Origin of the sequence: Pseudoroseicyclus aestuarii (assembly GCF_003217255.1) — a bacterium.
GTDB lineage: Bacteria > Pseudomonadota > Alphaproteobacteria > Rhodobacterales > Rhodobacteraceae > Pseudoroseicyclus > Pseudoroseicyclus aestuarii.
Genome location: NZ_QJTE01000002.1, coordinates 844,182 through 897,150 on the forward strand (window position 1 = coordinate 844,182; position 52,969 = coordinate 897,150).

Annotated in this window: 63 protein-coding genes and 1 tRNA gene; 48 read left to right on the forward strand and 16 right to left on the reverse strand. The window is 68.3% G+C overall.

Annotated elements, in window-relative coordinates; all coding sequences use genetic code 11:
- Positions 1–209 precede the first annotated feature (209 nt).
- The 20 genes from rpsJ (at position 210) to rpmD (ending at position 9,500) form a co-directional block, all read left to right on the forward strand.
- Complete coding sequence (gene rpsJ / locus DFP88_RS08910) at positions 210–524, forward strand: 30S ribosomal protein S10 (RefSeq protein ID WP_110814062.1); 315 nt, start codon at positions 210–212, stop codon at positions 522–524.
- Between the two features lie 14 nt (positions 525–538).
- Complete coding sequence (gene rplC / locus DFP88_RS08915; protein WP_110814063.1) at positions 539–1,390, forward strand: 50S ribosomal protein L3; 852 nt, start codon at positions 539–541, stop codon at positions 1,388–1,390.
- Positions 1,380–1,997, forward strand: coding sequence for a 50S ribosomal protein L4 (gene rplD, locus DFP88_RS08920; RefSeq protein WP_110814064.1), 618 nt, complete (start codon positions 1,380–1,382; stop codon positions 1,995–1,997). Before rplC ends, rplD begins: the two co-directional genes overlap by 11 nt.
- Complete coding sequence (locus tag DFP88_RS08925; protein WP_110814065.1) at positions 1,994–2,290, forward strand: 50S ribosomal protein L23; 297 nt, start codon at positions 1,994–1,996, stop codon at positions 2,288–2,290. Before rplD ends, DFP88_RS08925 begins: the two co-directional genes overlap by 4 nt.
- A 129-nt stretch (positions 2,291–2,419) precedes the next feature.
- Positions 2,420–3,262, forward strand: a complete 843-nt coding sequence (rplB, locus tag DFP88_RS08930) for a 50S ribosomal protein L2 (RefSeq protein ID WP_110814066.1) — start codon at positions 2,420–2,422, stop codon at positions 3,260–3,262.
- Position 3,263: 1 nt separating this feature from the next.
- Positions 3,264–3,542: a 30S ribosomal protein S19 gene (gene rpsS, locus DFP88_RS08935; protein ID WP_110814067.1), complete on the forward strand. Its 279-nt coding sequence runs from the start codon at positions 3,264–3,266 to the stop codon at positions 3,540–3,542.
- A gap of 3 nt (positions 3,543–3,545) precedes the next feature.
- Positions 3,546–3,926 (forward strand): 50S ribosomal protein L22, encoded by a 381-nt coding sequence (gene rplV, locus DFP88_RS08940; protein ID WP_110814068.1) that lies wholly within the window; start codon positions 3,546–3,548, stop codon positions 3,924–3,926.
- Positions 3,926–4,642, forward strand: a complete 717-nt coding sequence (gene rpsC / locus DFP88_RS08945; RefSeq protein WP_110814069.1) for a 30S ribosomal protein S3 — start codon at positions 3,926–3,928, stop codon at positions 4,640–4,642. Before rplV ends, rpsC begins: the two co-directional genes overlap by 1 nt.
- Positions 4,643–4,654: 12 nt before the next feature.
- Positions 4,655–5,068: a 50S ribosomal protein L16 gene (gene rplP, locus DFP88_RS08950; protein ID WP_110814070.1), complete on the forward strand. Its 414-nt coding sequence runs from the start codon at positions 4,655–4,657 to the stop codon at positions 5,066–5,068.
- 240 nt (positions 5,069–5,308) lie between these two features.
- Entirely contained in the window at positions 5,309–5,539 is a 231-nt protein-coding gene (rpmC, locus tag DFP88_RS08955; protein WP_110814071.1) for a 50S ribosomal protein L29, read from the forward strand.
- A 2-nt stretch (positions 5,540–5,541) separates the two neighbouring features.
- Positions 5,542–5,775, forward strand: coding sequence for a 30S ribosomal protein S17 (gene rpsQ, locus DFP88_RS08960; RefSeq protein ID WP_110814072.1), 234 nt, complete (start codon positions 5,542–5,544; stop codon positions 5,773–5,775).
- A gap of 73 nt (positions 5,776–5,848) precedes the next feature.
- A complete protein-coding gene (rplN, locus tag DFP88_RS08965; protein WP_110814073.1) occupies positions 5,849–6,217 on the forward strand; it encodes a 50S ribosomal protein L14 in 369 nt (122 codons plus the stop codon).
- Entirely contained in the window at positions 6,217–6,522 is a 306-nt protein-coding gene (gene rplX, locus DFP88_RS08970; protein WP_110814074.1) for a 50S ribosomal protein L24, read from the forward strand. Before rplN ends, rplX begins: the two co-directional genes overlap by 1 nt.
- A complete protein-coding gene (gene rplE, locus DFP88_RS08975) occupies positions 6,522–7,085 on the forward strand; it encodes a 50S ribosomal protein L5 (RefSeq protein ID WP_110814075.1) in 564 nt (187 codons plus the stop codon). The genes rplX and rplE overlap by 1 nt, the downstream gene beginning before the upstream one ends.
- A 19-nt stretch (positions 7,086–7,104) precedes the next feature.
- Positions 7,105–7,410: a 30S ribosomal protein S14 gene (gene rpsN / locus DFP88_RS08980; RefSeq protein ID WP_110814076.1), complete on the forward strand. Its 306-nt coding sequence runs from the start codon at positions 7,105–7,107 to the stop codon at positions 7,408–7,410.
- A 13-nt stretch (positions 7,411–7,423) separates the two neighbouring features.
- Positions 7,424–7,816 carry a 30S ribosomal protein S8 gene (rpsH, locus tag DFP88_RS08985; protein ID WP_110814077.1) on the forward strand — a complete coding sequence of 131 codons (393 nt, stop codon included), beginning with the start codon at positions 7,424–7,426 and terminating at the stop codon, positions 7,814–7,816.
- A 10-nt stretch (positions 7,817–7,826) separates the two neighbouring features.
- Positions 7,827–8,360 (forward strand): 50S ribosomal protein L6, encoded by a 534-nt coding sequence (gene rplF / locus DFP88_RS08990; protein ID WP_110814078.1) that lies wholly within the window; start codon positions 7,827–7,829, stop codon positions 8,358–8,360.
- Between the two features lie 11 nt (positions 8,361–8,371).
- On the forward strand, positions 8,372–8,731 hold the full coding sequence (gene rplR / locus DFP88_RS08995; protein WP_110814079.1) for a 50S ribosomal protein L18: 360 nt from the start codon (positions 8,372–8,374) through the stop codon (positions 8,729–8,731).
- Between the two features lie 10 nt (positions 8,732–8,741).
- A complete protein-coding gene (gene rpsE / locus DFP88_RS09000; RefSeq protein WP_110814080.1) occupies positions 8,742–9,311 on the forward strand; it encodes a 30S ribosomal protein S5 in 570 nt (189 codons plus the stop codon).
- A 3-nt stretch (positions 9,312–9,314) separates the two neighbouring features.
- Positions 9,315–9,500, forward strand: coding sequence for a 50S ribosomal protein L30 (gene rpmD / locus DFP88_RS09005; protein WP_110814081.1), 186 nt, complete (start codon positions 9,315–9,317; stop codon positions 9,498–9,500).
- Between the two features lie 81 nt (positions 9,501–9,581).
- Here the strand turns inward: rpmD and DFP88_RS09010 are convergent, their stop codons facing one another.
- Complete coding sequence (locus DFP88_RS09010; protein ID WP_110814082.1) at positions 9,582–10,589, reverse strand: zinc-dependent alcohol dehydrogenase family protein; 1,008 nt, start codon at positions 10,587–10,589, stop codon at positions 9,582–9,584.
- Positions 10,590–10,829: 240 nt separating this feature from the next.
- On the opposite strand from DFP88_RS09010, the gene rplO reads away from it, so the two are divergent.
- The 7 genes from rplO (at position 10,830) to rplQ (ending at position 16,108) form a co-directional block, all read left to right on the forward strand.
- Positions 10,830–11,306, forward strand: coding sequence for a 50S ribosomal protein L15 (gene rplO / locus DFP88_RS09015; protein WP_110814083.1), 477 nt, complete (start codon positions 10,830–10,832; stop codon positions 11,304–11,306).
- Positions 11,307–11,422: 116 nt separating this feature from the next.
- Positions 11,423–12,799 (forward strand): preprotein translocase subunit SecY, encoded by a 1,377-nt coding sequence (gene secY / locus DFP88_RS09020; protein ID WP_110814084.1) that lies wholly within the window; start codon positions 11,423–11,425, stop codon positions 12,797–12,799.
- Positions 12,796–13,452 (forward strand): adenylate kinase, encoded by a 657-nt coding sequence (locus tag DFP88_RS09025; protein ID WP_110814085.1) that lies wholly within the window; start codon positions 12,796–12,798, stop codon positions 13,450–13,452. Before secY ends, DFP88_RS09025 begins: the two co-directional genes overlap by 4 nt.
- 209 nt (positions 13,453–13,661) lie before the next feature.
- Complete coding sequence (gene rpsM / locus DFP88_RS09030; RefSeq protein WP_110814086.1) at positions 13,662–14,030, forward strand: 30S ribosomal protein S13; 369 nt, start codon at positions 13,662–13,664, stop codon at positions 14,028–14,030.
- A gap of 14 nt (positions 14,031–14,044) precedes the next feature.
- A complete protein-coding gene (gene rpsK, locus DFP88_RS09035; RefSeq protein ID WP_110814087.1) occupies positions 14,045–14,440 on the forward strand; it encodes a 30S ribosomal protein S11 in 396 nt (131 codons plus the stop codon).
- A gap of 111 nt (positions 14,441–14,551) precedes the next feature.
- Positions 14,552–15,568, forward strand: coding sequence for a DNA-directed RNA polymerase subunit alpha (locus DFP88_RS09040; RefSeq protein WP_110814088.1), 1,017 nt, complete (start codon positions 14,552–14,554; stop codon positions 15,566–15,568).
- 120 nt (positions 15,569–15,688) lie between these two features.
- Positions 15,689–16,108, forward strand: coding sequence for a 50S ribosomal protein L17 (gene rplQ / locus DFP88_RS09045; RefSeq protein WP_110814089.1), 420 nt, complete (start codon positions 15,689–15,691; stop codon positions 16,106–16,108).
- 67 nt (positions 16,109–16,175) lie between these two features.
- Here the strand turns inward: rplQ and DFP88_RS09050 are convergent, their stop codons facing one another.
- Entirely contained in the window at positions 16,176–17,003 is an 828-nt protein-coding gene (locus DFP88_RS09050; RefSeq protein ID WP_110814090.1) for a DUF6473 family protein, read from the reverse strand.
- A gap of 99 nt (positions 17,004–17,102) precedes the next feature.
- Between DFP88_RS09050 and DFP88_RS09055 the strand changes: the two genes are divergently transcribed.
- Positions 17,103–17,978: a 3-hydroxybutyryl-CoA dehydrogenase gene (locus DFP88_RS09055; protein ID WP_110814091.1), complete on the forward strand. Its 876-nt coding sequence runs from the start codon at positions 17,103–17,105 to the stop codon at positions 17,976–17,978.
- Positions 17,979–17,991: 13 nt separating this feature from the next.
- Here the strand turns inward: DFP88_RS09055 and DFP88_RS09060 are convergent, their stop codons facing one another.
- Complete coding sequence (locus DFP88_RS09060; protein ID WP_110814092.1) at positions 17,992–19,581, reverse strand: phosphoenolpyruvate carboxykinase; 1,590 nt, start codon at positions 19,579–19,581, stop codon at positions 17,992–17,994.
- A 270-nt stretch (positions 19,582–19,851) separates the two neighbouring features.
- Between DFP88_RS09060 and DFP88_RS09065 the strand changes: the two genes are divergently transcribed.
- From DFP88_RS09065 to DFP88_RS09095, 7 genes are all read left to right on the forward strand, one after another.
- A complete protein-coding gene (locus tag DFP88_RS09065) occupies positions 19,852–20,553 on the forward strand; it encodes a response regulator transcription factor (RefSeq protein WP_110814093.1) in 702 nt (233 codons plus the stop codon).
- 19 nt (positions 20,554–20,572) lie between these two features.
- A complete protein-coding gene (locus tag DFP88_RS09070) occupies positions 20,573–22,339 on the forward strand; it encodes an ATP-binding protein (protein WP_110814094.1) in 1,767 nt (588 codons plus the stop codon).
- Positions 22,317–22,772 carry an HPr kinase/phosphorylase gene (locus tag DFP88_RS09075; RefSeq protein WP_110814095.1) on the forward strand — a complete coding sequence of 152 codons (456 nt, stop codon included), beginning with the start codon at positions 22,317–22,319 and terminating at the stop codon, positions 22,770–22,772. The genes DFP88_RS09070 and DFP88_RS09075 overlap by 23 nt, the downstream gene beginning before the upstream one ends.
- A 19-nt stretch (positions 22,773–22,791) precedes the next feature.
- Positions 22,792–23,736, forward strand: coding sequence for an RNase adapter RapZ (gene rapZ / locus DFP88_RS09080; protein ID WP_110814096.1), 945 nt, complete (start codon positions 22,792–22,794; stop codon positions 23,734–23,736).
- On the forward strand, positions 23,733–24,146 hold the full coding sequence (locus DFP88_RS09085) for a PTS sugar transporter subunit IIA (protein ID WP_110814097.1): 414 nt from the start codon (positions 23,733–23,735) through the stop codon (positions 24,144–24,146). The genes rapZ and DFP88_RS09085 overlap by 4 nt, the downstream gene beginning before the upstream one ends.
- Positions 24,143–24,427 carry an HPr family phosphocarrier protein gene (locus DFP88_RS09090; protein WP_110814098.1) on the forward strand — a complete coding sequence of 95 codons (285 nt, stop codon included), beginning with the start codon at positions 24,143–24,145 and terminating at the stop codon, positions 24,425–24,427. Before DFP88_RS09085 ends, DFP88_RS09090 begins: the two co-directional genes overlap by 4 nt.
- Positions 24,428–24,605: 178 nt before the next feature.
- Positions 24,606–25,409: a DUF1013 domain-containing protein gene (locus DFP88_RS09095; RefSeq protein WP_110814099.1), complete on the forward strand. Its 804-nt coding sequence runs from the start codon at positions 24,606–24,608 to the stop codon at positions 25,407–25,409.
- 78 nt (positions 25,410–25,487) lie between these two features.
- Here the strand turns inward: DFP88_RS09095 and DFP88_RS09100 are convergent, their stop codons facing one another.
- The 3 genes from DFP88_RS09100 to DFP88_RS09110 all read right to left on the reverse strand — a co-directional run bounded on the left by DFP88_RS09100 (position 25,488) and on the right by DFP88_RS09110 (position 29,554).
- On the reverse strand, positions 25,488–27,656 hold the full coding sequence (locus DFP88_RS09100) for an RNA degradosome polyphosphate kinase (RefSeq protein ID WP_110814100.1): 2,169 nt from the start codon (positions 27,654–27,656) through the stop codon (positions 25,488–25,490).
- 93 nt (positions 27,657–27,749) lie between these two features.
- Complete coding sequence (locus DFP88_RS09105; RefSeq protein ID WP_110814101.1) at positions 27,750–28,418, reverse strand: P-loop NTPase family protein; 669 nt, start codon at positions 28,416–28,418, stop codon at positions 27,750–27,752.
- Positions 28,403–29,554 (reverse strand): AI-2E family transporter, encoded by a 1,152-nt coding sequence (locus DFP88_RS09110; RefSeq protein ID WP_110814102.1) that lies wholly within the window; start codon positions 29,552–29,554, stop codon positions 28,403–28,405. Before DFP88_RS09110 ends, DFP88_RS09105 begins: the two co-directional genes overlap by 16 nt.
- 154 nt (positions 29,555–29,708) lie before the next feature.
- On the opposite strand from DFP88_RS09110, the gene proS reads away from it, so the two are divergent.
- Together proS and DFP88_RS09120 are read left to right on the forward strand one after the other, a co-directional pair.
- Positions 29,709–31,046 (forward strand): proline--tRNA ligase, encoded by a 1,338-nt coding sequence (gene proS, locus DFP88_RS09115; RefSeq protein WP_110814103.1) that lies wholly within the window; start codon positions 29,709–29,711, stop codon positions 31,044–31,046.
- Positions 31,047–31,239: 193 nt separating this feature from the next.
- Positions 31,240–31,872, forward strand: a complete 633-nt coding sequence (locus DFP88_RS09120; protein WP_110814104.1) for a LysE family translocator — start codon at positions 31,240–31,242, stop codon at positions 31,870–31,872.
- Positions 31,873–31,974: 102 nt separating this feature from the next.
- On the opposite strand, the gene DFP88_RS09125 is transcribed toward DFP88_RS09120, so the two are convergent.
- Positions 31,975–32,730: a siderophore-interacting protein gene (locus DFP88_RS09125; RefSeq protein WP_110814105.1), complete on the reverse strand. Its 756-nt coding sequence runs from the start codon at positions 32,728–32,730 to the stop codon at positions 31,975–31,977.
- A gap of 174 nt (positions 32,731–32,904) precedes the next feature.
- On the opposite strand from DFP88_RS09125, the gene DFP88_RS09130 reads away from it, so the two are divergent.
- The 5 genes from DFP88_RS09130 (at position 32,905) to DFP88_RS09150 (ending at position 37,893) form a co-directional block, all read left to right on the forward strand.
- Positions 32,905–33,618: a ThuA domain-containing protein gene (locus DFP88_RS09130; protein WP_110814106.1), complete on the forward strand. Its 714-nt coding sequence runs from the start codon at positions 32,905–32,907 to the stop codon at positions 33,616–33,618.
- 142 nt (positions 33,619–33,760) lie between these two features.
- Positions 33,761–35,065, forward strand: coding sequence for an ABC transporter permease (locus DFP88_RS09135; protein ID WP_110814107.1), 1,305 nt, complete (start codon positions 33,761–33,763; stop codon positions 35,063–35,065).
- Positions 35,058–35,747: an ABC transporter ATP-binding protein gene (locus tag DFP88_RS09140; RefSeq protein ID WP_110814108.1), complete on the forward strand. Its 690-nt coding sequence runs from the start codon at positions 35,058–35,060 to the stop codon at positions 35,745–35,747. Before DFP88_RS09135 ends, DFP88_RS09140 begins: the two co-directional genes overlap by 8 nt.
- 64 nt (positions 35,748–35,811) lie before the next feature.
- Positions 35,812–37,248 carry an MATE family efflux transporter gene (locus tag DFP88_RS09145; protein ID WP_110814109.1) on the forward strand — a complete coding sequence of 479 codons (1,437 nt, stop codon included), beginning with the start codon at positions 35,812–35,814 and terminating at the stop codon, positions 37,246–37,248.
- Positions 37,249–37,284: 36 nt separating this feature from the next.
- Entirely contained in the window at positions 37,285–37,893 is a 609-nt protein-coding gene (locus DFP88_RS09150) for a DedA family protein (protein WP_110814110.1), read from the forward strand.
- 14 nt (positions 37,894–37,907) lie between these two features.
- Here DFP88_RS09150 and DFP88_RS09155 read toward each other — a convergent pair whose 3' ends face one another.
- The 3 genes from DFP88_RS09155 to DFP88_RS09165 form a co-directional block, all read right to left on the reverse strand.
- A complete protein-coding gene (locus DFP88_RS09155; protein ID WP_110814111.1) occupies positions 37,908–38,111 on the reverse strand; it encodes a twin transmembrane helix small protein in 204 nt (67 codons plus the stop codon).
- Between the two features lie 62 nt (positions 38,112–38,173).
- Positions 38,174–38,998 (reverse strand): SDR family NAD(P)-dependent oxidoreductase, encoded by an 825-nt coding sequence (locus DFP88_RS09160; RefSeq protein ID WP_110814218.1) that lies wholly within the window; start codon positions 38,996–38,998, stop codon positions 38,174–38,176.
- Between the two features lie 135 nt (positions 38,999–39,133).
- Positions 39,134–39,673 (reverse strand): SH3 domain-containing protein, encoded by a 540-nt coding sequence (locus DFP88_RS09165; RefSeq protein WP_110814112.1) that lies wholly within the window; start codon positions 39,671–39,673, stop codon positions 39,134–39,136.
- Positions 39,674–39,783: 110 nt separating this feature from the next.
- On the opposite strand from DFP88_RS09165, the gene DFP88_RS09170 reads away from it, so the two are divergent.
- Together DFP88_RS09170 and DFP88_RS09175 are read left to right on the forward strand one after the other, a co-directional pair.
- Complete coding sequence (locus DFP88_RS09170) at positions 39,784–42,090, forward strand: DNA topoisomerase IV subunit A (protein WP_110814113.1); 2,307 nt, start codon at positions 39,784–39,786, stop codon at positions 42,088–42,090.
- A 91-nt stretch (positions 42,091–42,181) separates the two neighbouring features.
- Complete coding sequence (locus DFP88_RS09175; RefSeq protein WP_110814114.1) at positions 42,182–43,057, forward strand: NAD(P)H-binding protein; 876 nt, start codon at positions 42,182–42,184, stop codon at positions 43,055–43,057.
- A gap of 81 nt (positions 43,058–43,138) precedes the next feature.
- Here the strand turns inward: DFP88_RS09175 and hemE are convergent, their stop codons facing one another.
- On the reverse strand, positions 43,139–44,164 hold the full coding sequence (gene hemE / locus DFP88_RS09180) for a uroporphyrinogen decarboxylase (protein WP_110814115.1): 1,026 nt from the start codon (positions 44,162–44,164) through the stop codon (positions 43,139–43,141).
- Positions 44,165–44,244: 80 nt separating this feature from the next.
- On the opposite strand from hemE, the gene hemC reads away from it, so the two are divergent.
- Positions 44,245–45,177 (forward strand): hydroxymethylbilane synthase, encoded by a 933-nt coding sequence (gene hemC, locus DFP88_RS09185; protein WP_110814116.1) that lies wholly within the window; start codon positions 44,245–44,247, stop codon positions 45,175–45,177.
- On the opposite strand, the gene DFP88_RS09190 is transcribed toward hemC, so the two are convergent.
- Genes DFP88_RS09190 through DFP88_RS09200 form a run of 3 tightly spaced genes read right to left on the reverse strand, consistent with a single transcriptional unit; the run spans position 45,150 to position 47,784 of the window.
- Positions 45,150–45,950 (reverse strand): MFS transporter, encoded by an 801-nt coding sequence (locus DFP88_RS09190; protein WP_110814117.1) that lies wholly within the window; start codon positions 45,948–45,950, stop codon positions 45,150–45,152. The genes hemC and DFP88_RS09190 overlap by 28 nt on opposite strands.
- The gene (locus DFP88_RS09195) at positions 45,863–46,375 is read right to left on the reverse strand and encodes an MFS transporter (protein ID WP_110814118.1); all 513 of its coding nucleotides are present in this window, start codon (positions 46,373–46,375) and stop codon (positions 45,863–45,865) included. The genes DFP88_RS09190 and DFP88_RS09195 overlap by 88 nt, the downstream gene beginning before the upstream one ends.
- Entirely contained in the window at positions 46,372–47,784 is a 1,413-nt protein-coding gene (locus DFP88_RS09200; RefSeq protein ID WP_110814119.1) for an FAD-binding oxidoreductase, read from the reverse strand. The genes DFP88_RS09195 and DFP88_RS09200 overlap by 4 nt, the downstream gene beginning before the upstream one ends.
- Positions 47,785–47,887: 103 nt before the next feature.
- Here DFP88_RS09200 and DFP88_RS09205 point away from each other — a divergent pair.
- Positions 47,888–47,964, forward strand: a tRNA-Met gene (locus tag DFP88_RS09205).
- Positions 47,965–48,092: 128 nt separating this feature from the next.
- Positions 48,093–48,767: an epoxyqueuosine reductase QueH gene (locus DFP88_RS09210; protein ID WP_110814120.1), complete on the forward strand. Its 675-nt coding sequence runs from the start codon at positions 48,093–48,095 to the stop codon at positions 48,765–48,767.
- 59 nt (positions 48,768–48,826) lie between these two features.
- Here the strand turns inward: DFP88_RS09210 and mobA are convergent, their stop codons facing one another.
- Both mobA and fdhD read right to left on the reverse strand, forming a co-directional pair.
- Positions 48,827–49,423: a molybdenum cofactor guanylyltransferase MobA gene (gene mobA, locus DFP88_RS09215; RefSeq protein ID WP_110814121.1), complete on the reverse strand. Its 597-nt coding sequence runs from the start codon at positions 49,421–49,423 to the stop codon at positions 48,827–48,829.
- A gap of 1 nt (position 49,424) precedes the next feature.
- Positions 49,425–50,189, reverse strand: a complete 765-nt coding sequence (gene fdhD / locus DFP88_RS09220; protein ID WP_110814122.1) for a formate dehydrogenase accessory sulfurtransferase FdhD — start codon at positions 50,187–50,189, stop codon at positions 49,425–49,427.
- A gap of 118 nt (positions 50,190–50,307) precedes the next feature.
- Between fdhD and DFP88_RS09225 the strand changes: the two genes are divergently transcribed.
- Positions 50,308–52,602: an FdhF/YdeP family oxidoreductase gene (locus DFP88_RS09225; RefSeq protein WP_110814123.1), complete on the forward strand. Its 2,295-nt coding sequence runs from the start codon at positions 50,308–50,310 to the stop codon at positions 52,600–52,602.
- Positions 52,603–52,969 lie beyond the last annotated feature (367 nt).

A 52,969-nucleotide genomic window follows, 5' to 3' on the forward strand; every position in this document is an offset into this window, starting at 1 on the left:
TTCGCCATCCGTGAAGGCGGCCGCACCGTCGGCGCCGGCGTCGTCGCCAAGATCATCGAGTGATGAACCGGTAGGGCGCGGCCAAGGCCGCGCTCTGTGTCACGGGGCGGGCCTTCGGGCCCGCCTTACGGTTTGAAGACGGGGCTTACGTGGGCGGGGCAATTCCGCCCGTCCACCTCTGGGACCCCAACCCTTGAAGGGAAACGTCAATGGCCTCGCAAAGCCAGAATATCCGGATCCGTCTCAAGGCGTTCGACTACCGCGTCCTGGACGCGTCGACGCATGAGATCGTGCAGACCGCCAAGCGCACCGGCGCCTCGGTCCGCGGCCCGATCCCGCTGCCGAACAAGATCGAGAAGTTCACCGTTCTGCGTGGACCTCACATCGACAAGAAATCCCGCGACCAGTTCGAGATCCGCACGCACAAGCGTCTGCTCGACATCGTGGACCCGACCCCGCAGACGGTGGACGCGCTGATGAAGCTCGACCTCGCCGCCGGCGTGGATGTCGAGATCAAGGTCTGAGGAGGGCGATAGAGATGCTGCGCTCCGGAGTGATCGCTAAGAAGGTGGGCATGACCCGCTTGTTTCTGGAAGACGGGAAGCAGGTTCCCGTGACTGTCCTGCAGCTTGACGGCTGCCAGGTCGTGGCCCAGCGCACGGTCGAGAAGGATGGCTATTCCGCCGTTCAGCTCGGGTCCGGCCGCGCCAAGGCCAAGCGCGTGACGCAGCCCCTGCGGGGCATGTATTCCGCGGTGAAGATCGAGCCCAAGCGCAAGCTGGCCGAATTCCGCGTCGCGCCCGAGAACCTGATCGAAGTGGGCGAGGAGATCATCGCCGCCCACTACTTCGAAGGCCAATACGTCGACGTGTCCGGCACCTCGATCGGTAAGGGCTTCGCCGGTGCCATGAAGCGGCACAACTTCGGCGGCCTGCGCGCCACGCACGGTGTGTCGATCAGCCACCGTTCGCACGGCTCGACCGGCCAGTGTCAGGACCCCGGCAAGGTGTTCAAGGGCAAGAAGATGGCCGGCCACATGGGCGCTGCCCGCGTGACCACGCAGAACCTGCAGGTCGTCCGCACCGACATCGACCGCGGCCTGATCATGGTGAAGGGCGCCGTGCCCGGATCCAAGGGTGGCTGGGTCACCGTCAAGGACGCCGTGAAGAAGCCGCTGGCCGAGCACGTCGTGTTCCCGGCGGCGCTGAAGAGCCACGCCGAGGAAGCCAAGCGCGCCGCCGAAGAGGCTGCCGCCCAGGCCGCTGCCGAGGAAGAAGCCGCCGCGAAGGCCGCGGCCGAAGCCGAACAGGCCGCGATCGAAGAGGCCGAGGCCGAAGAGGCGCAACAGGCCGACAACGGCGAGAACGGAGGCGAGAAAAATGAAGGCTGACGTCCTCAAGCTGGATGGCGCGACTGCCGGTTCCGTTGATCTCGACGACGAGATCTTCGGCCTGGAGCCGCGTGCCGACATCCTTCACCGCGTCGTGCGCTGGCAGCGTGCGCGGGCCCAGCAGGGCACGCACTCGACGCTGGGCCGGTCCGAGGTGAGCTACTCGACCAAGAAGATCTACCGTCAGAAGGGAACCGGCGGCGCTCGCCACGGCTCCAAGAAGGCGCCGATCTTCCGTCACGGTGGTACCTACAAGGGCCCGACCCCGCGGAGCCACGAGCACGACCTGCCGAAGAAGTTCCGCAAGCTGGGCCTGCGCCACGCGCTGTCCGCCAAGGCCAAAGCCGGCGAGCTGGTGATCCTCGAGGACACCGCCTCGGAGGGCAAGACCTCGGCCCTGGCCAAGCAGATCACCTCGCTCGGCTGGAAGAAGGCGCTGGTCATCGACGGAGCCCAGACCAACGAGGGCTTCGTTCAGGCCGCGCGCAACATCGCCAACCTGGACGTGCTCCCCTCCATGGGTGCCAACGTCTACGACATCCTGCGCTCCGGCACGCTCGTCGTGACCCGCGCCGGTGTCGAAGCCCTGGAGGCCCGACTGAAATGAGCGCGAAGCCCGAGCACTACGACGTGATCCGCAAGCCGATCATCACCGAAAAGGCGACCATGGCCTCCGAGGCCAATGCCGTCGTCTTCGAGGTGGCCTCGGATGCGAACAAGCCGCAGATCAAGGAAGCCGTCGAGGCGCTGTTCGGCGTCAAGGTGAAGGCGGTTAACACCGTCATCACCAAGGGCAAGACCAAGCGGTTCCGCGGCCAGCCGGGCACCCGGTCGGACGTGAAGAAGGCCTATGTCACCCTCGTCGAGGGCAACACCATTGACGTGACCACGGGTCTTTAATAACGAAGCCCATCGCTGCGGCCCCGGACGAGTTCCGGGGCCGCGGTTTTCGTCGGGGACCTTCGGGGCCCTTTGGAAGAACCGGGCCGGCACGAGGTCGCGCCCGCAAAGCAACGGAAGACAGAAAGCATGGCACTCAAGTCGTACAAGCCGACGACGCCTGGCCAGCGCGGGCTGGTGCTGATCGACCGTTCGGAGCTTTGGAAAGGACGCCCTGTCAAGTCCCTCACCGAGGGTCTGAGCAAGCATGGCGGCCGGAACAACACCGGACGGATCACCTCTCGGCGTCGTGGCGGCGGGGCAAAGCGCCTCTACCGCATCGTCGATTTCAAGCGCACGAAGTTCGACGTCTCGGGCGTGGTCGCGCGGATCGAATACGATCCCAACCGCACCGCCTTCATCGCGCTGATCGCCTATGAAGATGGCGAGCAGGCCTACATCCTGGCGCCGCAGCGCATCGCCATCGGCGACAAGGTCGTGGCCGCCAAGCGCGCCGACATCAAGCCCGGCAACGCGATGCCCTTCTCGGGCATGCCGATCGGGACGATCGTCCACAACATCGAGCTGAAGCCCGGCAAGGGCGGCCAGATCGCGCGCGCCGCGGGCACCTATGCCCAGTTCGTCGGTCGCGACGGCGGCTATGCCCAGATCCGCCTGTCCTCGGGCGAGCTGCGCATGGTCCGGCAGGAGTGCATGGCCACCATCGGTGCCGTGTCGAACGCCGACCACAGCAACCAGAACCTCGGCAAGGCCGGCCGCACCCGCCACTTCGGCAAGCGGCCCAGCGTCCGCGGTGTCGCGATGAACCCGATCGACCACCCGCATGGTGGTGGTGAGGGTCGCACCTCCGGCGGCCGGACCCCGGTCACGCCCTGGGGCAAGGACACCAAGGGTCGCCGTACCCGTGACAAGAACAAGGCGTCGTCGAAGATGATTCTCCGCTCGCGCCACGCCCGCAAGAAAGGCCGCTGATATGGCTCGTTCCGTTTGGAAAGGCCCGTTCGTCGACGCCTACGTCCTGAAGAAGGCCGAGGCGACGCGAGAGAGCGGGCGCAAGGAAGTGATCAAGATCTGGTCGCGCCGCAGCACCATCCTGCCGCAGTTCGTCGGCCTCACCTTCGGCGTCTACAACGGTCACAAGCACGTCCCCGTGCTCGTCTCCGAAGAGATGATCGGCCAGAAGTTCGGCGAGTACGCGCCGACCCGGACCTACTACGGTCATGCGGCCGACAAGAAAGCGAAGCGGAAATAAGCCATGAGCAAGGAAAAGAACCCGCGCCGCGTGGCCGATAACGAAGCGATGGCCAAGATCCGGATGCTTCGTACCAGCCCGCAGAAACTGAACCTCGTCGCCGCCTTGATCCGCGGCAAGAAGGTCGAGACCGCTCTGAACGATCTCACCTTCTCGAAGAAGCGGATCGCGATCGACGTGAAGAAGTGCCTGCAATCGGCGATCGCGAATGCCGAGAACAACCACAACCTCGACGTCGACGAGCTTGTCGTCGCCGAGGCCTGGGTCGGCAAGAACCTGGTGATGAAGCGGGGCCGTCCGCGGGCTCGTGGTCGTTTCGGCCGCATCGTCAAGCCGTTCTCGGAGATCACCATCAAGGTCCGGCAAAACGAGGAGCAAGTCTGATGGGTAACAAGGTCAATCCCGTCGGCATGCGGCTTCAGGTCAACCGGACCTGGGACAGCCGCTGGTACGCCGACACGAAGGACTATGGCGATCTTCTTCTCGAAGATCTCGCCATCAAGGAATTCATCAAGAAAGAGTGCAAGGCCGCCGGCATCAGCCGCGTGATCATCGAGCGTCCGCACCGCAAGTGCCGCGTCACGATCCACGCTGCCCGCCCCGGTGTCATCATCGGCAAGAAGGGCGCGGACATCGAGACGCTGCGTCGCAAGCTATCGAACCTGACCTCGAGCGAGCTGCACCTCAACATCGTCGAGGTGCGCAAGCCCGAGCTCGACGCCGCTCTGGTGGGTGAGAGCATCGCCCAGCAGCTCGAGCGTCGTGTCGGCTTCCGCCGTGCGATGAAGCGGGCCGTGCAGAACTCGATGCGCATGGGTGCCCTGGGTATCCGGATCAACCTCGCGGGCCGCCTCGGCGGCGCCGAGATTGCCCGGACCGAATGGTACCGCGAGGGCCGCGTGCCCCTGCACACCCTGCGTGCCGACATCGATTACGCCCTGAGCGAGGCGATGACGCCCTACGGCATCATCGGGATCAAGGTCTGGATCTTCAAAGGCGAGATCATGGAGCACGATCCCCAGGCGCGCGAGCGCAAGCAGGCCGAGCTGCAGGAAGGCCCCGTGCCGCGTGGCGCCGGTGGCCGGCGCGGCGACCGGTAAGGAGATTGAACGATGCTTCAACCGAAACGCACGAAATTCCGCAAGCAGCACAAGGGCCGCATCCACGGTGAGGCCAAGGGCGGCTTCAACCTGGACTTCGGCACCTATGGCCTGAAGGCCACCCAGCCCGAGCGCATCACGGCGCGTCAGATCGAGGCCGCCCGCCGCGCTCTGACCCGCCACATGAAGCGTCAGGGTCGTGTCTGGATCCGTATCTTCCCGGACGTGCCCGTCTCGTCCAAGCCCACCGAGGTCCGGATGGGTAAGGGTAAGGGTTCGGTCGATTTCTGGGCCGCCAAGGTCAAGCCCGGCCGGATCATGTTCGAGATCGATGGCGTCAGCGAAGAGGTCGCGCGCGAGGCCCTGCGCCTGGCCGCGATGAAGCTGCCGATCAAGACCCGGACCGTGGTCCGCGAAGACTGGTAACTCAGTCCCGCAGATGATCTTCGAAGGCCCCGCCGGACCATCCGGCGGGGCCTTTGCTTTCCGGGCAGGGGCCGCAGACAGCCCGAATTCGAGGCGAATTGCGGCCATTCCCCTGCGACGCCTTGCCATGCGCGGCCTCAGCCGCTATTAGGCGCGCTCATCCCATCTCCATCGGGAATCAGGGTGACCCCGCAGCAACGGGCGGGGGCCCTCCGGTGATGTTGCAGAAAGGAACAGGCCATGGCGCTCGCCGCCAATGATCTGCGCGATAAATCCCCCGACCAGCTGCGCGAGCAGCTCGTCGATCTCAAGAAGGAAGCGTTCAACCTGCGCTTCCAGCAGGCCACCGGCCAGCTCGAGAACACCGCCCGCATGCGCATCGTCCGTCGTGACGTCGCCCGGGTGAAAACCATCCTGAGCCAGAAGGCGGCCGAAGCCGCCACCGGCTCTGACGCCAGCACGGAGGCCTGATCATGCCGAAGCGTATCCTTCAGGGCACCGTCACCTCGAACAAGAACCCGCAGACCCTCACGGTCTCGGTCGAGCGTCGCTTCACGCACCCGGTGCTGAAGAAGACGATCCGGAAATCGAAGAAGTACCACGCCCACGACGAGGTCGGGTCCTTCAATGTCGGCGACAAGGTGAGCATTCAGGAATGCGCGCCCAAGTCCAAGACGAAACGCTGGGAAGTGATCGCCACCGCCTGATGGCGGTCACATCCGGTTTTACGAAACCCTGGGGGTCATAATGAGAACAGCCCCCAAAGGTCGGGAGTAACCCATGATCCAGATGCAGACTAATCTGGATGTCGCTGACAACTCTGGCGCTCGCCGAGTTCAGTGCATCAAGGTCCTCGGCGGCTCGCACCGCCGGTACGCTTCCGTCGGCGACATCATCGTGGTGTCGGTGAAGGAAGCGATCCCGCGGGGCCGCGTGAAGAAGGGCGATGTCCGCAAGGCCGTCGTCGTGCGCACCGCCAAGGAAGTGCGCCGTGAGGATGGCACCGCCATCCGCTTCGATCGCAATGCCGCCGTGATCCTCAACAACAACGGTGAGCCGGTTGGCACCCGTATCTTTGGCCCGGTCGTGCGCGAGCTTCGGGGCAAGAGCTTCATGAAGATCATTTCGCTCGCGCCGGAGGTGCTCTGATGGCTGCGAAGCTGAAGAAGGGCGATAAGGTCGTCGTGCTTGCCGGCAAGGACAAGGGCAAGCAGGGCGAGATCCAGACCGTCGATCCCAAGGCCGGCAAGGCCGTGGTCGAAGGGCTGAACATCGCCATCCGCCACATGAAGCAAAGCCAGTCGAACCAGGGCGGCCGCCAGTCGAAGGCGATGCCGATCGACCTGTCGAACCTGGCCATCGTCGATGCCAACGGCAAGGCAACCCGTGTCGGCTTCCGCGTGGAAGACGGCAAGAAGGTCCGCTTTGCCAAGACGACAGGGGACGTGATCTGATGCTGGACACCGCCACCTATACCCCCCGTCTGCGGACGGAATTCCGGGACCGCGTCAAAGGCGCGCTCAAGGAAGAGTTCGGCTACAAGAACGAGATGCAGATCCCGCGTCTCGACAAGATCGTGCTGAACATCGGCTGCGGCTCCGAAGCCGTGCGCGACTCCAAGAAGGCCAAGTCGGCTCAGGACGACCTGACCACGATCGCCGGTCAGAAGGCCGTCGTCACGCTGGCTAAGAAGTCCATCGCCGGCTTCCGCGTCCGTGAGCAGATGCCCCTGGGCGCCAAGGTCACGCTGCGCGGCGACCGGATGTACGAATTCCTGGACCGCCTGATCACCGTGGCCATGCCCCGTATCCGCGACTTCCGCGGCGTCTCGGGCAAGAGCTTCGACGGCCGCGGCAACTACGCCACGGGTCTGAAAGAGCACATCGTTTTCCCCGAGATCAACTTCGACAAGGTCGATGAAGTCTGGGGGATGGACATCGTCATCTGCACCACCGCGAAGACCGACGCGGAAGCGAAGGCGCTGCTGAAGCATTTCAACATGCCGTTCAACAGCTGATCGCGGGAAGGGAAAAGATATGGCCAAGAAATCCATGATCGAACGCGAGAAGAAGCGTCAGCGCCTGGTCGAGCAGTATGCCGCCAAGCGTGCCGCGCTGAAAGAAACCGCGAACGACAAGTCGCTGTCCGTGGAAGAGCGCTTCAAGGCGAACCTCAAGCTCGCCGAGCTGCCGCGCAACTCCTCGCCGACGCGCCTGCACAACCGCTGCCAGCTTACGGGGCGTCCGCACGCCTACTATCGCAAGCTCAAGCTGAGCCGGATCATGCTTCGGAACCTCGGTTCCAACGGGGAAATCCCCGGCATGGTCAAGTCGAGCTGGTAAGGGAGGGTTAGAGATGAACGATCCCATCGGGGATATGCTGACCCGTATCCGCAACGCGCAGCTGCGCGGCAAGCAGAACGTGTCCACGCCCGCCTCCAAGCTGCGGGCCTGGGTTCTGGATGTGCTCGCCGACGAAGGCTACATCCGTGGTTACGAGAAGGGCGCCGACAAGAACGGCCACCCGACCCTCGAAATCGCCCTGCGCTACTACGAAGGCACGCCCGTCATCCGTGAGGTGAAGCGCGTGTCCAAGCCCGGCCGCCGCGTCTACATGAGCGCGTCCGACCTTCCCAGCCCGCGTCAGGGCCTTGGCGTGTCGATCGTTTCGACCCCCAAGGGCGTGATGTCGGACCAGAGTGCCCGCGCCGCCAACGTCGGTGGCGAAGTGCTCTGCACCGTATTCTGAGGAGGCCAGAATGTCTCGTATCGGAAAAAGACCGGTTGCTCTCCCCTCTGGCGTCACCGCAGAGGTCAAGGGCCAGACCCTCGACGTGAAGGGGCCGAAAGGCACCCGCAGCTTCACGGCGACCGACGATGTGACCCTGACCGTCGAAGACGACGGCATCAAGGTGACGCCGCGCGGCCTGTCCAAGCGGTCGCGTCAGCAGTGGGGCATGTCCCGCACGCAGATCGAGAACTGCGTGACGGGCGTCACCGAGGGCTTCAAGAAGACGCTGGAAATCCAGGGCGTGGGTTACCGGGCGCAGATGCAGGGCAACACCCTGAAGCTGGCGCTCGGCTACAGCCACGACGTGGACTTCACGGTGCCTGATGGGATCACCATCACCGCGCCGCGTCCGACCGAAGTTGTGATCGAGGGTATCGATCAGCAGCGTGTCGGCCAGGTCGCGTCCGACATCCGCGATTGGCGGCGTCCCGAACCCTACAAGGGCAAGGGCATCCGCTATCAGGGCGAATTCATCTTCCGTAAGGAAGGCAAGAAGAAGTAAGGACGCGATAAATGGCTATCAGCAAAAGGGACCTGTTCCTGAAGCGCCGTCAGCGCGTCCGGAGCAAGCTGCGCAAGGTGAACGCGGGGCGTCCGCGCCTGTCGGTTCACCGCAGCAACAAGAACATCAGCGTGCAGCTGATCGACGACCTGAACGGGGTGACCCTGGCTTCGGCCTCGACCCTCGAGAAGGACCTCGGCATCCTCGGCAAGAACAATGTCGAGGCGGCCGCGAAGGTCGGCGCCACCATCGCCGAGCGGGCGAAGAAGGCCGGCATCGAGGCCGCCTACTTCGACCGCGGCGGCTTCCTGTATCACGGCAGCATCAAGGCCCTGGCCGATGCGGCACGTGATGCCGGGCTGAAGATCTGAGGAGACGGATATGGCAGAGCGTGATAATCGCCGTCGCGACCGCGACGAGAACCCCGAATTCGCCGACCGCCTCGTCGCGATCAACCGGGTGTCCAAGACCGTGAAAGGGGGCAAGCGCTTCGGCTTTGCCGCTCTCGTGGTCGTGGGTGACCAGAAGGGCCGCGTCGGCTTCGGCAAGGGCAAGGCCAAGGAGGTCCCCGAGGCCATCCGCAAGGCCACGGAGCAGGCGCGTCGCAGCCTGATCCGCGTCCCCCTGCGCGAGGGGCGGACCCTGCATCACGACGTCTACGGCCGCCACGGCGCCGGTCGCGTCGTCATGCGGACCGCGCCCGCCGGTACCGGCATCATCGCCGGTGGCCCGATGCGTGCCGTCTTCGAGATGCTGGGCCTGCATGACGTCGTGGCGAAGAGCCTCGGCTCGCAGAACCCCTACAACATGATCCGCGCCACGCTCGACGGTCTCCGGGCCGAGCAGAGCCCGCGGTCGGTTGCCCAGCGTCGTGGCAAGAAGGTCGCCGACATCCTGCCCAAGCGGGACGAAGCGGCCTCCGAGTCCACCCAAGTGGCTGAGGAGGCGTAAGGCATGGCAACGATCGTCGTGAAGCAGATCGGCTCGCCGATCCGCCGCCCCGAGGTCCAGCGCAAGACGCTGATCGGCCTGGGCCTGAACAAGATGCACAAGACTCGCGAGCTTGAGGATACCCCCTCGGTCCGTGGCATGGTCGCCAAGATCCCGCATCTGGTCGAGATCATCGAAGAGCGCGGCTAAGCCGCCCCTTCGCACCGAACAAGAGAAAGGCCCCGGAGCATCGCTCCGGGGCCTTTTTCGTTTCCAAGGCGGGGCAGGGGCCTAGAAGCTGAGGGTGATCTTGCCGAAGTGGGCCCCGGATTCCTCGTGCCGGAAGGCATCGGCGATCTCATCCAGCGCGAAACTGCGGTCGAGCACGGGACGCAGGCCCGTGGCCTCCATCGCGCGGACCATGTCCTGCTGGTGGCTGCGGCTGCCGACGACAAGACCCTGCAGCACCTGCTGCTTGCGCATGAGGTTCACTGTCGGCACCTCGCCCTTCACGCCGGTAAGGACGCCGATCAGGGCCATGTGGCCGCCGATCCGGCAGGCGTGGATCGAGTTGCGCAATGTCGCGGGGCCGCCGACCTCGACGACGATATCGACGCCGCGTCCGCCGGTCATGCCGGCGATGGTCTTGCCCCAGTTCTCGTCCGTCTTGTAGTTCACGACGCCCGCGGCGCCCATCTCCGTCAGGCGGGCGAGCTTCTCGTCCGAGGAGGAGGTCGCGAAGACACGGGCACCCATGGCCCGGGCGATCTGCAGCGCGTAGATCGACACGCCGCCGGTGCCCAGGACCAGCACGTCGTCGCCGGGCTTGATCCCGGCATCGACTACCAGCGCGCGCCAGGCGGTCAGACTGGCGCAGGTCAGCGTCGCGGCCTCTTCGTGGCTCCAGCCCTCGGGGGCCTTGGTGAACCAGCTGGCGGGGCGCACGACGAGCTCGCGCGCATAGCCGTCGATGCCGTCGCCGGGCGTCTCGGAGAAGTCGCTGACCTTCGGCTCCCCGCTTTCCCACTTGGGGAAGAAACAGGAGACGACATTGTCGCCCGCGGCGAATTCGGTCACGCCCTCGCCCACGGCCTCGACGACGCCGGCGCCGTCGGACATCGGGATGCGCCCGTCCTCCGCCGGCATGGTGCCCGAGACCACGCCGTAGTCATGGAAGTTGAGAGAGCTGGCGTGGATACGAACCCTGATCTCGCCGGGGCCGGGATCGCCCGGATCCTCCATCTCGGTCACCGCCAGACGGTCCAGCCCGCCGGGCGCCTGTAGCTTGATCGCCTTCATTCTGCGTTCCTCTGTCATCGTTGCCGGGGAGCGGTGCCCTCTGCCCATGACCTAGGCATGATGGGGCGCGCATCAAATGGCATCGACGCAGCGGCAGGCCGAGGGGGCCGGATCGCTTGCACGGCGCGCGGCAAGCGTGTATCTGCCGCCGGTGGCCCCGTCCGGGGCGACTCAACCACCTGCAAAGCCGTGTTCGGCCGCTCCCGTCGCTGGGGGCCGCATCCGGCAAGGAGAAGCGACATGAAACTGAACGAACTGCGCGACAATCCCGGCGCCACCAAGAAGGCGATGCGCGTTGGCCGTGGCCCCGGCTCCGGCAAGGGCAAGATGGGCGGCCGTGGTATCAAGGGTCAGAAGTCCCGCTCGGGCGTCGCGATCAAGGGCTACGAGGGCGGCCAGATGCCGCTCTACCAGCGTCTGCCCAAGCGCGGCTTCAACAAGCCGAACCGCAAGGAATTCGCCGTCGTGAACCTGGGCCTGATCCAGAAGTTCATCGACGCCGGCAAGCTGGGCAGCGAGATCACCGAGAACGAGCTGGTCGACAGCGGCCTCGTGCGCCGCAAGCGCGACGGCATCCGCGTTCTGGCCAAGGGTGACTTCACTGCCAAGGCCTCGATCACCGTCACCGGCGCCTCGAAGGGCGCTGTCGAGGCGGTCGAGAAGGCCGGCGGCAGCCTGACCGTCACCGGCGCCCCCGAGGCGGCCGCGGCCGAGTGAGCCATCTGAGGCGATCGCTTGCTCTCGTAGCCTGCGCCGCTTAGATCGTTAGGTGTTCTTCCTCGCGCCGCCGGCCGGACACGGTCCGGCGGCGCTGACATGACAGAGAGCCGGCTATGGCATCAGCAGCAGAACAGATGGCGTCCAACATGAGCTGGGGCGCCTTCGGCAAGGCGACCGAGCTTCGGCAGCGCATCCTCTTCACCATCGGTCTTCTGATGGTCTACCGGCTTGGCACCTACATCCCGGTTCCCGGGATCGACGGCGCCTCTCTCCGGGAGTTCATGGAAGGGGCGGCCTCGGGCCTCGGCGGCGTGCTGTCGATGTTCACCGGCGGCGCGCTGGGGCGGATGGGCATCTTCGCCCTCGGCATCATGCCCTATATCTCGGCCTCGATCATCGTGCAGCTCATGGCTTCGATGTACGAGCCGCTCAAGCAGCTGAAGAAAGAGGGCGACGCCGGCCGCAAGAAGATTAACCAGTACACGCGCTACGGCACCGTGCTGCTGGCGACCTTCCAGGCCTACGGCCTTGCCGCCAGCCTCGAGGCGGGCAACCTCGTGGCCGATCCCGGCTGGTTCTTCCGCATTTCCTGCATGATCACGCTGGTCGGCGGCACCATGTTCCTGATGTGGCTGGGCGAGCAGATCACCGCCCGCGGCATCGGCAACGGCATCAGCCTGATCATCTTCGTCGGCATCGTGGCCGAGCTTCCGGCCGCCGCGGCGCAGTTCCTCAGCCAAGGCCGCTCCGGCGCCATCGGGCCTGCGACCATCATCGGGGTGATCCTGCTGGTGATCGCGGTGCTGACCTTCGTGGTCTTCATGGAGCGCAGCCTGCGCAAGATCCACATCCAGTATCCCCGCCGCCAGGTGGGCATGAAGATGTACGACGGCGGCTCCTCGCATCTGCCGATGAAGGTGAACCCGGCCGGCGTGATCCCGGCGATCTTCGCCAGCGCCCTCCTGTTGCTGCCGACCACGATCTCGACCTTCTCGGGCGAGACGACGGGCCCGGTGCTGTCGACGCTGCTGGCGCTCTTCGGTCGCGGGCAGCCGCTCTACGTGCTGTTCTTCGGCGCGATGATCGTCTTCTTCACTTATTTCTACACCAAGGAAGTCGCCTTCAAATCCGAGGATGTCGCCGACAACCTCAAGAACCAGAACGGCTTCATTCCCGGCATCCGTCCGGGCAAGCGGACGGCGGAATACCTCGACTACGTGTTGAACCGCATCCTCGTCCTGGGGTCGGCCTATCTCGCGCTGGTGGCGCTTCTGCCCGAGATCCTGCGCAACGCGATGGCGATCCCGATCTACTTCGGCGGCACCTCGATCCTGATCGTCGTCTCGGTCGGCATGGACACGATCCAGCAGGTCCAAAGCCACCTGCTCGCGCATCAGTACGAGGGTCTGATCGAGAAGTCGCAGCTGCGCGGCAAGCGCGGCGCGGCGGGCAAGGGCAAGCAGCGGACTAGGGGGCCGGCGCGGCGATGAACATCATTCTTCTGGGCCCGCCGGGAGCGGGGAAGGGGACCCAGGCACGGCGCCTCGTCGAGGAGCGGGGCATGGTGCAGCTCTCGACCGGCGACATGCTGCGGGCCGCGCGCACCAGCGGCACCGAGATGGGCAACAAGGTCGCCGAGGTCATGGACCAAGGGCATCTCGTCACTGACGAGATCGTCATCGGCCTGATCCGCGAGCACCTCTCGGCTCTGAAGGGCGCCGGCGCGATCTTCGACGGCTTCCCGCGCACCCTCGCGCAGGCCGACGCCCTCGAGGCGCTGCTCGAGGACATGGGACAGCGTATCGACCACGTGATCGAGATGCGGGTCGAGGACGAGGTTCTCGTCGGCCGGATCACCGGGCGCGCCACCTGCGCGCAATGCGGCGACGTCTATCACGACGTGACGCGGCCGATCCCGACGGACGGTCATTGCACGACCTGCGGCGGGACGGAGTTCAAGCGCCGCGCCGACGACAATGCCGAAAGCCTGCGCACGCGGCTGCTGACCTACTACAAGCAGACCTCGCCGCTTGTCGGTTATTACCACGTGAAGGGCACCCTGCGCTCGATCGACGCGCTGGCCGAGATCGGGACCGTCGGCGACGAGATCGCCGCCGTGCTGAAAGAGCCCGAAAAGGTGTGACCGCCTTTGCCGCCACCCGGCGGCAGGCGGAAACGCGCTTGGGTCTTGACGCGGGGCGCCCGCGACAATATCCAGCCCCATCTTAAGGATTCGGTCGTGCGGCAGCCGCCGCGCGGATCACCTGAACGACAGGCCCGCACCCATCGGCGCGGGCTTAAGTTGTGAAAAAAGGCTCTGGCGCGACGGAGCCGCAACGAAAGGATACCACCGTGGCACGTATTGCCGGCGTGAACCTCCCGACTGCGAAGCGGGTTCCCATCGCCCTGACCTACATCACCGGCATCGGTGATTCGACCGCCCGCCAGATCGCCGATGCCGCTGGCATTGATCACAGCCGCCGGGTCTCGGACCTGAGCGACGCCGAAGTGCTGGCGATCCGCGAGTACATCGACAACAACCTGACCGTCGAGGGCGACCTGCGCCGCGAGACGCAGATGAACATCAAGCGGATGATGGACCTCGGCTCCTACCGCGGGCTGCGCCATCGCCGCAACCTGCCGGTCCACGGCCAGCGCACCCATACCAACGCTCGCACCCGCAAAGGCCCCGCGAAGGCCATTGCCGGCAAGAAGAAATAAGGGAGCGCTAGATTATGGCACGCGATACTCGCGCCCGTGGTGGCAAGAAAAAGGTCTCGAAGAACATCGCCGCCGGTGTGGCGCATGTGAACTCGTCCTTCAACAACACGAAAATCCTGATCTCCGACGTGCAGGGCAACGCGATCTCCTGGTCGTCTGCCGGTACGATGGGCTTCAAGGGCAGCCGCAAGTCGACGCCCTATGCCGCCCAGCTCGCCGCCGAAGATGCGGGCCGCAAGGCCCAGGAGCATGGCGTCAAGACCCTCGAGGTCGAGGTGCAGGGCCCCGGTTCGGGCCGCGAGAGCGCGCTGCGCGCCCTGGCTGCCGCCGGCTTCAACATCACGTCCATCCGCGACGTGACGCCGATCGCGCACAACGGCTGCCGTCCGCCGAAGCGCCGCCGCGTCTGATTTCCGGTTTTTGCCGGGGCTGCGTCCATTGGCGCGGCCCCGGTTCGTCATTTTGAAACCTCGGGAGTCCGCGCTCTGGTGCAGGAGAGCGGACAGGAATGGAGGGAATGCATGATCCACAAGAACTGGGCCGAGCTGATCAAGCCGACGCAGCTTGACGTGCGTCCGGGCAGCGATCCTCAGCGCGAGGCGACCGTGGTCGCCGAACCGCTCGAGCGTGGCTTCGGTCTGACGCTGGGCAACGCGCTGCGGCGCGTCCTGCTGTCGTCGCTGCAGGGGGCCGCGATCACCTCCGTGCAGATCGACAACGTCCTGCACGAGTTCTCGTCGGTTGCCGGCGTGCGCGAGGACGTGACAGACATCGTCCTCAACCTCAAGGGCGTCTCCCTGAAGATGGAAGTCGAGGGGCCCAAGCGCCTCTCCGTTCAGGCCACCGGCCCGGGCGCCGTCACCGCGGGCGACATCAGCGAGAGCGCCGGGATCGAGGTCCTGAACCGCGATCACGTGATCTGCCACCTCGACGATGGTGCCTCGCTCTACATGGAGCTGACGGTCAACACCGGTAAGGGCTATGTCGCGGCCGACAAGAACAAGCCGGAAGACGCGCCGATCGGCCTGATCGCGATCGATGCGATCTATTCGCCGGTCAAGAAGGTCAGCTATGATGTTCAGCCCACCCGCGAGGGGCAGGTTCTGGACTACGACAAGCTGACGATGAAGGTCTCGACCGACGGCAGCATCACCCCCGAGGACGCCGTAGCCTATGCCGCGCGCATCCTGCAGGACCAGCTGCAGGTCTTCGTCAACTTCGAAGAGCCGGACAATGGCGCCGGTGCCTCGATGGACGAGGGGCTGGAGTTCAACCCGCTGCTTCTGAAGAAGGTCGACGAGCTGGAGCTTTCGGTCCGCTCGGCGAACTGCCTGAAGAACGACAACATCGTCTACATCGGCGACCTGATCCAGAAGACCGAAGCCGAGATGCTGCGCACCCCGAACTTCGGCCGCAAGTCGCTGAACGAGATCAAGGAAGTGCTGTCCGGCATGGGCCTGCACCTCGGCATGGAAGTCGAGGACTGGCCGCCCGACAACATCGAGGATCTCGCCAAGAAGTTCGAAGACCAGTTCTAAAAAAGGGCGGGCTTCGGCCCGCCCCTCGGACCTGAAACGACCCGGGCAATGATGCCCCAAGGAGAGCCGCTGACACGCATCGGTGGCCGGACAAAGCATAAAAGCTGAAGGAGTTAGACAATGCGTCACGGAAGCGGATACCGCCGTCTCAACCGCACCCACGAGCACCGCAAGGCGCTCTTCGCCAACATGGCCGGCAGCCTGATCGAGCACGAGCAGATCAAGACGACCCTGCCCAAGGCGAAGGACCTCAAGCGCGTGGTCGAGAAGCTGATCACCCTTGGCAAGCGCGGCGATCTGCACGCGCGCCGCCAGGCTGCCGCGCAGCTCAAGCAGGACCAGCACGTCGCCAAGCTGTTCGAGATCCTCGGCCCGCGCTACGCTGAGCGTTCGGGCGGCTACGTCCGCGTGCTGAAGGCCGGCTTCCGCTACGGCGACATGGCGCCGATGGCGATCATCGAACTGGTTGACCGCGACGAGAGCGCCAAGGGCGCCGCCGACCGCGCCCGTCTCGAGGCGGAAGAGGCGCTGGAGGACTGATCCTCCCCCCTTCGTTACGGCATCCTCAGGGCCCCGCTTCGGCGGGGCCCTTTGCGTTTCAGGCGGGTCAGCGTGGTGCGCTCTCCAGCGCCAGGGCGAGGGCCCGCGCGATCTGCTCATGCCCTGTCGGCCCGGGCAGGCTGGCGCCGCCCAAGCGCGGCGGCGGGGCGCCTGCGAGGGCGAGGAGGTGGTCCACCGGCTCGGGCGCGACCTCGACCGTGACGATGTCGCGGACGCGCGGGCGCAGCGCCTCGACCATCGCGCTGGTGACGAAGAGGGGCCGCTGCTTCGGCAGTCCGGAGGCGGCCTCTGCGCGCTCTGGTGCCGGCGCCGTCAGGCTCAGGAGATGCGGCGGCGTCTCCAGCCGGTCGAGCAGCGTCTGGATACGGGCCCGCCAGGCGCATTGCAGCTCTTCGCGCACAGCCTCGAAGCGGGTTCTGCAGGTCGCGTGAAGCACCTCCAGCAGGTGCCACGTGAAACAGATCTCGGAAAAATCGGTCTCGGGATAAAGCGCCTCGAGCACGCTCGAGGGCCGCAGGAAGCGGTCGTTCCGGCGCGGGTGGACCCGGTAGAATCGATTCGACATGTTCGCCGCGTCCATGACCTGCAGCACCACCTGGTCGGCCGCGCGGCAGAGCGTCAGGATCTGCGGATCATGCAGGAAGGCGTCGATGCCCGCGTTCATGCAGCCGAGGTTCAGCGCGCGATGCCCCGTCGCCTGCTCGACCAGCGCGGGGAAGGGGGTTTCCACCATCCTGCCGAAGGTCTCGGTGCTGCCGACAAAGGCGGTATAGGACGCCTTGAGAGAGCGGCGCGGGCCGCGGAACAACAGCTTCGACTGACCGTAGACGCAGGCGCCGTAGTACGGCTCCTGGCCCAAGTGCTCGTGCTTCATTGTCCAGATCCCTTCGACGTTGCGGCCAGTATGCCGCGGCGGGGTTTCGGAATGCCTAAACCGCGCCTAGACTGCGCCGGGCAGGCGAGGGGGCTGGGTATGACAATTGAGACGGTGGGCATCGTCGGGGCCGGGCAGATGGGATCGGGCATCGCCCTGGTCAGCGCCTTGGCCGGGCTGGAGGTGCATCTGACCGACGCCAGCGCCGGCGCGCTGGAGGCCGCGCCGCGCATCATCGCGCGTCTTCTGGACCGCCGCGTCGCCAAGGGGGCGCTGTCGCAGCAGGAGCGGGACGAGGCGCTGGGGCGCATCGCCTATGCGCCGGACCTCTCGGCGATCGGCGGCAGCGATCTGGTGATCGAGGCGGCGACGGAGCGCGAGGCGTTGAAGCTGGACATCTTCCGCCAGCTGGTGCCGCATCTGGGGCCGCAGACGATCCTCGCGACCAATACCTCCTCGATTTCGATCACGCGGCTGGCCGCGGCGACGGACCGGCCGCAGCGGATGCTTGGCGTGCATTTCATGAACCCGGTCCCGGCGATGGCCCTGGTCGAGGTGATCCGTGGCCTCGCCACGGATGGGGCCGTCGTCGAGGCGGCGCTGGCCTTCGTGCGGCGGCTCGGCAAGACGCCGGTCGAGGCGCGCGATCACCCGGCCTTCATCGTCAACCGCATCCTGATCCCCATGGTCAACGAGGCCGTTTTCGCCCTGCACGACGGGGTGGGGGACGTGGCCGCCATCGACGCGGCGATGACCCTCGGGGCGAACCAGCCGATGGGGCCGCTGGCGCTGGCCGACCTCATCGGCCTCGACACGTGCCTCTCGATCATGGAGGTGCTGCAGCGCGAGACGGGCGATCCCAAGTATCGTCCCAGCCCGCTGCTGCGCGCCCATGTCGATGCCGGCTGGCTGGGCCGCAAGAGCGGCCGCGGCTTTTACGACTACAGCGGCGAAGTGCCGGTGCCCGCCGGCTAGGCGCGGGCACGGGCTAGCCGATCGCCGCGGCACGCACCGCCTCGTCCACATGGGGCGCAAAACGCTCGAAGTTCTTCGCGAACAGCTGGGCGAGCTTTTGCGCCTGCGCGTCGAAGGCGGCGCCGTCGGCCCATGTGTCGCGCGGCGTCAGGAGCGCAGCATCGACGCCCGGCGCCTCCAGCGGCACCGCGAAGCCGAAGACCGGATCGCTGCGGAAGGCGCCCTGCGCGAGCCGCCCGTCAAGCGCGGCGGCCAGCAGGGCCCGCGTGGCCGCGATCGGCATCCTGTGGCCGGTGCCATGGGGGCCGCCGGTCCAGCCGGTGTTGACCAGCCACAGGTCCGGGCCATGCGCCTCGATCTTTTCGCGCAGCATGGCGCCATAGACTTCGGGGCGGCGGGGCATGAAGGGCGCGCCGAAGCAGGTCGAAAAGGTGGGCTGCGGCTCGGTCACGCCCTGCTCGGTGCCCGCGACCTTCGAGGTGAAGCCTGAAAGGAAATGGTAGACCGCCTGCGCCGGGGTCAGCCGGGCGATGGGCGGCAGCACGCCGAAGGCGTCGCAGGTCAGCATCACGACGTTGCGCGGATGCCCGCCAAGGCCGGTGGCGCTGGCGCTGGCGATCGCCTCGAGCGGGTAGGCGCAGCGCATGTTCGCCGTGATGGAATCATCCTCGAAATCCAGCGCCTGCGTCTCGGGGTCGCGGATCATATTCTCGATCACGGTGCCGAAGCGGCGGGTGGTGGCGTGGATCTCGGGCTCCGCCTCGGGCGAGAGGGAGATGGTCTTGGCGTAGCAGCCGCCCTCGATGTTGAAGATGCCGCGATCGGACCAGCCGTGCTCGTCGTCGCCGATCAGGGTGCGGTCGGGCGCCGCCGAAAGCGTCGTCTTGCCGGTCCCCGAGAGGCCGAAGAAGATGGCGACGTCCTCGGGGTCCTCCGGCGCATGGTTGGCCGAGCAATGCATCGGCAGCACCCCCCGCTCGGGCAGCAGGTAGTTCAGCAGCGTGAAGACGGCCTTCTTGGTCTCGCCGGCGTAATGCGTGCCGGCGATCAGCACGCAGCGCGCATCGAAGTTCAGCGCGATCACCGTGCCGCTGCGGCAGCCGTGGCGGGCCGGATCGGCGGTGAAGCCGGGGCAGTTCACCACAGTCCAGTCGGGCGCGAAGCGGGCCAGGGCCTCGGCGTCGGGCCGGCGCAGCAGGTGGCGGATGAAGAGGGCGTGCCAGGCAAGTTCGGTGACCACGCGGACCTTCAGCTGCGCTTGCGCGTCGGCGCCGGCCAGCAGGTCCTGCACCTGCGGCTCGCGCCCCGCGAGGTAGTCCATCATGTCGCCGTGCAGGCGCTGCCAGGCCTCCGGCGCCATTGGGGCGGTGGTGTCCCACCAGATGCCCTGCTCGGTGCTGGCGCTGCGGACGACGAACTTGTCCCGGGGGCTGCGGCCGGTATGGGCTCCGGTGCGGACGTCCAGCACGCCCCCCGGCCCCAGGTGGCCCTCCCCGGCGCGCAGCGCGACCTCGATCAGCTGGGCCTCGTCCAGATTGTGGCACGCCCTCTTCGGAAGAGGGGCGATGTCGGTAAGAGTGTCCTCCGGCGCGGTCTGCAGCATGATCTGGCCTCCTGGTCCTGCGTTCACGGAGCATAGAGGCCGTCTGGCAAGGGCGAGAAGCCTGTTAGCGCAACCGGCTAAATGTTTGCGCAACCATGATTTCTGTTCTTGCCGGGTGAGACATTTTAGCCAAAGGCAAAGCAATTCTCGTCGAATATGGCTGGCTTGAGGCGCCGATTCGCCGCTTGCTCTTGCTTGGTGGCCGAAAAGGGGCGAGGACTGGCCTTCAAAGCCGGCCCGTGCCGGTCAACAGGTATTGGAGAGGCTGCGATGAGCAGAGTCGCGCTGGTCGATGACGACCGCAACATCCTCACCTCCGTGTCGATGACGCTCGAGGCCGAGGGCTTCGAGGTCGAGACCTACAGCGACGGCCAGCAGGCGCTCGAGGCCTTCAACAAGCGCATGCCCGACATGGCGGTCCTCGACATCAAGATGCCGCGCATGGACGGCATGGATCTTCTGCAGCGCCTGCGGCAGAAGGCGTCGATCCCGGTGATCTTCCTGACCTCGAAGGACGACGAGATCGACGAGGTGCTCGGCCTGCGGATGGGTGCGGATGACTACGTGAAGAAGCCGTTCAGTCAACGCCTTCTGGTTGAGCGGATCCGTGCCCTGCTGCGCAGGCAGGAGGCAATCGCCGGCGACACCGTCGAGGTCACCGAAGAGAGCAAGGTGATGGTCCGCGGCCACCTGAGCATGGACCCGCTGCGCCACGCGGTGAAGTGGAAGAATACCGACGTCTCGCTGACGGTGACGGAATTCCTTCTGCTTCAGGCACTTGCGCAGCGTCCCGGCTTCGTCAAGAGCCGCGATCAGCTGATGGACGTCGCCTACGACGACCAGGTCTACGTCGACGATCGGACGATCGACAGCCACATCAAGCGGCTTCGGAAAAAGATGAGAAGTGTAGACGACGACTTCTCCGCTATCGAAACCCTTTACGGCATCGGCTATCGTTACAACGAGGAGTAACGATAGCAACGGTACCGGAATGACGTCCGACTCGGATATCGATGTACGCGATCTGGGGTCGGTCCGCCGTGCGGCCCGCGGCTTTCTGAAGAAGGTCGGCAACAGCGAACAGGGCAGTTCCGCCGGTGGCGACGTGCTGATCGGCGACGACTGGGTCGGCGGCACCGCTCCCGCCGCGGCCGAGCAGGGAGAGCGGCGCCGCGGCATCTGGGCCCTGAGGCGCTCGCCCATGGCCCGCAAAATCGTCACCTACAACCTCGTCGCGCTTCTGCTCATCATGAGCGCGCTGCTGCATCTGGCCCCCTCGCGGAACGACCTTGTCGAGCAGCGCGTGGCCAGCCTGTCCTACCTGGGCGTTTTCATGGGCCGGCTGGTTCAGGACGGTCAAGAGGCCAACCCGGCGCTCGGCCCTGCCGATGTGCTGCAACAGCTTGCCATCCCCGATGGGGTGGAGGTTTGGCTCTACGATCCCGAGGGGGCCGTCACGACCCGGGTCCTGCCCGAGATCACGCCGGCGCCGGTCCGAATGCCACGAGAGCGGGCGACCCCGCTTTCGGATGTCCTCGACGCCTTGGGCACGGCCGTGTCGGGACTGCGACCCTGGGCCGAGGAACATCCGCAGATACTGTCCGAGGACGATTATCGCGGCGTCCTGACGCGGGTTCTGGCGCAGCGTGTGCGGTCCGACGGAGATATTGCCACCGAGATCAGCGAGTCGTTGGACGGCTCCACCCTGTTGACCGCTGCATCGCCGCTTCTTGGTCCGGAGGACGAGTTGACGGGGTACACGCTGGCCCTGATCGGCGAGGCGCAGTTCTTCGATTCGCTCCTGCGCCAGGAACACGAGCGCGTGCTGCAGGTGCTGATGATCGGCGTGATCGTCTCGGTCGTATTCAGCCTGATGCTGGCCTCGACCATAACCAACCCGATCTCGGATCTCGCCGCGGCCGCCGAAAGCGGGCGCGACCGCAATGCCCGGAAGATGGCGCCCTCGCGCGTTCGCATTCCCGATCTGACCGCGCGCCCGGACGAGATCGGTCGCCTCTCGGCGGCGCTGCGCGGCATGGTCGCGGCGCTGTATCACCGGATCGACAGCAACGAGCAATTCGCCGCAGATGTCGCGCATGAAATCAAGAATCCGCTCGCCAGCCTGCGCTCGGCCATCGGATCGCTGCGCATGGTCAAGCGCGAGGATCACCGCGACAAGCTTCTCGACGTGATCGAGCATGACGTGCGGCGCCTCGACCGGCTGGTGACCGATATCTCCAGCGCCTCGCGGCTGGACGCCGACCTCGTGAAGGAAGAGGAAGAGCGATTCGATCTGCTCAAGATGTTGAACAACCTCTCCGATCACCTCGGCGAGGAGGCCGCCGGCAAGGGGATCGAGTTCATCGCCGACCTGCCGGGCACGCCGGTCCATATCCAGGGCCTCGAGGGGCGGCTCGCGCAGGTTTTCGTCAACCTGATCTCCAACGCGATCTCCTTCTGCGACGATGGCGATGCGATCCGCATCTGGGCGCGGCGCCGGGCGAACCGCGTGCTCGTCGTGGTCGAGGATACCGGCCCCGGCATCCCCGAGGACGCGCTGGCCAAGATCTTCCAGCGGTTCTACTCCGAGCGGCCGCAGGATCAGTTCGGCGACAACTCCGGCCTCGGCCTCGCCATCTCGAAGCAGATCGTCGAGGCGCATGGCGGCGTGATCTGGGCCGAGAACATCCGCCCGACCGAGGCCGATCCCACCTCCGATCCTCTTGGCGCGCGTTTTGTCGTCGGCCTTCCCCTCTGACACGGCGGGCGCCGCGCAGCCTCTGATCCTGCATGCCACCTGCGCCGCCTGGCAGGGGCGGGCGGTGCTGATCGGCGGCGCCTCGGGCAGCGGGAAGTCGGCGCTGGGGCTGGCGCTGCTGGGCTGGGGCTGCGACCTTGTCGCCGACGACCGCACGCTGCTCGGCGTCGAGGGCGGCGCCCTGACCGCCCGCTGCCCGCCGCGGCTGCAGGGGCTGATCGAGGCACGCGGCGTCGGCCTGCTGGCGGCCAGGGCGGTGCCTGAGGCACGCGTCGCGCTGGCCGTGACGCTGGACAGCATCGAAACGGAGCGCTTGCCGCCGCGCCGCAGCATTTCCCTTCTTGGAATCGAAATCCCGTTCCTTCACAAGGTCGAGACGGCCCATTTCGCCGCTGCGATCCTGCAGTATCTGAAAGCGGGACGGAGTGATTGAGCCAGGTGGATCCCAGCCCATGACAGCGCACACGGAAGGGCCGGCCCGGGCCGGCACGGACGACGGACGCCAGCGCGTGGTGCTGGTCACCGGCCCCTCGGGCGCCGGGCGGACGACGGCGATCAACACGCTCGAGGATCTGGGGTTCGAGGTGATCTCGAACCTGCCGCTGTCGCTTCTGCCCAAGCTGATCGACGGGCTGCGGCTGTCGCGGCCGATCGCGCTGGGGGTCGACGTGCGCAACCGCGATTTCAGCATCGACGCGATGCTGGCCGCGATCGACCGCCTCGCCTCCATGCCGCAGATCGCCGAGCAGGTGCTCTACCTCGACAGCGACGAGAGCACGCTGGTGCGCCGCTATTCCGAGACCCGGCGCCGCCACCCCCTCGCCCCGGGGGAGGTGCCGCTGGCCGGCATCCAGCGCGAGCGCGAGATGATGGTGCCGATCCGCGGCCGCGCCGACGTGCTGATCGACAGCTCCGCGCTGACCCCGCACGAGCTGCGCGCCGAGGTGGAGCGCTTCTTCGCCCCCGGCGGCGGGCCGGGCCTGTCGGTGACGTTGCAGAGCTTCTCCTACAAGCGCGGCCTGCCGCGCGGCGTCGATCTGGTCTTTGACGTGCGGTTCCTGTCGAACCCGCATTGGGTGCCCGAGCTGCGCCCGCTGGATGGGCGCGATCCCGCCGTCGCAGAGCATGTTGCCGCCGATCCGCGCTTTGACGGCTTCTTCACCAGGCTGTGCGATCTTCTGGTTCCACTGCTCCCGGCCTATCGCGACGAGGGGAAGACGCATCTCACCGTCGGCTTCGGATGTACCGGCGGGCAACACCGCTCCGTCGCCTTGGTGGAACGGTTGGCCAAGACCCTTGCAGAGGAAGGATGGCAGGTGTCTAAACGTCACAGAGAGCTGGAACGCCAGGCCGGGACACCGGGCGCGGCGGCCGCAGGTCAGGGACAGGCATCGTGATCGGTATCGTCATCGTGGCGCATGGCGGCCTGGCGCGGGAATACCTTCTCGCGGTCGAGCATGTCGTCGGCCAGCAGCCCGGCATGCGCGCCATCACCATCCGCCCCGAGGACGACCGTGCCGCCAAGCAGATCGAGATCTGCGCTGCCGCCGATGCCGTCGATTCCGGTGACGGCGTGGTGATCGTGACCGACATGTTCGGCGGCTCCCCCTCGAACCTTTCCCTACGCGCCTGTTCCCTCTCGAACAGGCGTATTCTTTACGGGGCCAACCTGCCGATGCTGATCAAGCTGGCGAAATGCCGGCGCAAGGCTGTCCCCGAGGCGGTGCGCGCGGCGCTGACGGCGGGGCGCAAGTACATCGACAGCCTGATCGTCGACCCCGCGATGGAGCAGCAGACCGGCTCATGAAATCCGCGCAGGCCACGCACCGCACCCTGACCATCGTCAACGTGAAGGGCCTTCACGCCCGCGCCTCGGCCAAGCTGGTCGAGCTGTGCGAGGATTACGAGGCCGAGGCTGTGATCAGCCGCGACGGCATGTCCAGCACCGGCGACAGCATCATGGGCCTCCTGATGCTGGGCGCGGGCAAGGGCAGCACGATCGACGTCGTCACCAGCGGGCCGCAGGCGCAGCCGCTCGCCGAGGCGATCGAGGCGCTGGTCGCGGCGCGCTTCGGCGAAGACGACTGACGCGCCGCCTTCGGGGCGGGTTTTGCCCCGCAGGCCGAGAGGGCGCGCGAATTTGTGGCTTTTCCTGCCGCCTCCCGACCCCTATATGGGGTTTTGAGTTCCCCGACAGCGTGAACCGGGATCGCCACGGCGATCCGCCCCGGCGGGGCCGGGGAGAGATATTGCTTGAGAGGTAGCGATGGCCGATAAACCGATCATGGCGCGCGCGACCGCCGTCTGGCTGGTCGACAACACGACGATGAGCTTCAAGCAGATCGGCGATTTCGTCGGCATGCACGAGCTGGAGATCCAGGGCATCGCCGACGGCGATGTCGCGACGGGGGTCAAGGGCTTCGACCCCGTGGCCAACAACCAGCTGACGCAGGACGAGATCGACCGTGCCGAGAAGGACCCCCGGCACAAGCTGAAGCTCAAGTTCAACCCCTCTTCCGTCGGCGAGGAAAAGCGGCGCGGCCCGCGCTACACCCCGCTGTCCAAGCGGCAGGACCGCCCGGCCTCGATCCTCTGGCTGGTCAAATTCCATCCCGAGCTGGCCGATGCGCAGATCTCCAAGCTGGTGGGCACGACCAAGCCGACGATCCAGGCGATCCGCGAGCGCACGCATTGGAACATCGCCAACCTCGATCCGATCGACCCGGTCGCCCTGGGCCTGTGCAAACAGTCCGAGCTGGACCAGGCGGTGCAGAAGGCGAACGAGCGCAAGATGCGCGAAGGCACCGCGATGTCCGACGACGAGCGGCGCAAGCTGGTCTCGACCGAGCAGAGCCTCGGCATGCCGGCGGAGCCGCGCGTGCCTTCCTCCATCTCCGGCCTCGAGGGGTTCACCCTGTCGGGCAATGACGACGAGGCCCAGCCTCGTGACGAGGCGCCGGCGCAGGACGACGAGGAGGAGGAGACCGAGCGCGACTACGCCAATGCGGACAGCCTCTTCAACCTGCCCGCCGGCGGCAGTGACGACGACGAGGAGGACGAGGGCCGCTAGGCCCCGCCCCGACCCGAAGACAAACGGCCGGCCCCCTCGGGGTGCCGGCCGTTTTTCGTTCGGGGCCTGCGTGCCCGGCTAGTCGTCGCCGTGGGTCAGCTGCGGCACGTCGTTGGCGCCCGCGCTGCCGCGCCCCGAGAGGGAGGGGTTCTCCATGAAGAAGCGGTGCGCCGAGAAGGGGCGCCCGTCCTCCGGCAGATCGGCGCGGGTGAAGCGGCCGTCCGGCCCCATGACCCAGCTTTGCGCCACGTCGGCGAGATTGGCGGCCATGATCTGCTCGACGATCTGCGCCTTGACGGTGGCGTTCTCGATCTCGACCAGCGTCTCGACCCGGCGGGTCAGGTTGCGGCCCATCCAGTCGGCGGAGCTGATGAAGACCCGCGCCTTGCGCGAGGGCAGGCCCTGGCCATTACCGAAGCAGACAATGCGGCTGTGTTCGAGGAAACGCCCGACGATGGATTTGACGCGGATCGTCTCGCTCAGCCCCTGAACGCCGGGGCGCAGCCCGCAGATGCCGCGGATGACGAGGGTGATCTTCACGCCCGCCCGGCTGGCCTCGTAAAGCTTGTCGATGGTCTCGGCCTCGATCAGGCTGTTCATCTTGGCCCAGATCTCGCCCCTGCGGCCGGCGCGGGCATGGGCGATCTCGGCGTCGATCATCTCGAAAAGCTCGGATTTCAGCGACAGCGGCGAGATGGCGAGGTTCTCCAGCCCCTCGGGCTGGGCATAGCCGCCGATGTAATTGAAGACCTTCGTCGCATCGCGCCCCAGCGCCGGATCGCAGGTGAAGAACGACAAGTCGGTGTAAATCTTGGCGGTGATCGGATGGTAGTTGCCCGTGCCGTAATGCGTGTAGGTCACCAGCCGGTCGCCTTCGCGGCGCACCACGGTGCTGATCTTGGCATGCGTCTTGTACTGGGTGAAGCCGTAGACGACATGCGCGCCCGACCGCTCCAGCCGGCGGGACTGGCGGATGTTCGCGGCCTCGTCGAAGCGGGCCTTCAGCTCCACCAGCGCGGTGACGGACTTGCCCTCTTCCGCGGCATCGCAGAGCGCCTCGACGATGGGCGAGTTGCGCGAGGTGCGGTAGAGCGTCTGCTTGATCGCCACGACATCGGGGTCCTGCGCCGCCTGCCGCAGGAAGCGGACCACCATGTCGAAGGTCTCGTAGGGGTGGTGCAGCAGCATGTCCTTCTGCCGGATCGCGGCGAACATGTCGCCGTCGTGGTCCTGCACCCGTTCGGGCACGCGCGGGCTGAAGGGCGGCCAGAGAAGCTCTGGCCGCTGGTCTGTCACCAGCTCGCTGAGATCGCCGATGCCGATTAGGCCGTCGACCTCGACCACCTCCCAGTCGGTGATGTGCAGCTCGCCCATGATGGTCGATTTCAGCGCCTCTGGCGCGCCGACAGAGAGCTTCATCCGCACGACCTCGCCCCGGCGGCGACGCTTCAGCGCGGTCTCGAATTCGCGCACCAGATCCTCGGCCTCTTCCTCGACCTCGAGGTCGCTGTCGCGCAGGACGCGGAAGGTGCAGTGGCCCTTCATCCGGTAGCCCGGGAAAAGCCGCGAGAGGAACATGAGCAGCAGCTCTTCCAGCGGCAGGTAGCGCTGGCCCATCTCGGAGGGCAGGGCGACGAAGCGGTCGATCTGGTTCGGCACCGGCAAGAGCGCCTGCAGCCCGCGCCGGTCCGAGATGCGTTCCAGCTGCAGGGCGAGGGCCAGCCCCTCGTTCGGGATGAAGGGGAAGGGGTGCGCCGGGTCGATCGCCAGCGGCGAGAGCACGGGAAAGACGTGGTTCAGGAAATAGTCGTCCAGAAACTGCTGGTCGGCCTCCGTCACGTCGTCGCGACCCAGCACGTCGATGCCGGCCTCTGCCAATTCGTCGATCAGCGCGGTGAAGACACCCTGCTGGCGGTGCATAAGCGCCCGCGCCTCGACGTCGATCTCGCGCAGCTGCTCGGCCGGGGTCAGGCCGTCGGCGGCGGGCGTGGTATTGCCGGCCTGCGCCAGCTCTCGCAGGCCGGCGACGCGCACGGTGTAGAACTCGTCGAGGTTGCTGGCGCTGATCGACAGGAAGCGCAGCCGCTCCAGCAGCGGCACGCGCGTGTTCTCCGCCTCTTCGAGGACGCGGAAGTTGAAGCCCAGCCAGCTAAGCTCGCGGTTCACGAAGCGGGCGGGGCCGGTCATGTCGCCCTCGGGCGCCTGCGGGGCGGGGAACGGGTCCGAAAGGAAGTCTGCTTGTGCCATCGGTCCCCTTGTTCTGCCGTCTTGCAACGGCTTCGTGACTGCCGCAGGGGCAGTATCGAAATTGGCTGGCGGAGTGTCCAGAGACCCGCCGCGTCAGCCGTCCCGCTCTTCGAGGATGCGGCGGGCCAGCGCTCGGGTGACGGGCCGCCGCTCGCCCAGGGCGCGGTCGTCGAGCTGGGCGACGATCTCGGCGGCGGCGGCAAAGCTGCGCTCCATCCGCCACAGAAGATAGGGCAGCAGGTCCGGCCCGATCGGGATCTGCCGGTCCGAGAAATGCTTGGCCAGCACCGCCTCGAGCAGGCGGTCGTCCGGATCCTCGATCCGCACCACCGAGGTCGCCTGCAGCCGGCTGGCGAGATCCGGCAGGGCGATGTTCCAGCGGCTGGGCGCCCGGTCCGATGTCAGCAGAAGCTGGCCGCCGACGCGGGCGAGGCGGTTGTGCAGGTGAAACAGCGGCTCTTCCGCCGCGCGGGGCAGATGCTCGACCCCCTCGACCACCAGCCGGGCGCCCGCCTCGGGCTGCTGGTCGAGGGCCGAGCGGTCCTTGGCGTCGATGATGCGGGCGTCGCATTCGGTCTGCCAGACGCGGGCGAGGTGGCTCTTGCCGCTGCCCGAGGGGCCGACGAGCGCCAGCTTCCCCTCCGGCCAGGGCGCCGGGCCCAGCAGCATCGCATGGGCGGCGGCATTGGCCGAGGAGACGAAGAAGTCGTCCGCGCCGAAGGCCACCTTGGGCGGCAGGGGCAGGGTCAGCTGCCGGGCCATTCGCCCCCCGCGCGTGCGTCGAGATCGATGTTGGTGCCGCTGCCGCCGGTCATCGAGGGATCGACCGTGCCGCGCGCCGGCGTGCCGCTGGAGCCGCGGTAAAGCTGGCTTTCCTTGTAGCGCTCCACCCCGAAGCGGGCGAGCACCCCCAGCGCCGCCGAGACCGGCACCGCGACCAGCAGCCCGACGAAGCCGAAGAGCGCCCCGAAGACTGCCAGCGCCAGCAGCAGCCAGACCGGGTGCAGCCCGACGCTGGAGCCGACGAGCTTCGGCGTCAGGATGTTGCCCTCGACGAACTGGCCGCTCTGGAAGACCGCGTAGACGCCGAGGATGTACCACCACTCGCCCCAGAACTGGAACAGCGCCAGCCCGATCGAGAGGGTGAAGCCGATGACCGCGCCGAGGTAGGGAATGAAGGTCACGAGGCCGGCAAGCGCCCCGATGAAGATGCCGAAGTTCAGCCCGATGATGCCGAGGGCGACGGCGTAGTAGGTGCCGAGGATCAGGCAGACGAGGCCCTGCCCACGGATGAAGGAGGCGAGGGTCGCGTCGATCTCGCGCCCGAGGCGGCGCAGGGTGGGGCGGTGATCGCGCGGCAGAAGGTCGTCGATGCGCGCGACCATGTTGTCCCAGTCGAGCAGCAGGTAGACCGAGACGACCGGAACGATGACGAAGAGCAGGACGATGTTCATCACCCCGGCGGCCGAACTGAGCACCCCGTTGATGATCTCGCCGGCGCGGGCCTGCACGGCCTCGCCGATGCGGCCCAGCTGTTCGCGGATCCAGTCGGCATCGCCGACCTGCGGGTAGTTCGTCTCGATCCAGTCGCGCACGGTGTCGAAAAGCTGGGGCAGGGCGGTCTCGCCCAGCTGCCGGGCCTGGCTGGCGAGGGTCGAGACCAGCAGCGGCACCGCGACGAGGATCGCCACCAGCGCAATGCAGGTGATCAGCGCCACGGCGAGCCCGCGCGACAGCCCCAGCCGTTGCAGCCTGTCGGCCACGGGATCAAGGATATAGGCCACGCCCGCCCCGATCAGGAAGGGCAGGATGACATCGCCCAGCAGCCACAGCAGGACGAGGAAGACCGCCGCCGCGAGCGTCCAGATCAAGGCCTGTTGACGGGCCGAAAGTGCCACCGCGACCTCCCTTTGCTGCACCGGCCTATGTCATCGGATCCGGCCCTCTGCGCAAGGGCCATGCAAAGGTCGGGTGGCGCGCCGTCGCTTGTCAGCCATGCCGGGCTGCCATACGACGGTGCGGACCTTTCAGCCCCTGACCCGGAGTGCATCCATGCGCCTCTCCCGCTACTTCCTGCCCGTGCTCAAGGAGACGCCGGCCGAGGCGCAGATCGCCTCGCACAGGCTGATGCTGCGCGCCGGGATGATCAAGCAGGCCAGCGCGGGCATCTATTCCTGGCTGCCGCTGGGCCTGAAGGTGCTGCGCAACATCGAGCGCATCGTCAACGAGGAGCAGGAGCGCGCGGGCCATGTCCCGCTTCTGATGCCGACGCTGCAGGGCGCCGATCTCTGGCGGGAATCGGGCCGCTACGACGCCTACGGCGAGGAGATGCTGCGCATCAAGGACCGGCAGGGTCGCGAGATGCTCTATGGTCCGACCAACGAGGAGATGATCACCGACATCTTCCGCAGCTACGTCTCGTCCTACAAGGACCTGCCGCTGACGCTGTACCACATTCAGTGGAAGTTCCGCGACGAGATGCGGCCCCGCTTCGGCGTCATGCGCGGGCGCGAGTTCCTGATGAAGGACGGCTACAACTTCGACCTCGACTACGAGGCGGCGATGGTGGCCTACGATCGGCACATGGTCAGCTACCTGCGCACCTACGAGCGGATGGGCCTGCAGGCGATCCCGATGCGCGCCGATTCGGGCCCCATCGGCGGCGAGGACACGCATGAGTTCCTCGTGCTGGCCGAAACGGGCGAGAGCGAGGTCTTCTACGACAGCGCCATCCTCGACCTGAAGCTGGCAGATCGCGCGGTGGATTACGACGATGCGGCGCAGCTTGCCTCGATCCGCTCCGAGTGGACCACGCCCTATGCCCGCACCGACGAGACGCATGACGAGGGCGTCTTCGCCGAGGTCCCCGAGGAGCGGCGCCGCACCAGCCGCGGCATCGAGGTCGGGCAGATCTTCTACTTCGGCACCAAGTATTCCGAACCCCTCGGCGCCATGGTCGCCAACGAGAAGGGTGAGCGGGTGCCGGTACACATGGGCAGCCACGGCATCGGCGTCAGCCGTCTGCTGGGCGCGATTATCGAGGCCAGCCACGACGACAAGGGCATCATCTGGCCCGAGGGCGTGACGCCCTTCCACGTCGGCATCGTCAACCTGCGGCAGGGCGACGCCGCCTGCGACGCCGCCTGCGCCGAGATCGAGGCGCAGGTCGCCGCCAAGGGGCTGGAGCCGCTTTACGACGACCGCGACGAGCGGGCGGGGGCCAAGTTCGCGACGATGGACCTGATCGGCCTGCCCTGGCGCATCACTGTCGGCCCCCGCGGCATCGCCGCCGGCAAGGTGGAGCTGACCTCGCGCCGCACCGGCGAGAGCGAGGAGATGACGGTGGAAGAGGCCGTGACGCGCCTCGCCGCGATCTACGCGGGTCACTGACCCGAATTCATCCTTGCACGACGAAGGGGCGCAGCCGTCAGGCCGCGCCCTTTATTTGTGACCATCGGCGCGGCTAAGGCCGCCGTCTGCAGCCGCCGGGATGCGCCCCCGGGGCGGAGGCTGCCCGCTAGAGGGCTTTACCGGTCATGCATCTCGTGGCTGGCTTACCGGGATCACTCCCGGGGAGGCCACCATGGACATCGACATCTGGCTCGCATTCACCGCAGCCTCGATCGCGCTTCTGCTCATACCGGGGCCGACGGTCCTGCTGGTTCTCAGCTATGCGCTGAGCCAGGGCAGGCGCGTCGCCCTTGCCACTGTCGCGGGTGTCGCATTGGGCGACCTGATCGCGATGACGGCCTCGCTCGCCGGGTTGGGCGCGCTGGTCCTCGCCTCTGCGGCCTTGTTTACCATTCTGAAATGGCTCGGGGCGGTCTACCTCGTGTATCTCGGGGTCAAGCTTTTCCGCAGCGCCCCCGATGCACGTCTGGGCGCGGCCCAGGATCTCCAAGACGGGGAGCCATTGAAGGTTTTCGGCCACGCCCTGACCGTGACGGCGCTGAACCCGAAGTCGATCGTGTTCTTCATAGCCTTCGTGCCGCAGTTCATCGTCGCTGGCGCGCCGCTCGTCCCGCAATTCGCGATCCTGATCGCGACAATCGTCGGCCTTGCAGCCGCCAATGCCCTGGCCTTCGCGCTTCTGGGGGACAGCTTGCGGCGCCGTTTCGCGTCACCCTTCGTGCTGCCGGCCCTATCGCGCCTGGGAGGGGCGGCGCTGGTTCTCATGGGGCTGGCGACGGCCGCGTTCAGAAAGGCCACGACCTGATCGTCGGCGCTGTCTGTCGCGCGGGTTGGTTGCCGGGCAAGGCGGGCGACTAAACCATTGGGAAGACAGAGCCCCGGGCGGCCGAGGACGAACGGCCGCTTCCTACCCCGCGCCGATGGCCTTGTCCGAGGTGTCGGCCTTGCCCTGCGTCCAGTAGCCGGCGGCCTTCATCCATTGCAGCGGCTGCCCGGCCTCGAGCAGCGCCTCGCGCAGGGCGCGGGCCACGCCGGCCTCCGCGGCGATCCAGGCGAAACGCCCCTCTTCGGGGGCCAGCGTCCCGGTTGCCGCCAGCAGCGGCGCGGGATCGGCGGCCGCCTCCAGCGGGCGATGCAGCCAGCGCAGGTCCAGATCGGCCTTCGTGTCGAACAGCTGCTCGTCCTCGGGGCCGGTAACGGCGACGAGGGCGGTGACCTTCGTGCCCGCGGCGGCCTCTTCGATGAAGCGGCCGATGGCGGGCAGGGCGGTCTCGTCCCCGATCAGCAGCCAGCTCCCGACCTCCCCCTCGATCACCTGCGATCCGCGCGGACCTGCCACCGTCAGCGCATCACCCGGCCCGGCCATGCGCGCCCAGTCTGCCGCCGGGCCGCCGTCGTGATCGACGAAATCCAGCACCAGCCGCCCGGCGGCGCGGTCGACGCGGCGGGGCGTGTATTCCCGCAGCACAGGCTCGCCCGCAGCCTGCGGCAGCACCAGCTTGCAGTGATCGTCGAAGGCCGGAGAGGGGAAATCCGCCATTTCCGCGCCCTGCAGCGTCACGCGGATCATCGCGGGGCTCAGGCGCTGGACCTGCGTCACGGTCAGGTGGCGCCGCTTCAACTCGTGGCGCTCGCGCCGGATGGTGGGAGGAGTCTGGGTCATGCTGCATCCTTTCGGGGGCATGGTGGCGCCGCGGCGCGCTGCATCCGCTGGCTGGTCCGCGCGGGCGCTGGACTGGCTCCGGCTGCGTGACTGCCGAAGGCCTGGCGCGGGGTCAAGCTGGCGTTGACCCTGCCGCGCCCCCGGCGCACCCTCCGCGCCGGGAAGGAGACCCATATGAAAGCACTGATCACCTGGGGCGGCTGGGAGGGGCATCAGCCCGACCAGGTCGCCGCCTTGTTCCACGAGATGCTGACCGCCGAGGGCGTGGAGGCCGAGGTTACCGACAGCCTTGAGGCCTTCGACGATGCCGAGCGCCTGCAGGCACTGGACCTGATCGTTCCGGTCTGGACCATGTCCGAGCTGACGAAGGAGCGCGCGCAGAACGTCTCGGAGGCCGTGGCCCGCGGCACCGGCCTTGCCGGCTGTCACGGCGGCATGTGCGACGCCTTCCGCGAGAACACCCTGTGGCAGGCGATGACGGGCGGCAACTGGGTCATGCACCCGGGCGGCGACGGCGTGCGCCACAGGGTCGAGATCGCCGGCAGCCACGGGCTGACCCAGGGAATCGAGGATTTCGAGGTCGAGACCGAGCAGTATTACCTGCACGTCGATCCGGCCAACGAGGTGCTGGCGACCACGAGCTTTCCCGTCGTGCCGTGGTACCACGCGGCCAACGGGCCGGTGACGATGCCGGTCGCCTGGATCCGCCGCTGGGGTCTGGGCCGCGTCTATTACAACGCGCTGGGCCACCATCGCGATGTGATCGACAATGACCCCCCGCGCGAGATGCTGCGCCGCGGCCTGCTCTGGGCGGCCGAGGGCAAGGCGGCTGCCGCGGGGCAGGACCTCTCGGCCTTCGTCTCGGACCGCGAGGGCAACAACTACTGAGGGCGCGCGCGGCGGCTCTTCACGGGTCGCCGCGCTGCCGCCAGCACTCTGGCGCGGCGGGCCACCGCCGCCCACCGGCGCGTGACTTGACCCCGCCGGGCCGCCGCCGCATGCAGGCGCGAGTTTCATGAACGGAGCGCGCATGGCCACGCCCCCCTTCGCCGGTTTCGAATGGATGATCGCCTGGCGCTACATCCGCGCCCGCCGCGCCGAGGGCGGGGTCAGCGTGATGACCTGGATCAGCCTCGTCGGCATTACCCTTGCCGTCTTCGCGCTGATCGCCACGCTGGCCGTCCGCTCGGGCTTTCGCGACGAGTTCGTCAACACGATCGTCGGCGCCAATGCCCATGTGACGGTCTATCAGAACACGATGATCCCCGGCACCGACCGGGTGACGCGGCTGATCACGGACTACGGCCCGATGACCGAGCGGATCGAGGAGGTGCCCGGCGTGATCCGCGCAGCGCCCCTCGTGCGCAGCCAGGTCATGGCCAGCTGGCAGGACCGCAACGCCTTCACGGAGGTCTTCGGAATCACGCCCGAGGCGCTGTCCGGCGTGCCGCGCATCGCCAATTCGGACATTGCCGAAGGGGACTTTGCCGATTTCGGCGCCCGCGCCGGCGAGGATGCTCCGGGCGGCATCGCCATCGGCAGCGGCGTGGCGAACGCGCTCGACATCGACATCGGCGACACGGTGCGGCTGACCTCGCCCAACGGGGCGCGCACGCCCGCCGGCACCAGCCCGCGCGTCTCGGCCTATCCGGTGGCCTATATCTTCACCGCCGGGCGCTACGACATCGACCAGACGCGCATCTACATGCCGCTTGAGGATGCGCAGTACTTCTTCAACCGCGACGGCGTCGCGGACGAGATCGAGGTCATGGTCGAGGACCCCGAGGCGGTCGACCAGCTGGCCCCGCTGATCCGCGATGCCGCGGGCGAGGGTGCCTTCACCTGGACCTGGCGCGACAGCGCGGGCAGCTTCCTGCAGGCGCTGACGGTCGAGGACAACGTGATGTTCGTCATCCTCTCGATCCTCGTGCTGATCGCCAGCATGAACATCATCTCGGGCTTGATCATGCTGGTGAAGAACAAGGGACGCGACATCGGCATCCTGCGCACCATGGGCCTGACCGAGGGGGCGATCCTGCGCATCTTCTTTATCTGCGGCGCGGGGATCGGCACGCTGGGCACCCTGCTGGGGCTGATCCTTGGCTGCGCCTTCGCGATCTGGATCGACCCGATCTTCGCCGCCGTGAACTACCTCTCGGGCGGCGGCGTCTGGGATCCGTCGATCCGCGGCATCTACGCGCTGCCCGCCAAGCTGGAGCTGGGCGATGTCCTCTCGGCCGTGGCGCTGAGCCTGGGGCTGTCCTGGATCGTCACCATCTTTCCCGCCCGCCGCGCGGCGCGGATGAACCCGGTCGAGGCGCTGCGCTATGAATGACGAGGCACATGCCCTGGCGCTGGGCGGGCTGACCAAGGTCTACAACGCCGGCCAGCCGAACGAGATCGCGGTGCTGCGCGGCGCCGATCTGACCGTCCGGCGGGGCGAGGTCGTCGCCCTCGTCGCGCCCTCGGGCGCCGGGAAATCGACGCTGCTGCATATCGCCGGCCTGCTGGACAAGCCCGACGCGGGCGCGGTGGCGATTGGCGGGCGCGATGCGACGGGCCTCTCGGACCGCCAGCGCACCGCCGTGCGCCGGTCCGAGGTCGGCTTCGTCTACCAGTTCCACCACCTGCTGCCCGAGTTCACAGCGCTGGAGAACGTCGTGCTGCCGCAGCTTGCGAACGGCACCCCGAGGGCCCAGGCCGAGGCGCGGGCGCGCGATCTTCTGGGCCGCGTGGGCATCGAGGCGCGCGGCGATCACCGCCCCGCGGCCCTTTCGGGCGGAGAGCAGCAGCGCGTCGCCCTGTGCCGCGCGCTGGCCAATGCCCCGGCGCTGCTGCTGGCCGACGAGCCGACCGGCAACCTCGATCCCGAAACCTCGGAGCGGGTCTTTGCCGCGCTGATGGACCTCGTGCGCGGCACCGGCCTCGCTGCGTTGATCGCCACGCACAACCTCGACCTCGCGGCGCGGATGGACCGGCAGCTGCGGATGGACCAGGGGCGCATCACGCCGCTTTGAGGGGGCGGGCACGGCGTCACGGCCCGCTCTGGACGCGGCGTCAGACTGCGTTTAGGGCCGGCCCATGACCAGCGCCGCCCCCCAGTCCCCCCTTCCGCCGCCGGCCCGCGGGTTGCGCGGCCAGATCGCCACGCTGATGGTGCTGGCGGTGCCGCTGATCGGCTCGAACCTGGCGCAGATGGCGGTCGGGATCACCGACACGGTCATGCTGGGCTGGTACGACGTCACCGCGCTGGCCGCCGTTACGCTGGCCAATTCGGTCTACTTCCTGATCTTCCTCGTCGGCTCGGGCTTTGCCTGGGCGGTGATGCCGCTGGTCGCCGAGGCCGCCGAGTCCGGGGACGAGCAGCAGGTCCGCCGCGTGACCCGCATGGCGCTGTGGCTGAGCCTGGCCTATGCCGCGATCTTCATCCCGCCGTTGATGATCTCCGAACGGATGTTCCTGGCCATGGGGCAAGAGGCCGACGTCTCGGCCCTGGCGCAGGACTACCTGCGGATCAACGGCTTCGCGCTGGTGCCGGCGCTGGTCGTGGTGGTGCTGAAATCCCTTCTCTCGGCGGTGGAGCGGGCGGGGATCGTCCTTTGGGCCACGCTCGCGGGCGCGGCGGTGAATGCCGTGGCGAACTACGCGCTGATCTTCGGCAACTGGGGCGCGCCCGAGCTGGGCGTGCGCGGCGCAGCGATCGCCTCGCTCTCGGTCGGGGTGGTGCAGGCGGCGCTGCTGGCGCTCTACGCGATCCGGCGGTTGCCGCAGTTCGACCTCTTCCGCCGCCTCTGGCGGCCCGACTGGCCGGTGCTGGGCCGCGTGCTGCGGCTGGGCGCGCCGATCGGCCTGACCAGCTTCGCCGAGGCCGGGCTCTTCAGCGCTTCGGCCATCATGGTGGGCTGGATCGGTGCGGTGCCGCTGGCCGCCCATGGCGTCGCCATGCTGCTGACCGGCGCCGCCTTCATGCTGCAGGTCGGTCTCAGCCAAGCGGCGACGGTCCGCGCGGGCCGGGCGCTGGGACGGGGCGATCCGGCGGGCCTGCGCAGCGGCGCCCGCATCGCGATCCTGATGTGCCTCGTCTTCGCGCTGGCCAGCGCCGCGCTGTTCCTGGCGGCGCCAGAGCTGCTGATCATGGGCTTTCTCGACCGGGCGGAGCCTGCGGCCCCGCTGGTCATGGCCGCCGGCGTGACGCTGCTGGCCGTGGCCGCCCTGTTCCAGGTGGTCGACGGGATGCAGGCGCTGGCGCTGGGCCTGCTGCGCGGCATCCAGGACACCGCCGTGCCGATGGTGCTGGCCAGCATCAGCTACTGGGGCATCGGCCTGCCGGTGGGCTACCTTCTGGGCTTCCCGCTGGGGCACGGCGCGCCTGGGGTCTGGTTCGGCCTCGTCGTCGGGCTGGCCTGTGCCGCGGTGCTGCTGATGGCGCGGTTCTGGTGGCTCTCGGCCCGCATCCCGGTCACGCCTGTCCCCCCCGGCGGGACCGCCCCGCCGGCAAACGCCCGTCCCTTGGCCTAGACAGCCCCCTTCGGCAGCTTAATTAAAGAGGTCATCATGTTCGACTTCATCGCAAACTGGATCGCGGCCGGCGGCGCCCTTGGCGTCGGCGCCCTGATGTTCCTCGAGAATGTCTTTCCGCCCATTCCGTCGGAGCTCGTGATGCCCCTGGCCGGCTACAACGCCGCCAGCGGCACGCAAAGCGCCGTACTGGCCTTTGTCGCCGGGGTCGTCGGCTCGGTCCTCGGCGCCTGGATCTGGTACGAGATCGGGCGCCGCTTCGGCCGCGAGCGGCTGCTGCGGCTTATCGACCGGCACGGCCGCTGGCTGACCCTCAGCCGCGCGGATGTCGAGCGGACGCTGGCCTGGTTCGACCGGCATGGCAGGCTCGCCGTCTTCTTCGGACGCATGGTGCCGACGATCCGCACGCTGATCTCCGTCCCCGCCGGGCTGCAGGGCATGTCGCTGCCGGCCTTCTTCGTCTATACGACCGCCGGAAGCACGATCTGGGTCGGCGCGCTCTTTGCCGCCGGCTACCTGCTCGAGGCGCAGTACGAGCGCGTGCAGGCCTGGCTCAACCCGGTGACCACGCTGCTCGTCGTGCTGATCGTTGGCGCCTACCTCTATCGCCTCGTGACGGGCAAAGGGCGCGGCGACCGCGCGTGACGGCGACCGGGTCGTCAGCCGTTCTGCCGCAGCGCGACCAGAAGCAGGATCAGCCCCACGGCGATGGCCTGGGCGACGATGCGCAGGCGCATGATCTTGTTGGCGTTGCGGCGGTTGTACTCGCCGCCGCGGCCGAAGCTGCCGATGCCGAACAGCAGGATCACCGCGACCGCGGCCACCGAGAGAACGACAAGGATGAACAGCGGATCGCCAGCCATGGCCTCACTCCCTTTTCACCCCCTCTAGCAGCCGCGGGGGCCCGGCAAAAGCGGCCTTGGCCTCAGCTTCCCGAGAGGACCCGGTCCAGCGCCGCATCGGGCAGCGCGCGCCGCATCAGGGCGGCGGCCTTGGCGGGCAGGGTCACGCGGTAGCGGGCGCGCGGGCGGCGCGCCTCCAGCGCCCGGCGCAGGACCTGCGCCGCGGCCTCGGCAGGCAGCTCCCAGCGGTCGGCGCCGCCCTCGTAAAGCCGGTGCAGCAGCCCCTCGTAGTCCCGCGCCCGCGCGCTGCCGCGCCAGTCGATCCAGCGCTCGAACTGCGGGATCGCGTTTGCGCGCATGCGGCTGCCGATCGGGCCAGGCTGCAGCAGCACCACGTCGATGGGCTGGCCCCGCATCTCGAGGCGCAGCGTGTCCGTCAGCCCCTCCAGCGCGTATTTCGACGCGGTATAGGCGCCGCGCCAGGGTGCCGCGACATAGCCCAGCACCGAGGAGCAGTTGACGATCCGCCCGTGCCCCTGCGCCCGCATCACTGGGATCACCTGCCGGGTCAGGGCATGCCAGCCGAAAAGGTTCGTCTCGAAGATCGCCCGCAGGGCCTCGGTGGGCAGATCCTCGACGGCGCCGGGACAGGCGAAGGCGCCATTGTTATAGAGCGCATCGAGCCGCCCGCCGCTGGCCTTGAGCACGGCGGCGAGGGCTTCGGCGATGCTGCCCTCGTCGGCGTAATCGAGGCGCGGCGCCTCGAAGCCCTCGCTCCGCAGACGCGCGCAATCGGCTTCCTGCCGGCAGCTGGCAAAGACCCGCCAGCCCGCGCGCCGCATCTCATGCGCTGCGGCATGGCCGATCCCGGAGGAGCAGCCGGTCATCAGGATCACGCGGTCCACCATGTCTCGGCCATGCCGCATGGGCGCCGCCCGGACAAGCGAAAGGCGACCCGCCCGGGCCGCCCTGTTCATCTTCTCTTTCTCAAATATCCCGGGGGGGCGAGGCGCAGCCGAGCGGGGGCTGGCCCCCATCCTCCGTCAACCCTCGAGCGGGGCGGTCAGGCGTTCGGCCATCCAGCCGGTGGCACCGCTGCCGACGACCTCCACGCGCACCCAGCCGGACTCGCTGTCGAGGACGCGCATCTGCGTGCCGCCGTCGAGCGTGGCGAGAACGGGGTAGCCGGTGCTCGGCCCCTCGCGCATGTTGACGCGCGATCCGGCGATCTCGACCAGCGGCAGCGGCGCGGCCTCGGTCGCCTCGGCCTCGGCGGGGGCGGTCAGCTGCTCTTCGGCGGGCGCGGCGGCCTCGGCTTCGGCCACGGCCTCGGCGCTGCTGGGCGCCTCGGGCTGGTAGGCGGCCTGCACCACGGCGGCGGTCCCGGCGTCGGTGGCGGCGCCGGTGCCGCGTCCCTCGGGCGCGGCCAGCGCGGCGGCCAGCGTGCCGATGTCCGGAATGTTGACGCCCAGCTCCTCGCGGGCCTGGGCGGCGGTCACTTGCGGTTCGAAATCCTCGCCGCCGGACATTTGCCAGAACAGGCCGGCCAGCAGCAGAAAGGTGGCGGGGATATAGGTCTTCATTTTCGGGCTCCCTGAGGGGAAAAGATCGGGCTGGCGGCGGGATCCCGCTGCCTAGGTTGCCTGTCCAACGGCAGCTTTACGCTGGCGGTTCCCGGTCTTATGGAAGGCCGATGCCCGATACGCCCGACGATCTCGATCCCGCCGCCCTTCCCGACCTGTCGGAGCCGCTGCGCCGCGCCATCGGCGAGCGCTATCTCAGCTACGCGCTCTCGACGATCATGAACCGCGCGCTGCCCGATGCCCGCGACGGGCTCAAGCCGGTGCATCGCCGGATTCTCTATGCCATGCGGGAGCTTCGCCTGACTTCGACGGGCGGTTTCCGGAAGTCGGCGAAGATCAGCGGCGACGTGATGGGGAACTACCACCCGCACGGCGATGCCGCGATCTACGACGCGATGGCGCGGCTCGCGCAGGACTTCAACGTCCGCTATCCGCTGGTCGACGGGCAGGGCAACTTCGGCAATATCGACGGCGACAATCCGGCCGCCGCGCGGTACACTGAAGCCAGGCTGACACCAATGGCCGAGGCCCTGATGGAAGGGCTGGCCGAGGATGCGGTGGATTTCCGCCCGAACTACGACGGCACGCTTAGCGAGCCGGTGGTTCTGCCGGCGGCGATCCCGAACCTTCTGGCCAATGGCGCCAGCGGCATCGCCGTGGGCATGGCGACGAATATCCCGCCGCATAACCTGCACGAGCTGGTCGAGGCCTGCCTGCACCTGATCAAGTCGCCGAACGCCACCGACGAGAAGCTGGTGGAGCTGGTGCCCGGCCCCGATTTCCCCACCGGCGGCGTGCTGGTCGAGCCGCGCGAGAGCATCCTCGAAAGCTACCGCACCGGGCGCGGCAGCTTCCGCCTGCGCGCGCGCTGGGAAAGAGAGGACCTTGGCCGGGGCCTCTGGCAGATCGTCGTCACCGAGATCCCCTACCAGGTCGCGAAATCCAAGCTGATCGAGCGCCTCGCCGAGGTCATCCAGACCCGCAAGGTGCCGCTGCTGGCCGATGTCCGCGACGAGAGCGCCGCCGACGTTCGCATCGTGCTCGAGCCGAAGTCGCGCACGGTCGAGCCCGAGATGCTGATGGGCATGCTCTTCCGGTCCACCGATCTCGAGATCCGCTTCGGGCTGAACATGAACGTGCTGATCGACGGGCTGACGCCGAAGGTCTGCAGCCTGCGCGAGGTGCTGCGCGCTTTCCTCGACCACCGGCGCGACGTGCTGCTGCGGCGCAGCCAGCACCGGATGGAAAAGATCGATCACCGCCTCGAGGTGCTGGAGGGCCTGATCACCGCCTTCCTCAACCTCGACCGGGTCATCGACATCATCCGCTACGACGAGGATCCCAAAGCCGCGCTGATGCGCGAGGACTGGTCGCTGGATCATCCCCGCGCGATGACCGAGGCCGCCTATGTCTCGCCCGCCGAGGGGCCGGGCGAGCTGAGCGAGGTTCAGGTCGAGGCGATCCTGAACATGCGCCTGCGCTCTCTGCGCCGGCTCGAGGAGATGGAGCTCAAGCGCGAGCAGGATGCCCTGATGAGGGAGCGTGCCGACCTCGAGGACCTGCTGGCCAGCGAGGATCGCCAGTGGAAGGCGATCTCCGACCAGCTCCGCGAGACGCGCAAGGCCTTCGGCCGCGACGCCCCCGGCGGCGCCCGCCGCACCGGCTTTGCCGAGGGGACGGAGCTGCCGGACGTGCCGATCGAGGCGATGATCGAGCGCGAGCCGATCACGCTCGTCCTGTCCGAGATGGGCTGGATCCGCGCGATGAAGAACCACATCCCGCTGGATCAGGAGCTGAAGTACCGCGACGGCGACAAGGGCCGCTTCGTGCTGCATGCCGAGACGACGGACAGGCTGCTGGTCTTCGGCTCGAACGGGCGTGTCTGGACGGTCTCCTGCGCCAACCTGCCCGGCGGGCGCGGCATGGGAGAGCCGCTGCGCCTGATGGTCGACATGGCGAACGAGACACAGATCGTCGCGGTGCTGCTGCACCGCCCCGACACCAAGCTGCTGCTGGCCTCGAGCCTCGGGGACGGCTTCGTCGTCTCCGAGGACGAGGTGCTGGCCCAGACCAAGGCCGGCAAGCAGGTGCTGAACGTAAAGGCGCCCGGCGCCCTGAAGATCGTGCACCGCATCGCCGGCGACCGGATCGCCGTGGTCGGCGACAATCGCAAGATGCTGGTCTTCCCGGTCTCCGAGCTGCCCGAGATGCAGCGCGGCAAGGGCGTGCGCCTGCAGCGCTACAAGGACGGCGGCCTGAGCGATGCGACGACCTTCGACAGCGCCAAGGGCCTGAGCTGGCATGACGCCGGCGGCCGCACCCGGACCGAGCCGGATCTGACCGACTGGTCCGGCCCGCGCGCCGGCGCCGGCCGCATGGCGCCCCGCGGCTTCCCGCGGGACAACCGCTTCAACTGACGCCCCGAGGCGCCTTGATCGGGCGGGAGAGGCGGTTACCTGCCAGCCTGAGGGCGCGGCAGGCGCCGCCCCCGCGAGACAGGAGCGCGCCATGATCATCGTCACCGGAGCCAGCGGCCATCTTGGCCGCGCCACCGTCAGGGCCCTTGCCGCGCGCATGGAGCCGGCACGCATCGTCGCCACCTGCCGCGAGCCGGAGCAGGCCGCCGATCTGCAGGCGCTGGGCGTGACGGTGCGGCATGGCGATTTCGACAACCCCGGCAGCCTCTCCGCCGCCTTCGAGGGCGCGGAGCAGGTGCTGATCGTCTCGTCCAATGCCGCCGCTTTCGGGGGCGATCCGCTGGCGCAGCACCGCGCCGCGATCCATGCGGCGAAGGAGGCCGGCGCCCGGCGCGTCCTTTACACCAGCCACATGGGGGCCGGCGCGGCCTCTGCTTTTCCCCCGATGCGGGATCACGCGGCAACCGAATCGATGCTGCAGTCGAGCGGCCTTGCCTGGTGTGCCCTTCGCAACGGCGTCTATGCCTCGAGCGGCGTGGATTTCCTGGGCGATGCGCCGCGGACCGGGCGGCTGACGGCGCCGGAGGACGGGCCGGTCTCCTGGACCGCCCATGCCGATCTCGCCGAGGCCGCCGCCGCCGTGCTCGCCGACGAAGGGCGTTTCGAGGGGCCGACCCCGCCGCTGGTGGGCGCGGAGGCGCTGGACCTCGGCGGGCTTTGCGGGATCGCCTCGGATCTTCTGGGGCGGGAGGTCCGGCGCGAGACGGTGGCCGAGACGGTGCTGCGCGAGGGGTTGCGCGCCTCTGGCGTGTCGGAGGCGGCGGTGTCGATGGTGCTGGGCTTCTACATCGCGGCCGGAAACGGGGCCTTTGCCAGCAACGATACGACGCTCGAGGAGCTGATCGGGCGCAGGCCCGTGCCGATGCGGGACGTCATGGCGCGGGCGCTTCTGCGACGCGCGGGTTGACGCGGGGGAGGGGGGCTGCCGCCCCCGGCCGCTGGCGCGGCCTCTCCCCGCGAGTATTTTTCGGAAACATGAAGGGGCGCGTCAGGCGCTGCGCACGGCCTCGATCATCCGGGTGACGTTCTCGGGATCGGCATCGGGGGTGATGCCATGCCCGAGGTTGAAGATATGCGGCCCGCCTCTCAGGGCGCGGGTGATCTCCTGCGCCTGGCGGGTCAGTTCTTCTCCGCCCGTGACGAGGAGGTGGTTGGGCAGGTTGCCCTGGACGCAGGCCAGCGGCTGCAGGTGTTCGGCGGCCCATGCGGCAGTCACGCCCTCGTCGATGGCGATGCCCGCGGCGCCGATCGCCTCGGCCGCCTGCGGGAAGCGGGTGCCGGCGCCGCGCGGGAAGGCGATGACGGGGACCTGCGGATGGCGCGCCTTCAGCGCCTGCGTGATCCGGGCGGCGGGGGCGAGGGCGTAGCGATCGAAATCATCGCCCTGAAGGCTGCCGGCCCAGCTGTCGAAGAGCTTCACCACCTCGGCCCCGGCCTCGATCTGCGCCGAGAGGTACTCGATCGTCGCCTCGGTCAGCCGCTCCATCAACGCGTCGAAGACCTCCGGCGCCTCGGCCTTGAGGGCATGGGCGGGGCCCTGATCGGGGGTGCCGCGCCCGGCGATCATGTAGGTCGCCACGGTCCATGGTGCCCCGGCGAAGCCGATCAGGGTGCAATCCGCGGGAAGCTCGGGCTTCACCGTCCGGAGCGTCTGGTAGACCGGGGCGAGGTGGTCGTGGATCGCCCCGGCGGGCTTGAGCGCGGCGACCTGATCCGGCGTCGTGGTGGTCGAAAGGCGCGGCCCCTCGCCGGTGACGAACCAGAGATCCGCCCCCAGCGCCTGCGGCACCAAGAGGATATCGGCGAAGAGGATCGCGGCATCGAAGCCGTAGCGGCGAATCGGCTGCAGCGTCACCTCTGCCGCCAGTTCGGGCGTGTAGCACAGCGACAGGAAGTCGCCGGCCTTCGCGCGGGTGGCCCGGTATTCCGGCAGGTACCGCCCGGCCTGGCGCATCATCCAGATCGGCGGGGTGGGCAGGGTCTCGCCGGCGAGGGCGCGCAGGATCGGTTTCATGGCGCCTCCCTGTCCTTCGGGGCGGGGCGCGTCAAGCCGTCCGGTTGCCGCGCCCGCGCGCGGGGCGTAAAGGCGGCGCCATGCAGATGCCCGACCCCCAAAGCCCTCTGAAGATCGGTACCCGCGGCTCGCCGCTTGCGCTTGCACAGGCGGAGGAGGCGCAGGCGCGCCTCGCCGTGGCCTGGGACCTGCCCTTCGAGGCCTTCGAGATCGTGATCATCCGGACCACCGGCGACCGCGTGGTGGACCGCCCGCTGAGCCAGCTGGGCGGCAAGGGGATGTTCACCAAGGAGATCGAGGAGGCGCTGCTCTCGGGCGGCATCGACATCGCGGTCCATTCGACCAAGGACATGCCGACGCGGCAGCCCGAGGGGCTGGCGCTGGACTGCTTCCTCGAGCGGGAGGACCCGCGCGACGCCTTCGTCAGCCTCGTGCATGGGGGCATTCGCGACCTGCCCGAGGGCGCGACGGTCGGCACCTCAAGCCTGCGGCGGCGGGCGCAGCTTCTGGCGCGTCGGCCCGACCTCAGGGTCGTGGAGTTCCGCGGCAACCTGCAGACGCGCCTGCTGAAGCTGTCGGACGGCGTGGCGGATGCGACCTTCCTTGCCGCCGCAGGCCTGTCGCGGCTGAAGATGACCGAGGTGCCGGCGCGCGCCATCGCGCCCGAGGACATGCTGCCCGCCGTCGCGCAGGGCGCGATCTGCATCGAGCGGCGGGCGGAGGACGCAAGGACCGGCGCGCTGCTGGAGCCTTTGCGCCATGGCCCGACGCATCTGAGCATCGCGGCCGAACGCGCCTATCTCGAGGCGCTGGACGGATCGTGCCAGACGCCGATCGCCGGGCTGGCAGAGCTTTCGGGTGGCCAGCTTCGCCTGCGGGGCGAGATCCTGCGCACCGACGGCTCCGAGGTGCTGACGGGCGACGAGACCGGCGCGGCCGAGGACGGGGCCGAGATCGGCCGCGCCATGGCCGAGCGGCTGCTGGCTCAGGCCGGGCCGGGGTTCTTCGACTGACGCTTGTCGCGGCGCCGGTCGAGCCCCAGCAGCCAGCCCATGCCCGTGACCACCAGAGCCGCCCCCAGGGCCGCGACAAGGCCGTAGCCGGCCATCGCGGTGCCGAGGCCGAAAAGGCCCGCGGCCATGCCCTCGGCCCCCGCCCGCTCGACCGACAGGAGGGCCGCGCCGGCGCCGGCGCGCAGGGCGAGCAGATCCTGCAGGTAGGCGATCGAGAGGGCGAAGATCAGCCCGCCGCCGATCGCCTGCAGCGGCACCAGCGCCCAGAGCCAGGCCGATGGGGCAGCCAGCGGCAGAAGCGCGAGGTAGGCGGCGTAGAAGAGGGCGCCGATTCCCACGAGGTGCAGCCGCCGCAGGTAGGGCGTGAAGGCGCCCACGGACATCATCACCACGACCTCGAGCCCGACCGAGCCGCCGAAGAAGAGGCCGAGGTCGGCGTCGGGCCGCCCCGCCTGCGTCAGGATCAGCCCCAGCACCGCGCCCGAGACCGCGGCGCCCGAGTTGATCGCCCCGACAAGCAGCACCCGCAGCAGCACCGAAGGGGCGAGGATCTCTGACAGGGCGGCGGTGAAGGGCAGGCCTGATTTCACCTCCTGCCAGGGCGCTTCGTCGTCCCGAGGCCAGCGGCGCCAGACCCAGGCGAGTTGCAGCAGGCCGGCGGCGACGACGCCGGCATAGATACCGGTCAGCGGCATCCCGGCAGAGAGCGCCGCACCCCAGAGCGGCAGCACCGCGATGAAGGGCAGGGCGAAGACCGCGCGGATCGTCGCCATGGCCCTTCGCGCAGGCGCTGCGGATGCGGCGCAAGCGCCAGGCGCGCCGTCGCGAAGACCTGCCCCATCATCGTGCCCGCCAGCGGCAGCAGCAGCACATGCGCCGCGACGAAGGCCCAGGGCGTGCGCAGCAGCAGGACGAGGCCGGCGCCCGCCGCCATCGCGGCGGAGGCGGCCAGCGCCATACGCCGCCGCTCGGGGTGCTGATCGGTGCGGATGCCGATCAGGATCGAGAGGCTGACGCTCGAGACCAGCAGCGCGGTCAGGATCAGAGCGAAGGCCTGGTCGGAAAAGCCGAAGCGCCGGATCGCCATCAGCGACTGGAAGGGAAAAATCGAGGCGCCCATCACGCCCTGCAGGACGATGGTGCCGCAGAGCATGCGCAAGAGCGGCTCGCGCCAGAGCAGGCGCAGCGAGGCGATCATGGCAGAACCTTTCCGGGATTGAGGATGCCCTTGGGATCGAGCGCCGCCTTGATGCCGTGCATCGCCGCGAGGGCCGCCGGATCCTTGTGCCGCGCCATGGAGGCGCGCTTGGACAGGCCGACGCCATGCTCGGCCGAGAAGCTGCCGCCCATCCGGGTGGCAAGCGCGTCGATGGCCTCGCGCAGCGCGTCCTTCAGCGCCGCGTCGTCGCGGGTCGGGTAGGCGGTGTAATGGATATTGCCGTCGCCGAGGTGTGCCACGACCAGCTCGCCCACGCCGGGATCGATGGCCTGCAGCGCCGGGCCGATACGCTCCAGGTAGTCGGCCACGAGGTCGAGCGGCAGCGCGACGTCGGTATCGACGAAGGGGCGGCGGGCGAAGGTCACCTCGGCCGCGGCCTCGCGGCGGGCCCAGATCTCGGCCCGCTGCGCCTCGTTCTGGGCGATCACCGCGTCGCCGAGCGTGCCGTCCTCGAGCAATGCGGCAAGCACCGTCTCCAGCCTTTCAGCAAGCGGGGACTGCCCCTGCGGGCCGGGGGCCGCATCGACGTCCGAGGTGGTGGCGACCTCGATCATGATGGTCACCGGCCAGTCGCCCTCGAAGGGACGGCGCCCGCCGGTATGGGCGGCCCAAGCCTCGATATAGCTGCGGGGCATCAGCTCGAAGGCTTCGACCGCGCCGCCGGTGGCGTCCTGCACCGCGTTCAGGACCCGCAGCGCGGGCGGCAGGGCGGGCAGGGCGACCATCGCCGTGGCATGGGCGCGCGGGCGCGGCGCCAGCTTGAGCGTGGCGGCGGTGATCACGCCCAGCGTCCCCTCGGCGCCGATCAGCAAATCGCGCAGGTGATAGCCGGAATTGTCCTTGTGCAGCGCACCCATCAGGTCGCAGACCCGCCCGTCGGCCATCACCGCCTCGATCCCGAGGCAGAGGTCGCGGGCATTGCCGTGTCGCAGCACGTTCGGCCCGCCGGCGTTGGTGGACAGAAGCCCGCCGATGGTGGCCGAGCCGCGCGCGCCCAGCGTCAGCGGAAAGGACAGGTCCTCCGCCTCGGCGGCCTCGTGCAGGTGGCTCAGCACGACGCCCGCTTCGACCACGGCGACGCGGCCCTCGCGGCGGATCTCGCGGATGCGGCTCAGCCGGTCCAGCGACAGGACGACGGCGCCCGGCGCATGGGTGGCGCCCGTAAGCCCGGTGCGCCCGCCGGCGGGCACGATGGGGGTGCCGGCCTCATGCGCGATGGCCAGCACTGCCGAGACCTGCGCCGTATCGGCGGGGCGCAGCACGGCGGCGGGTTCCCCCTGATAGGCGCCGGTCCAGTCCCGCGCCCAGGGCGCGGTGTCACCGCCGGTCAGCACATGCGCCGGTCCCAGCGCCTGGGTAAAGCGGCGCAGCAGGGCTTCGGTTGCCATATGGGGTCTCCTTCCGCGCCCGTGATGCCGGATGACGCAACGAGACGGAAGAGCGGAACGTACTTGACCGCCCGCCGCGCCTCGCCTAAGTCAGCCGCGGCTTGGCGGAGTAGCTCAGTTGGTTAGAGCAGCGGAATCATAATCCGCGTGTCGGGGGTTCAAGTCCCTCCTCCGCTACCAAGTCTTCCTACATGATCGCGGAACGCTGAACCGGCCCTCGGTCCTGGCCGGAGAAGTACCCGCGCGCGCGGCCGCCACACCCTCCTCGCCGCTTTTTCTTCGATCCCGACCGTGGTATCGGATCGGGCATGACCGATCCCGCGACCACGACCGACCGCCCCGTCCTGACCCCGCCCGATGGGCACCGGAAGGTGCTTCTCCATTCGTGCTGTGCGCCCTGCTCGGGCGAGGTGATGGAGGCGATGACGGCAAGCGGGATCGACTACACCATCTTCTTCTACAACCCCAATATCCACCCGCAGCAGGAGTACCTGCTGCGCAAGGAAGAGAACGTCCGCTTCGCCGAGAAGCACGGCGTGCCCTTCGTCGATTGCGACTACGACACGGACAACTGGTTCGCCCGCGCCAAGGGGATGGAGTGGGAGCCGGAGCGCGGCATCCGCTGCACCATGTGTTTCGACATGCGGTTCGAGCGGACCGCGCTTTACGCGCATGAGAACGGCTTTCCGGTCATGACCTCCTCGCTCGGCATCTCGCGCTGGAAGGACATGAACCAGATCAACGGCAGCGGGGCCCGCGCCGTCGCGCCCTACGACGGTCTGGACTACTGGGATTTCAACTGGCGCAAGGGCGGCGGTTCGAACCGGATGATCGAGATCTCGAAGCGCGAGGAATTCTACCAGCAGGAATACTGCGGCTGCGTCTATTCCCTGCGCGATACCAACCGCCATCGCCGCGAGGTCGATCGCAAGCCGATCGAGATCGGCAAGTTGTACTACAGCAAGGCCGACAAGGCGGACTGATCGCCAAGGCCGGCGCGCGCAGCATTACCAGACTTCTTGGCAGGCTCTCCCGCCTGCCGTCAGGCCCGGGGACGGAGCCTGTGCTGGGCCTCGGCCAGATCGGCGGGGGTGTTGATATTGGCGAAGGGCGCCTCCTCCTCGAAGAGGGCGGGGGTGCTGGCGTGATCGGCGGCGAAGGCGCCGAGGCGGCGCTGGCCCCGCTGCAGCGCCCGCATCAGCGGATCGCGCAGGCTAACCGGCCAGAGCGCGAGCGTGTGGTGACTACGCTCCGCTGTCCCGGCATGGCTCGGCCCGTCGCGCCCGGCGGCCAATAGGCGCTCCACGAGATCCGCGGGCAGGAAGGGCGTATCGACCGGCGCCGTAGCGATGGCCTCAAACCCCTGAGCCTGCGCCCAGTTCAGACCGGCGAGCACCCCGGCAAGGGGGCCGAGGCTGCCGGGCAGCGGATCGGCGATCACCGGCAGGCCGAAGGCGGCGAAGCGCGCGGCATCGCCATTGGCGCTGAGGGCCAAGGCCGCGACCTGCGGCGCGAGGCGGGCCTGCACATGCGCCAGCAGCGGCTTGCCCCCCAGCAGCATCAGCCCCTTGTCGCCGCCGCCCATGCGTCGCGCGGCGCCCCCGGCAAGGATCACGCCGCCGATGCGGTCCCGCGCCACCTCAGCCGACGCGGTAGCGATGGGAGAAGACCTCGAAACCACCGCCGCGCACCCGGGCGATCAGCGTCAGCCCGGCCCCCTCCGCCGCGTCGACGGCGGCCTGCGTGGGTGTCGAGACGGCGATCAGCATCGGTGATCCCGCCAGCGCCACCTTCTGCACGAGGTCGATCGAGACGCGGCTGGTGATGACCACGGCGCCGCCCGAGGGCGCGGTGCCCGCGAGCAGGAGCGCCCCCGTCAGCTTGTCGAGGGCATTGTGCCGGCCGACATCCTCGCGCGCGAGGGTGACGCCGGCGCCGGGCTGCAGGAAACCGGCGGCATGGACGCCCCGGCTGGCGTCGTGCAGCGGCTGAAAGGCGCGCAGCGCCTCGGGCGCGGAGGCGATCTCCTCTCCGCTCAGTCGCAGCGCCTCGTCCTTGACGGCGGGCACCTCGCGCATCGCCTCGTCGAGGCTGTCGATGCCGCAAAGACCGCAGCCCACCGGCCCGGCCATGATGCGGCGCCGCGCGCCGAGGGCCTTGGCCTGCGCCGGGGCCAGCCAGAATCGCGCCTCGATCCCCTTGGGATGCTCGACCAGTTCAAACTCCTCGACATCGCCGAGGTAGCGGATCAGCCCCTCTGACAGGGCGAAGCCATGGGCGAAATCGGCCAGGTCCTGCGGGGTCGCCATCATCACGGCCTGCGTCGTGCCGTTGCAGGTGATCGCGACCGCGACTTCCTGCGGCAGGGGGCGCCGTGTGCCGGGGGAGGGGGGGCTCTGGTACATGCTCCTTCTGTCGCGCCGGAGGAGCGCGGCTGTCAACTGTGCGGCATCGCGCGCTTGCGCCTTGGCGACCGCTGCGCGCATCCTATCATGATCCGCGCGATCCATAGGAGCAGCCGCCATGCCAGACTCTGACAGCCACCCCGATCTGCCGAAGAAAAGCGGGCCCGCCGGGGGCTGGGGCTCGATGCGCGGGATCAACGCGGTCCGTGCCACGTCCCATCCCGATCCCGCCGCGCTCGAGACGCTGCGCCGGCAGAACAAGCCCGGCGGCTTCATGTGCTCCTCCTGCGCCTGGCCCAAGCCGGCGAATTATCACCCCTTCGAGTTCTGCGAGAACGGCGCCAAGGCGACGCTCTGGGAATCGACGCGCGACCGCTGCCGGCCGGAGTTCTGGAACGATCACACGGTCGAGGATCTGAAGTCCTGGACCGACCATGAGCTCGAGATGACGGGCCGGCTGACGCATCCGCTGCGCTTCGATCACGATACCGGCCGCTATGTCGCCGTCTCCTGGGAAGAGGCGTTCCAGGGGATCGGCGCCGCGCTGGCCGATCTGCCGCGCGACGACGTGGTGTTCTATTCCTCGGGCCACGCGGGGCTCGAGGCGTCCTATCTCTGGGCGCTGATGGCGCGGCTTTACGGGAACAACAACCTGCCGCAGTCCTCCAACATGTGCCACGAGACGACGAGCGTCGGCCTCAAGAAGGTCATCGGCTCTTCCGTCGGGACGGTGCTGTGGGAGGATCTGGAAAAGACCGACTGCTACTTCTTCTTCGGGCAGAACCCGGGGACCAATTCGCCCCGCTTCCTGCATCCCCTGAAGGAGGCCAAGGACCGCGGCGCGAAGATCGTCACCTTCAACCCGGTAAAGGAGCAGGGCCTCGTCTCCTTCGTCGACCCGCAGAACCCGATCGACATGGCCACGGGCCGCGAGACGGTGATCTCGGACCAGTACCACCAGCTGAAGGGCGGCACCGACATCGCCGCCATCCTCGGCATGTGCAAGGCCGTGGTCGAGGCCGATGATGCCGCCATCGCCGCCGGCAAGCCCGCCGTCATCGACTGGGCCTTCCTCGAAGAGCACGCGACCGGCTACCGCGAGTTCATCGAGCAGGCGCGCGCCGCCGACTGGGGCGCGATCACTGGCGAGTGCGGCTTGACCGAGGGCGCCCTGCGCGATGCCGCGCAGGTCTACATGGAGGCCGAGCGGGTGATCGGCGTCTACGGCATGGGGCTGACGCAGCATGCCCATGGCTCCGACAACATCGGGATGCTGGTCAACTTCCTGCTGCTGCGCGGCAATATCGGGCGCGAGGGGGCGGGCTGCTGCCCGGTGCGCGGCCATTCCAACGTGCAGGGTCAGCGTACCGTCGGCATCGCCGAGAAGACCAAGCTCGTGCCCTTCGACAAGCTGCGCGCGCTTTTCGATTTCGAGCCGCCCGAGAAGGACGGCACCCATATCGTCGATGCCGCGCAGGGCCTGCTGGAGGGGCGCATCCGCGCGACGCTCTGCCTTGGCGGCAACCTGCTGCGCGCGCTGCCCGAGCGCGACCGGCTCGAGGGCGCCTGGGCGGGGCAGGACGTCACGGTCATGATCTCGACCAAGCTGAACCGCACGCATCTGTTCCCGGGCAAGACGGCCTATATCCTGCCCTGCCTGTCGCGCAGCGAGAAGGACGAGCAGGCGACCGGCAACCAGTACATCTCGGTCGAGGACAGCTTCTCGATGATCCACGGATCGCAGGGCAAGCAGAAGCCGGCCTCGGACTACCTGAAGTCCGAGATGGCGATCGTCGCCGGGCTGGGGCAGGCGATCACGCCCGAGCACCCCAAGCGGCCCTGGCGCGCCTGGACGCGGGACTATGCGCTGGTGCGCGACCTGATCGAGCAGACCTATCCCGACGATTTCCGCGACTTCAACGGCAGGCTGAACACGCCCGGCGGCTTCTGGCGCGGCAATGCCGCCCATCGCCGGGTCTGGAACACCGAGAGCGGCAGGGCCGAGTTCACCCGTCCGGGCAAGCTGAACGCCCTGTCCTTCGATCCGGAGGAGGGGCGGTTCACCCTGCTGACCATGCGCTCGAACGACCAGTTCAACACGACGATCTACGGCTATTCGGACCGCTTCCGCGGGATCGAGGGCACGCGCGACGTCCTGTTGATGAACGAATCCGACATGGCGCGGCAGGGGCTGTCGCATGGCGACCGCGTCGCCCTCGTCGGCGATTCGGGCGACGGGGTGGAGCGGCGGCTTGGCGGGCTGGAGGTGATCCGGTTCAACCTGCCGGAGGGCACCGTGGGGTCCTACTACCCCGAGTGCAACGTGCTGGTGCCGCTCGATCTGCATGACGGGCTGTCGAAGACTCCCGGCTCCAAGGCGGTGCCGGTGCGGATCGAGAAGACGCCCGCCTGAACGTTGCGGGCGCCGCCCGGCGCCCGCAATCGCCTGCCCCCGCGTCGGAGACGTTCGGCGCCAAGTCGCAATCAGGACGACCGGGCGGCCCCGCCGGATCTAACCTGACCCTGCAAGCGCGGGCCGTCGGCCCGCAGGTCGGGCAGCCGGGGAGAGGCCGGCGCTGCCCCCGCACCGGTGACGGGGCGGCGGGCGCGGCAGGGGGCAAGAGGGCCCGCCCCATGCCGTGCCTGCCGCCCCCCAGCCCGGACCCCGGCCTTGCACGAGACGTCTAACCGCGGGTGGCGGTCGGGCGCCGGCAGCAGCCGCGGCCCTGTCCCCGTGCCTGCCCGGCGTCCCCTGTCCCCGCAGCCTGCAGGGCCGCCGC

Excerpts from the sequence above, each read along its gene's own strand:
- rplR (WP_110814079.1), top strand. The coding sequence starts at position 8,372 with ATGGCTATCAGCAAAAGGGACCTGTTCCTGAAGCGCCGTCAGCGCGTC.
- DFP88_RS09135 (WP_110814107.1), top strand. The coding sequence starts at position 33,761 with ATGGCCACGCCCCCCTTCGCCGGTTTCGAATGGATGATCGCCTGGCGC.
- proS (WP_110814103.1), top strand. The coding sequence starts at position 29,709 with ATGCGCCTCTCCCGCTACTTCCTGCCCGTGCTCAAGGAGACGCCGGCC.
- rplP (WP_110814070.1), top strand. The coding sequence starts at position 4,655 with ATGCTTCAACCGAAACGCACGAAATTCCGCAAGCAGCACAAGGGCCGC.
- rplE (WP_110814075.1), top strand. The coding sequence starts at position 6,522 with ATGCTGGACACCGCCACCTATACCCCCCGTCTGCGGACGGAATTCCGG.
- DFP88_RS09055 (WP_110814091.1), top strand. The coding sequence starts at position 17,103 with ATGACAATTGAGACGGTGGGCATCGTCGGGGCCGGGCAGATGGGATCG.
- rpsC (WP_110814069.1), top strand. The coding sequence starts at position 3,926 with ATGGGTAACAAGGTCAATCCCGTCGGCATGCGGCTTCAGGTCAACCGG.
- DFP88_RS09175 (WP_110814114.1), top strand. The coding sequence starts at position 42,182 with ATGATCATCGTCACCGGAGCCAGCGGCCATCTTGGCCGCGCCACCGTC.
- DFP88_RS09065 (WP_110814093.1), top strand. The coding sequence starts at position 19,852 with ATGAGCAGAGTCGCGCTGGTCGATGACGACCGCAACATCCTCACCTCC.
- DFP88_RS09050 (WP_110814090.1), bottom strand. The coding sequence starts at position 17,003 with ATGAAGCACGAGCACTTGGGCCAGGAGCCGTACTACGGCGCCTGCGTC.
- DFP88_RS09095 (WP_110814099.1), top strand. The coding sequence starts at position 24,606 with ATGGCCGATAAACCGATCATGGCGCGCGCGACCGCCGTCTGGCTGGTC.
- rpsQ (WP_110814072.1), top strand. The coding sequence starts at position 5,542 with ATGCCGAAGCGTATCCTTCAGGGCACCGTCACCTCGAACAAGAACCCG.
- fdhD (WP_110814122.1), bottom strand. The coding sequence starts at position 50,189 with ATGTACCAGAGCCCCCCCTCCCCCGGCACACGGCGCCCCCTGCCGCAG.
- rplN (WP_110814073.1), top strand. The coding sequence starts at position 5,849 with ATGATCCAGATGCAGACTAATCTGGATGTCGCTGACAACTCTGGCGCT.
- DFP88_RS09170 (WP_110814113.1), top strand. The coding sequence starts at position 39,784 with ATGCCCGATACGCCCGACGATCTCGATCCCGCCGCCCTTCCCGACCTG.
- secY (WP_110814084.1), top strand. The coding sequence starts at position 11,423 with ATGGCATCAGCAGCAGAACAGATGGCGTCCAACATGAGCTGGGGCGCC.
- DFP88_RS08925 (WP_110814065.1), top strand. The coding sequence starts at position 1,994 with ATGAGCGCGAAGCCCGAGCACTACGACGTGATCCGCAAGCCGATCATC.
- rpmD (WP_110814081.1), top strand. The coding sequence starts at position 9,315 with ATGGCAACGATCGTCGTGAAGCAGATCGGCTCGCCGATCCGCCGCCCC.
- DFP88_RS09150 (WP_110814110.1), top strand. The coding sequence starts at position 37,285 with ATGTTCGACTTCATCGCAAACTGGATCGCGGCCGGCGGCGCCCTTGGC.
- rpsS (WP_110814067.1), top strand. The coding sequence starts at position 3,264 with ATGGCTCGTTCCGTTTGGAAAGGCCCGTTCGTCGACGCCTACGTCCTG.
- rpsK (WP_110814087.1), top strand. The coding sequence starts at position 14,045 with ATGGCACGCGATACTCGCGCCCGTGGTGGCAAGAAAAAGGTCTCGAAG.
- DFP88_RS09120 (WP_110814104.1), top strand. The coding sequence starts at position 31,240 with ATGGACATCGACATCTGGCTCGCATTCACCGCAGCCTCGATCGCGCTT.
- rapZ (WP_110814096.1), top strand. The coding sequence starts at position 22,792 with ATGACAGCGCACACGGAAGGGCCGGCCCGGGCCGGCACGGACGACGGA.
- DFP88_RS09140 (WP_110814108.1), top strand. The coding sequence starts at position 35,058 with ATGAATGACGAGGCACATGCCCTGGCGCTGGGCGGGCTGACCAAGGTC.
- rplV (WP_110814068.1), top strand. The coding sequence starts at position 3,546 with ATGAGCAAGGAAAAGAACCCGCGCCGCGTGGCCGATAACGAAGCGATG.
- rplB (WP_110814066.1), top strand. The coding sequence starts at position 2,420 with ATGGCACTCAAGTCGTACAAGCCGACGACGCCTGGCCAGCGCGGGCTG.
- DFP88_RS09195 (WP_110814118.1), bottom strand. The coding sequence starts at position 46,375 with ATGATCGCCTCGCTGCGCCTGCTCTGGCGCGAGCCGCTCTTGCGCATG.
- DFP88_RS09155 (WP_110814111.1), bottom strand. The coding sequence starts at position 38,111 with ATGGCTGGCGATCCGCTGTTCATCCTTGTCGTTCTCTCGGTGGCCGCG.
- hemE (WP_110814115.1), bottom strand. The coding sequence starts at position 44,164 with ATGAAACCGATCCTGCGCGCCCTCGCCGGCGAGACCCTGCCCACCCCG.
- DFP88_RS09090 (WP_110814098.1), top strand. The coding sequence starts at position 24,143 with ATGAAATCCGCGCAGGCCACGCACCGCACCCTGACCATCGTCAACGTG.
- rplO (WP_110814083.1), top strand. The coding sequence starts at position 10,830 with ATGAAACTGAACGAACTGCGCGACAATCCCGGCGCCACCAAGAAGGCG.
- DFP88_RS09145 (WP_110814109.1), top strand. The coding sequence starts at position 35,812 with ATGACCAGCGCCGCCCCCCAGTCCCCCCTTCCGCCGCCGGCCCGCGGG.
- DFP88_RS09125 (WP_110814105.1), bottom strand. The coding sequence starts at position 32,730 with ATGACCCAGACTCCTCCCACCATCCGGCGCGAGCGCCACGAGTTGAAG.
- hemC (WP_110814116.1), top strand. The coding sequence starts at position 44,245 with ATGCAGATGCCCGACCCCCAAAGCCCTCTGAAGATCGGTACCCGCGGC.
- rplC (WP_110814063.1), top strand. The coding sequence starts at position 539 with ATGCTGCGCTCCGGAGTGATCGCTAAGAAGGTGGGCATGACCCGCTTG.
- DFP88_RS09190 (WP_110814117.1), bottom strand. The coding sequence starts at position 45,950 with ATGGCGACGATCCGCGCGGTCTTCGCCCTGCCCTTCATCGCGGTGCTG.
- DFP88_RS09160 (WP_110814218.1), bottom strand. The coding sequence starts at position 38,998 with ATGGTGGACCGCGTGATCCTGATGACCGGCTGCTCCTCCGGGATCGGC.
- DFP88_RS09165 (WP_110814112.1), bottom strand. The coding sequence starts at position 39,673 with ATGAAGACCTATATCCCCGCCACCTTTCTGCTGCTGGCCGGCCTGTTC.
- rplX (WP_110814074.1), top strand. The coding sequence starts at position 6,217 with ATGGCTGCGAAGCTGAAGAAGGGCGATAAGGTCGTCGTGCTTGCCGGC.
- DFP88_RS09010 (WP_110814082.1), bottom strand. The coding sequence starts at position 10,589 with ATGAAGGCGATCAAGCTACAGGCGCCCGGCGGGCTGGACCGTCTGGCG.
- rpsN (WP_110814076.1), top strand. The coding sequence starts at position 7,105 with ATGGCCAAGAAATCCATGATCGAACGCGAGAAGAAGCGTCAGCGCCTG.
- rplD (WP_110814064.1), top strand. The coding sequence starts at position 1,380 with ATGAAGGCTGACGTCCTCAAGCTGGATGGCGCGACTGCCGGTTCCGTT.
- DFP88_RS09200 (WP_110814119.1), bottom strand. The coding sequence starts at position 47,784 with ATGGCAACCGAAGCCCTGCTGCGCCGCTTTACCCAGGCGCTGGGACCG.
- DFP88_RS09130 (WP_110814106.1), top strand. The coding sequence starts at position 32,905 with ATGAAAGCACTGATCACCTGGGGCGGCTGGGAGGGGCATCAGCCCGAC.
- DFP88_RS09100 (WP_110814100.1), bottom strand. The coding sequence starts at position 27,656 with ATGGCACAAGCAGACTTCCTTTCGGACCCGTTCCCCGCCCCGCAGGCG.
- rpmC (WP_110814071.1), top strand. The coding sequence starts at position 5,309 with ATGGCGCTCGCCGCCAATGATCTGCGCGATAAATCCCCCGACCAGCTG.
- rpsJ (WP_110814062.1), top strand. The coding sequence starts at position 210 with ATGGCCTCGCAAAGCCAGAATATCCGGATCCGTCTCAAGGCGTTCGAC.
- rpsE (WP_110814080.1), top strand. The coding sequence starts at position 8,742 with ATGGCAGAGCGTGATAATCGCCGTCGCGACCGCGACGAGAACCCCGAA.
- DFP88_RS09225 (WP_110814123.1), top strand. The coding sequence starts at position 50,308 with ATGCCAGACTCTGACAGCCACCCCGATCTGCCGAAGAAAAGCGGGCCC.
- DFP88_RS09210 (WP_110814120.1), top strand. The coding sequence starts at position 48,093 with ATGACCGATCCCGCGACCACGACCGACCGCCCCGTCCTGACCCCGCCC.
- rplF (WP_110814078.1), top strand. The coding sequence starts at position 7,827 with ATGTCTCGTATCGGAAAAAGACCGGTTGCTCTCCCCTCTGGCGTCACC.
- rpsH (WP_110814077.1), top strand. The coding sequence starts at position 7,424 with ATGAACGATCCCATCGGGGATATGCTGACCCGTATCCGCAACGCGCAG.
- DFP88_RS09070 (WP_110814094.1), top strand. The coding sequence starts at position 20,573 with ATGACGTCCGACTCGGATATCGATGTACGCGATCTGGGGTCGGTCCGC.
- DFP88_RS09040 (WP_110814088.1), top strand. The coding sequence starts at position 14,552 with ATGATCCACAAGAACTGGGCCGAGCTGATCAAGCCGACGCAGCTTGAC.
- DFP88_RS09025 (WP_110814085.1), top strand. The coding sequence starts at position 12,796 with ATGAACATCATTCTTCTGGGCCCGCCGGGAGCGGGGAAGGGGACCCAG.
- rplQ (WP_110814089.1), top strand. The coding sequence starts at position 15,689 with ATGCGTCACGGAAGCGGATACCGCCGTCTCAACCGCACCCACGAGCAC.
- DFP88_RS09105 (WP_110814101.1), bottom strand. The coding sequence starts at position 28,418 with ATGGCCCGGCAGCTGACCCTGCCCCTGCCGCCCAAGGTGGCCTTCGGC.
- DFP88_RS09060 (WP_110814092.1), bottom strand. The coding sequence starts at position 19,581 with ATGCTGCAGACCGCGCCGGAGGACACTCTTACCGACATCGCCCCTCTT.